The organism is Thalassospira lucentensis, assembly GCF_001613805.1.
Taxonomy (GTDB): domain Bacteria; phylum Pseudomonadota; class Alphaproteobacteria; order Rhodospirillales; family Thalassospiraceae; genus Thalassospira; species Thalassospira lucentensis_A.
This window is the reverse complement of record NZ_LPVY01000008.1, coordinates 1-57,671: the sequence shown is the minus strand read 5'-3', so window position 1 is coordinate 57,671 and position 57,671 is coordinate 1. Positions and strand designations below refer to the sequence as shown.

The window sequence follows — 57,671 nt, the reverse complement described above, 5'->3', positions numbered from 1 at the left end:
ATCACCCAATCAGCATCGGATGCCGCAACATCCGCATCGGCGCGCTTTTTCTCGGTCATGTAATGTTCAAACCGCGGATTGGGGTCTTTGCCGCGTCCGGCTTCGGGGAAAGCGGAAACAAGATAAAGCCGCGAAATGCCTTCCTGCTTCATCGCCGCCAATACATGGCCCGGCCCGTCGCCATCAATTCGCGTGGTCCGGTCAAGGCCGCTGCCCGCCGCCCCGGATGAAAAGATAACAATGTCATGACCCCGGATCAAAGGGGCAAGCGTTTCGGCTGTTAATTCCATCAGGTCACCAGCAACCGGCGTAATCCCTGCATTCCTGAGGTTATCGGCCTGTTCGGTTTTACGATGCAGCCCTGTAACCTGATGCCCGTTCGCCAGTAAAATCGGCGCCAGACGATGACCGATGCCACCCGTGACACCAATGATGAAAACCCGTGCCATATCGTGTCTCCGACTTCTTCATTTCTATGCAAACCTGTCTTCAGAGCTAGTTTGCAACCCTTCGATGTCAACAAGAGCCGCAGTTTCCAGTTGGCTCGGACATCGGCACAAAATTGCCACAGGAAAATTTGGAACGTTTTGAAATCATAGCCGTTGGTGAGGTGTAGCGCTCGACATCAATGAAAGGAGAGACGTTATGCCTGCGATTGATACCGCAAAGATTCTTATTCTCGCGACCGATGGCTATGAACGTTCGGAATTGCGTGTTCCGCGCGACAAACTGTCGACCCACGGGGCTGATGTCAAAATCGCATCCCCCAAATCATCTCCGATCAAAAGCTGGGATAAAAAGGATTGGGGCGACACGGTCGATGTCGATATCGAAGTCAAAGATGTCGATATCAACGATTACGACGCACTGGTTATCCCCGGCGGCCAGATCAATCCCGATCTTCTGCGCAATGACGAGGCATCCGTCAGCCTGGTCCGAGAATTCGTCGCGTCCGGCAAACCGGTTGCAGCGATTTGCCACGGCCCATGGCTTCTGGTCGAAGCTGGTGCCCTGCGCGGGCGCGCCGCAACTTCATACAGTTCGATCAAAACCGACCTGCTGAATGCCGGTGCGGTTTGGCGCGATGAACCCGTGGTCTGCGATCAGGCGATTATCACGTCACGCAATCCTAACGATCTTGATGCCTTTGTTTCCAAGATTGTCGAAGAAGTCAGCGAAGGCAAACATCGTCGCGCTGCATAACCGATCAAGGTCCCCCGCCTGATCAACAAAAACGCCCCGGAAAACCGGGGCGTTTTTTATTCAAAGGCATCAGAAAACCACACCTGGCAACCATTTGGCCAAAGACGGCCATAGCCAGATCACGAAGATGCCAAACACCTGAAGTGCGATAAACGGCACCACACCGGCATAAATCTGTCCGGTGGTAATTTCAGGTGGTGCGGCACTGCGCAGGTAAAACAGCGAGAAGCCGAATGGCGGCGTTAAGAACGACGTCTGCAGATTGATCGCAATCAGGATCGCCAGCCACACCGGATCATGCCCCATCATGATCAGCCCAGGTGCGATCAATGGCAGCAGGATCACCGTGATTTCCACAAAATCAAGGAAGAAGCCCAGAACGAAAATCACCGCCATGCAGAAGAACAACGCCCCCATCGGGCCACCGGGCATGGATTCAAGGATTTCCGCGACATGGTCTTCGCCGCCCAACCCGATAAATACCAACGAAAACATGCTGGCGGTCAGGATGGTGGCAAAGATCATTGCCGTCACCGTCATCGTCGATGTCAGGGCGGATTTCAGAACATCCGCCTTCCATGCCTGCTTCAAGCAGGCGGTAATAGCCGCAACACCGATGATCGCCAGCACGACATAACCCGCACCAAAAACGTAATCCAGCCCGTCCAGATCGTTGCGCTGAAACCGGACCGGTGCAATCCCGGCCATGACAGCAAGGACAAGAAGGGCCGCAGTCCCCGCCAGCACCAGATTGCGACTGGCTCCCTGCCGGATACCCGCCATCAGGATCGCGCCAATCGCGCCGACCGATGCGGCCTCCGTCGGGGTCGCGATTCCACCAAGGATCGCACCAAGAACCGCAATAATCAGCAAAACCGGCGGCAGGATCGCACGTATCACCTCGCCCATATCCGGGCGGCCATCGTCACTTTTGACCGGCGGCATATCATTTGGCCGGAAAAAACCACGCAACAGGATATAGGCAATATAAATCACCACCAGCGTCAGACCAGGGATCAGGGCGCCTGCAAAAATCTGCCCGACCGAAATGGTTTCGATGGTGAACTTACCCTGTTCATACTGCGCCTGCTGATAGGCTGATGACATCACATCCGACAGAATGATCAGAAGCGTCGAGGGCGGAATGATCTGCCCCAAAGTCCCTGCCGTGCATACAAGCCCCGATGCCATTTTCGGGTTATAGCCAGTGCGCAACATGGTCGGCAGCGCGATCATGCCCATGGCAATCACGGTTGCACCAACAATCCCCGTCGATGCCGCCAGCAACGCGCCCACCAGCACGACCGAAATGCCAAGCCCGCCGCGCAACTGGCCAAACAACCGGCCCATGGTATGCAACAGATCTTCGGCGATGCGTGATCGTTCAAGAACCACGCCCATCAGAACGAATAACGGAATGGCAATCAGCACGTCATTGGTCAGAACGCCAAACACCCGCTGACCAAGGGCGCCCATCAACGCAATATTCATCGCGTCCGTCGCCCAGCCGATAAAAGCAAAAATCACCGCCACGCCGGCAATGGAAAACGACACCGGGAAACCCAGCAAAATGCAGCCCATCAGGGCCGCGAACATCAATAGATCAAGATATTCCATCAGGCGGCACGCCCCCGCAGAATGATAATTTGCCGCAGAAGACAGGCAACCGACTGAATAATCAAAAGAATACAAAAGGCTGGAATCAGGGATTTAAGCAACCAGACGGCAGGAATACCCCCTACCGAAATCGCCCCTTCCAGCATCGAAACGGAATTAACCACCGACGGCCATGACCAATACAGCAACGTTGCCATCGACGGGATCGCCAGCACGACATAGCCAAAGGCATCAATCCTGGCCTTGGTCGTTTCATGCGCCGCGGCATAGAAAATATCGACCCGCACATGCCGGTCGACCAGAAGCGTATAACCCGCACCCAGCATGAAAAGCCCGGAATGCAGGTAAAGCACGCTTTCATTTAACGCGATCGAACTGAACCCGAAAACATAGCGCAGCAAAACCACGGCAAACTGCAAAAGAACCATCAGAAGTGCGAACCACCGCACGGTCATTCCGGTCCACTGGTTCACCTGATCCAGTGCATCAGCAAGGCGTTGCATGAAATCCCCCGCGAAACGACAAAACCGGCGCGAGCAAACCCGCGCCGGCCTTCAGTTCTATCAGAAGCCAAGGACCTTGGCGCGCGCATTCATCTGACCATTATCGGCATAGGTCATGTAGCCGCCAATAAGATCACGATAGGCAACAAAACTCTCAGTCGTTTTGCGCGTCAGCGCATCATCGCTTTCGCGAAGCTCGCCAATGACTTCGGCTGCTGCCTTGCCCATTGCTTCGATAACATCATCAGGCAACATGCGCACCTGCACTTCCTGTTCGGCAACAAGCTGTTTCAAGGCCATCGCATGTTTGGTCTCGTACTCGGTCCAGACCTCGTTATAAAGGCTGTCACAGGCAAATTTGACCACGGCCTTAAGATCGTCGGGAAGGTCGGCATATGCCTTGGCATTTACCGCGCATTCCTCGGCCGAGGACGGCTCGCCCACACCGGGCCAATAGTAATTCTTGGCAACCTGATAGAAGCCAAGCGCACTATCGGACCACGGACCGATGAACTCGCCCGCATCAAGCGCACCCGACTGCAACGCCTGGAACATATCACGCCCGCCCATGGCCTGAACCGCCATGCCAAGCTTTGCACACATTTCCGATGCAAGGCCGGTGGTACGGAATTTAAGCCCCTTAAGGTCTTCGGCCGATTTGATTTCATTACGGAACCAGCCAGCCCACTGCGGGCCAGAGTTCCCGCAAAGGAACGGTTTCAGTCCAAACTGGCCATAAATCTCGTCATAAAGTTCCTGACCGCCACCATGGGTCAGCCAGCCAACCTGCTCGTCTGCACGCAGGCCGAACGGCTGCGACCCGAACAGAAGAATGCCCTTGGATTTCGATCCCCAATAAGCAGGAACCGCGTGATAAATGTCCGCAGTCCCTTCGGCAACCGCATCAAACACGCCGTTGCCCGGCACCAGTTCACCGGCGGCATGCAACTTGACCTCAATCCGGCCACCCGAAAGGGTCGTGATGCGATCAGCCAGTTTCTGTGCGGCAACGCCTGGCCCAGGCAGGTTTTTGGGCCATGCGGTCACCATGTTCCACTGTCGCTTGTCCTGTGCAATTGCCGGGGTGGCAAAGGTCGCCGCGACGGCAGCAGCCCCGGCACCGGCAACACCGGCGGTCAGAAATTCACGTCTTTTCATTTTATATAGCCTCCGTGATGAAGAACCCTGATTGGTCGGGGGCATCTGCCCCCCGGCCCGTATTTCGTCAGATTACTTGCCAAGAATCCCGGGAAGATTAAGCCCGTGTTCTCGTGCACAATCCAGTGCGATGTCATATCCCGCATCGGCATGACGCATCACACCGGTTGCCGGATCATTCCAAAGGACACGTTCGACCCTACGTGCGGCATCTTCCGTACCGTCACAACAAATTACCATGCCGGAATGCTGCGAAAAGCCCATTCCGACACCGCCACCATGATGCAGCGAGACCCATGTGGCCCCCGATGCCGTATTCAGCAGCGCATTAAGCAACGGCCAGTCACTGACCGCGTCCGAGCCATCTTTCATGGCCTCGGTTTCGCGGTTCGGACTTGCGACCGAACCGCTGTCCAGATGGTCACGACCGATCACCACCGGGGCTTTCAGTTCACCGTTTTTGACCATCTCGTTAAAGGCAAGCCCCAGACGGTGACGCTGCCCCAGACCGACCCAGCAAATACGCGCGGGCAAACCCTGGAACGAAATGCGTTCGCGCGCCATATCCAGCCATTTATGCAAATGCTTGTCATCCGGAATCAGTTCCTTGACCTTCTGATCGGTCTTGTAGATATCCTCGGGATCGCCCGACAACGCCGCCCAGCGGAACGGTCCGATCCCCTTGCAAAACAGCGGCCGGATATAGGCCGGGACAAATCCCGGAAACGCAAAGGCGTTCTCGAACCCTTCTTCGAGTGCCATCTGACGAATGTTGTTACCGTAATCGACGGTCGGGATACCCGCATCGTGGAAGGCAACCATTGCCTCGACCTGAACGCGCATCGATGCGCGCGCCGCTTTTGCCACGGCTTTCGGATCAGATTCCTGCTTCTCGCGCCATTCCGCCACCGACCAGCCCTGCGGCAGGTAACCATGAACCGGATCATGGGCCGATGTCTGGTCGGTCACGATATCCGGGCGAACGCCACGTTTGACCAGTTCCGGGAACACATCGGCGGCATTGCCGATCAGGGCAACCGATTTTGCCTCGCCCGCCTTGGTCCAGCGACCAATCATCGCCAGTGCTTCGTCCAGCGAATGGGTTTTTTCATCGACATAACGGGTACGAAGGCGGAAATCGGCGCGGGTTTCATCGCATTCCACGGCCAGACAGCATGCACCGGCCATAACGGCGGCCAATGGTTGTGCGCCGCCCATACCGCCAAGACCACCCGTCAGGATCCATTTGCCCGTAAGACTGCCGCCATAATGCTGACGCCCGGCCTCGACAAAGGTTTCATAGGTGCCCTGAACGATGCCTTGTGATCCGATATAAATCCATGAACCCGCCGTCATCTGGCCATACATCGCCAGACCTTTTTTATCGAGTTCGTTGAAATGATCCCAATTGGCCCAATGCGGTACAAGGTTGGAATTGGCAATCAAGACACGCGGTGCATCCTTGTGGGTGCGGAACACGCCCACCGGCTTGCCCGACTGCACTAAAAGAGTCTGGTCATCTTCCAGTTCCTTCAGGCTGGCAACGATCTGGTCGAAATCCTTCCAGGTACGCGCCGCACGGCCAATACCGCCATAAACCACCAATTCATGCGGGTTTTCGGCCACATCGGGATGCAGGTTATTCATCAACATGCGCATCGGTGCTTCTGTCAGCCAGCTTTTCGCTGAGATTTCCGTGCCGGTTGCCGGATAGACGTCGCGCTGGTTATGCTGCGGATTGTTGCTCATGATTTGCCTCTTAACGTCGGGGCCAGTTCGGCCAATTTTTCAAGAATGGAAGTCAGATGCGTGCGCAGTTTTGCGGCACGGCTTTCGTCATAGGCCCAGGGTGCTGCCTCGGCCTGAAGATAGGTTGATTGCGCCAGTTCCATCTGGATGGCGTGCTGATTGATATCGGGGCGACCGTAATGGCGCGTGGTCCAACCGCCTTTGAAACGGCCATTGAGGATGCTGGTGTAATCCTGTGCCGCAGCACAGATATCACGCGTTGCCGCCTCGATCACCGGATCGCAGGTCGTACCCAGATTGGTGCCAATATTGAAATCCGGAAGCTTCCCGTCAAACAGGAACGGGATATGTGACCGGATCGAATGGCAATCATAGAGGATCGCAACCCCGTGCTTTTCACGCACCCGGTCAAGCTCGCCTGCCAATGCCTGATGATAGGCGCTGTGAAAATGATGCGCCCGAAATGCGATATCATCGTCGTCAGGGGCCTGATCCCAGATGTTTTCACCATCAAAATCGGTTAACGGCACCAAGGTCGTGGTGTTCTGGCCGGGATACAGACTGACCCCTGCCGGGTCACGATTGGCATCAATCACGTAACGGTGGAACGTTGCCCGAACCGTCGTGACATTATCCAGAAGCCCGTCATAAAGCGTATGGATATGCCAATCCGTATCGGCAAGTTCGCGCCCGCGATCATTCAGTTTTGCGGCAATGTCGTCTGGAACATAGGTCCCCGTATGGGGTAATCCCAGAACGATGGGGCCATCACCGCGTTGTATTTCCACAGGATTCATATCAACCGATCTCCTGATTGATGAAAGTGGCCTTCATAAAAGTCCGGATGGCGTTGAAATCGTCATGCATCGGGCGATCATCGCGATAGGACGGAACAACCGTACGAATATTGGCGTAAACCTTGCCGGTGCGTTTGGCCGGTGCGACATCTTCTGCCCGAAGGTCATAAGCCTGTGCTGCTGCCAGAAGTTCGATCCCCAGAACCGTTTCCAGATTGTCGAGGATACCCAGCAACTTCCAGGCTGACGGTGTGGCGTGGGTCAGGATATCTTCCTGAAGGGCTGATGTGATCCCGCCGTCCAGGCTTGCCGGGGCGGCAAGGCGACGATTTTCCGCAACCAGTGCCACAGCGGTATATTGCGCAATCATGTAACCGGAACACACACCGCTTTCGGGCACTAGAAAGGCAGGCAAACCGCTTACCATCGGATTGACCAATCGATCGATCCGGCGTTCCGAAATTGCCGCCAGTTCGGCTGCCGCCACCGCAAGCCCATCCAGAACCAACCCCAATGCGGCGCCGACCGCATGGGCTTCGGAATGGACTTCAGGCGAGGTTGCATCACCCGAAACTGCCGGGTTATCGGTCACACTTGCCAGCTCGCGTTCAACCGTTTCGACGGTATTGTCAAACAGGTCTCGTACGGCACCGTGCACATGGGGCACCGCCCGTACACTTAACGGGTCTTGGGTGCGTTTGCCTGCCGATGCCGCCAGCATCGGGCTATCGCCCAGATAATCGCGTAGAATTCTGCCGACTTTCTGCAAACCATCGGACTTCCGCAATCCCAGTGCTTTTTCGGAAAATGCCGTGATCTGACATCCAAGGTTTTCGGCACTGAGTGCCGCCGCCGTATCAGCCCACCCCATTAACAACTGCAAGCGCGAAAGTGCCATACAGGCAAGCCCGGTCGCACAGGGCGTCCCGTTAACCAGACTAAGCCCTTCCTTGGCTTCAAGGCGCAGCGGAGAGATCCCGATCTGCCTACAGGTTTCTGCACCGGTCATTCGCACATCACCCTGCACGGCATGACCATGCCCGATCAGAACCAGTCCGATCGATGCTGCATGGGTCAGATACCCGACAGATCCCCGCGATGGCACCACCGGAATGCAATTGGCATTCAAAAGCGCCAGCAAGGCGTCGACCACCTCGATCCGGACACCGGATGCACCATGGGCAAAATTATTGATCTGGGCGGCCATGACCGCACGGGTTTCAACCTGTCCCAGTGGCTCACCGACCCCGCAGGCATGGCTCATCAGGATATTATGCGACAAAGCCTGCTGACGATCCCGATCAATGATCACGTCACACAGGGCACCAACACCGGTATTGATGCCATATCCCTTGATGCCACGCTCCACCAGCGCATCAACAATTTTCCGTGCTTTTACGATCCGGTCACGTGCTTCCGGGGCCAGTGCAAGGCGCGCACCATTGGCAACGGCGGCAATCTGCTGCCAGCTCAGGGATGACGAAAGCACAACATCCTGTGTCATTGCGCCTCCACTCCGACCTGACGGCGCTGGACGAACCGGGCAACATAGTCGTTTGCAGGATTGTTCAGGATGTCAGCCGGTTTGCCGACCTGCACAAGCTGCCCGTCCTTCAGGATCGCGATTTCCGACCCGATCCGAAGCGCTTCTTCCAGATCGTGGGTGATAAAGACGATGGTTTTGTGCAACTCGGTCTGAAGCTGCAAAAGCTGGTCCTGCATTTCCGCCCGGATCAACGGATCAAGGGCGCTGAATGCCTCGTCCATCAGGATCACGTCGGTATCGGCGGCCAATGCACGGGCCAAACCGACACGCTGGCGCATACCGCCGGACAATTCATGGGGATACTTGTTTTCATATCCCGTCAAATTGACCGCATCGATCCATTTCTGGCCGATTTCACGTGCTTCCTGTTTGGATGTACCCCGCACCTTCTGACCGTAAATCACGTTCTGCATCACGGTTCGGTGCGGCATCAGGGCAAAGCTTTGAAACACCATGCTGACACGATGGGTCCGGAACGAACGCAATGCCTTGGGCGACAGGTTCAGGATGTTTTCACCATCAAACAGAACCTCGCCACTGGTCGGCTCGATCAGCCGGTTCAGGTGCCGGACAAGGGTCGACTTCCCCGAGCCGGACAGGCCCATGATCACAAAAATCTGGCCCGGTTCGATGGTCAGGCTGACATCGTTAAGGCCAACCGAACATCCCGACACATTGAGGATTTCATCCTTGTCCTTGCCTTCACGCGCCATCTGCAACGCGTTCTGTTCCTGATGGCCAAAGATTTTGAAAACGTTGCGGATTTCGATTTTACCCATGGCTCGCGCCTCCCGCCTTCGGCTTGCCAAGGCCCTGTGTAATCCGGTCCAGCAACACGGCAAGAATGACAATCCCGATCCCGGCTTCCAGTCCCTTGCCGACATCAAGTGTCTGAATACCGTTCAAAACCTGTTCACCCAACCCTCGTGCACCAATCATTGATGCGACAACCACCATCGACAGCGCCATCATGATTGTCTGGTTCAGGCCCGCCATGATGGTTGGTGTCGCCAGCGGGAGTTCGACCCCGAACAGGATTTGCCGTGGGCTGCCACCAAACGCGGTTGCGGCTTCAACCACTTCCTTGTCGACCTGGCGAATACCCAGATCGGTCAATCGGATCAGCGGCGGGACGGCATAAATGATGGTGGCAAGAATGGCCGGAACCTTGCCCAAGCCAAACAGCATCAGGGCCGGGATCAGATACACAAAGCTTGGCATTGTCTGCATGATATCAAGGATCGGCAGGATGATGCTGCGCACCAGACTGCTTTTGGCCGCCAGAATGCCAAATGGCACCCCGATCACCACGGAGACGATGGTCGCCATCAGCATCAATGCCAGTGTCTGCATCGTCAGGTCCCATAGACCCAGTATTCCGACCACAAACAGCAAGACGCCAACCGCAACGGTCAGAACCCAGCGCCGCGAGCTGTACCACGCACCCGCCATGAAAAGCACGATAACGACCCACCACGGCAAGCCGCGCAGGACCCATTCGATGAACAGGACGGATTGCAAAAGCGCATGCGAAATCGCCTTGAATATCCAGCCGTAATTGATGACCAGCGTTTCGATGAAATCATTCACCGGGCCGCGAATCGAATAATGAAGGTTCTCGGGAAACATCGAAGATTTTCCTTTATTCTTGCCTGCTTGTCCGGATGCGCCCTAGGGCGCGAAACGGTTCTCCTGCCGACATTCCGGCAGGAGAACGCAGTCCGACAGACTTACTTGAGGCTGTCTTCGATCTTCGCCTTTGCCTCGGGCGAAACCCATTCACCCCAGACATCCGCCTTGGTTTTCAGGAATTCCTTCGCGGCAACATCGGCATCGACTTCGTTGTCAGCCATATAGGCAAGGCTGCCATTGACGTCTTCAAGCGGGAAGGTTGCCTTTTCAAGAATGGCTGCGATTTCCGGTGCCTCTTTGGCAAAGGTACTGTTCACGCCATAGGCAACATCGACACTCGGAAACGCGCATGCTTCCTCGCGCTTGCCATCGGATTTCGAAAGTTCCGCCCAGCACGCATCGCTATAAGCCGGTTCATCAAGCTGGATCAGGTTGAACTTGCCCATCATCGCGGTCGGCGACCAGTAATAGAACAGAAGCGGTTCGCCCTGCAGATATGCCGACTTGATCGCCGCGTCGAGTGCGGTACCCGTGCCCGGGCGGAAGTTCACGTAATGATCGTCAAGCTGATAGGCTTCGAGCTTTGCGGTACTGATCCCCTCGCAGGTCCAGCCGGATGGGCAATTCAGGAAACGGCCCTTGGACGGTTCTTCCGGATCGGTGAACAGTTCGACATATTTCGGATCGGAAAGCTGGCTCACACTTTTAAGGTCAGGTGCCATCGGCTCGATGCCGCGCTTTTCGTCACCCTTGATCACGTAATCAGGTACGAACCAGCCTTCGCTGGCGCCGACAAAGGTTTTGCCAATGGCAACAACCTTGCCCTGATCAACGGCCTTGTTCCAGATGTCGCTGCGGCCAAGCCATTCTTCGGCAAAAATCTGAATGTCGTTATTGGCAACCGCCTGTTCGAGCGTGATCGAATTGCCCGGAATGGAATCCACCTGGCAATCGTAGCCGGTCTCAAGGATGTTCATTATCACTTCGGTAATGAATGCCCCGCTTTCCCAGCTGATACCGGCAAATTTCACGGTATTGCCGTCACTGCAATAGGATGCGCTTGCACCCGTCGTCGAAAGACCAAGTGCAACAATTGCAGCAAGGCCCGTGGTTTTAATGTGTTTCATAGACATGGTAGCCCCTCTGTTCAAAATGCGTTCGGCACTTTTGCTTTTTGGACAGACCCGAAGGTCAGCCGGTTTCTTCCCTTGCGTGGTGATCGTTGCCACCGACCCTTTTTCTTTTTGCCGCCTCGCTTTTGACGATTGCGGGGATTTCCCCGGATCACCGGTTTTTGCACCGGTGATCCGAAAACTTTTGATGTCCTTACGCCTGTCCCCCGACGACAAAACCCGAAAGTTTCGCGGCCGAAACAAGGCTGCCATCGGTTACCAGTTCCGCGGCCTTCGCCAGATCCGGGGCCATGTAGCGGTCCTGTTCGACGCTTGGAATGTCTTTGCGGACCATCGCCAGAACGTCCTGCAAACCGGCACTGGTTTTCAGCGGGCGGCGGAATTCAACGCCCTGTGCCGCACAGATCAGCTCGACCCCCAGAATGTAGGAAAGGTTGGCATTCATCCGTGCCAGCCGGCGTGCGCCGTGGGCGGCCATCGACACATGATCTTCCTGATTAGCACTTGTGGGGGTGCTGTCGGTCGAACACGGATTGGCAAGATGCTTGTTCTCGCTCATAAGCGCTGCCGTTGTGACCTCGGCAATCATCAGACCGGAATTCAAACCCGGATCCGGCGTCAGGAACGGCGGCAGGTCATGTGAAAGTGTCGGATCAACCATCAATGCCACGCGGCGCTGGGCAATCGCCCCGATTTCGGCAACGGCAAGCGCGATCTGATCGGCGGCAAAGGCCACCGGTTCGGCATGGAAATTGCCGCCCGAAACAATCCGGCCATCTTCTTTAAGAACCAGAGGATTATCGGTGACCGCATTGGCCTCGATCTCCAGCGTTTGCCCGGCAAAGCGCAGCAAATCCATGGCCGCCCCGGTCACCTGCGGCTGGCAGCGGATGCAATACGGGTCCTGAACGCGGGTATCGCCTTCGCGATGGCTTTCGCGAATTTCGGATCCGTCCATCAAGGCGCGCATCGACCGCGCGACATTGATCTGCCCCGGATGGCCGCGCAGCGTATGGATTTCATCCACCAGCGGGGCGGTCGATCCCATGATCGCATCGGTCGAAAGCGAGGCGGTCACAATCGAGCTTGCCGCGTTGCGCCAGGCTGAAAACAGGCCGACCAATGCACATGCGGTTGAAAACTGCGTGCCGTTAATCAGGGCAAGGCCTTCTTTCGGGCCAAGAACCACCGGCGTCAGACCAGCCTTTTTCAGGGCATCCGCACCGGCCATGGTTTCGCCGCGATAAACCGCTTCGCCCGCCCCGATCATGACAGCCGTCATGTGGGCAAGTGGTGCCAGATCGCCCGATGCACCGACCGATCCTTGTGACGGGACAACCGGGGTTACGCCATATTCCAGCATCCCCTCGATCAGGTCGATAATGTCCCAGCGCACACCCGATGCACCCCGCCCGAGCGAGAGCAATTTCAACGCCATCATCAGACGCGTGGTCGGAATATCAAGCGCATAACCCACGCCGCAGCAATGGCTGAGGATCAGGTTGCGTTGCAGGGTTTCGGTATCCTTGGTCGCAATCTTGACCGACGCCAGCTTGCCAAAACCGGTATTAACCCCGTAGACCGCATCGCTGCCGTCGGCGGCGGCACGGACCATCGCATGGGCGGCCTCGACCCCGGCCTTGGCCGACAGGTCCAGCTTCACGGCGGCCTGACTGCGCCAGATATGTTCAAGATCGGCCAGTTTCACCGAAGCGGGGATCAGGGTGACGGTCATTTTGCATCCTTGTCGAATACAGGTTTCGGGGCGCGTGGGCAGAGTTTCGATGCGCCTAGCGCGCGACCGGAACCCCACCGAAAATACGTTCAAACAGCGGGTTGAACCCGATGCGGTATGAAAGCTCTGCCGGGTGTGACACATTCCAGATCGCCAGATCGGCACGCATGCCCGACTTAACTTGCCCGGTATCGGACAGTCCCAGTGCACGGGCGGCATGGGCGGTTGCGCCGACCAAGGCTTCTTCGGGGGTCAGGCGGAATAACGTGCAGGACATATTCATCGTCAGCAGGATCGACATCAGTGGCGATGTGCCCGGATTGCAATCGGTTGCAACCGCCATTGGCACGCCATGCTTTCGAAAGGCAGCGACGGGCGGCAAATGTTTTTCATGCAGGGTATAAAACGCGCCGGGCAACAGGACCGCGACCGAGCCGGATTTGGCCATCGCCATCGCGTCTTCTTCGTTGGCATATTCGACATGATCAACCGACAGCGCACCATAATCTGCCGCCAGTTTGGTACCGCCGATATTTGAAAGCTGCTCGGCATGCAGTTTGACCGGGATGCCAAGCGCGCGGGCGACATCAAACACGCGCGCAATCTGTGCGGTATCGAACGCGATGCCTTCGCAGAAACCGTCAACCGCATCGACCAGCCCTTCGGCATGGGCGGCGCGCAAAGTCGGGATGCAGACCTCGTCTATATAACGATCCGGTTCACCCTTGAATTCCGCCGGGGTGGCATGGGCACCAAGGAAGGTGGTTTTGATCCGGACCGAACGATGTTTTTCAATCGCGCGGGCGGCGCGCAGCATGTTCAGTTCCGTCTCGCGGTCCAGACCGTAGCCGGATTTGACCTCGATCACGGCTACACCCTCGGCCAGCAGCGCATCAACCCGCGGCAGGGCACTTGCCAGCAATTCTTCGACACTTGCGGCGCGCGTTGCGCTTACGGTTGAAACGATACCACCGCCTGCACGGGCGATTTCCTCGTAACTTGCGCCTTGCAGGCGCATTTCGAATTCAACGGCACGGTTGCCGCCATGCACGACATGGGTATGACAATCACTCAGGGCCGGTGTGACCAACCGCCCGCCAAGGTCACGATAAGGAAATTTTTTGCTGTCTTTATAGTCTTCGGGGATCGCGTCGGCATCGCCGACCCAGACGATTTTCTCGCCCTCGATCGCGACGGCACCATTATCAATCATGCAATATGACAGTTGATCTTTGCCCGGCGCTTTATCGATCGCGACAATTTTCGCATTTCCCAAAAGCATGTAAAGCTCACCCTTGATAAGTCTGTTATTAAATATAATATGTACGTACATAATATCACTGTCAAGACGGGTATAGGCAATGACGGTTATCTGTGCAAATCAGGCACTTACGACTTCGGGTTGGGAAAACAACGTTCTGATCGAGATCGATGAAAGCGGCAGAATCACTAGGGTTCAGGCCGATTCCCCTGCTGCTGGCAACCGTGTTGGCACGCTTTTGCCCGCGATATCAAACCTGCATAGCCACGCGTTCCAGCGTTCGATGGCAGGACTGACCGAAAGACGTGGCCCCGATCCCCGCGATACCTTCTGGACATGGCGGCAATTGATGTTCCGCTTTCTGGATCAGCTCACCCCGGATCACGTGCAGGACATTGCGGCCTTTGTGCAAATGGAAATGCTCGAAGCCGGTTACGCCAACAATACCGAGTTCCATTACCTGCACCATCAACCGGGCGGCGTTCCCTATGACAATGTCGCCGAGATGGCCGAACGCATTGCTGCCGCAGCAAACATCACCGGTATCGGCCTGACCCTTTTGCCGGTGCATTACCAGTTCGGTGGTTGTGACAAACGCCCGCTTGGCGCGGGACAAATCCGGTTTGGCAATGATCCGGAACGCTTTGCCAAACTGTATGAGGAAAGCGAAAAGGCGTTAAAATCCCTGCCGTCCGACACCCGCATGGGGGTGGCCCCCCATTCGCTGCGTGCCGTTGGGCGGGAGGACCTGATCGCCACCACGCGCCTGTCAAAGGACGGCCCTGTTCACATGCATCTCGCTGAACAGGTCGCCGAGGTTGAGGAGGTCGCGGCATCCTGGGGCAAGCGCCCGGTCGAATGGCTGCTTGAAAATGCCGATGTCGATGAAAACTGGTGCCTGATCCATTGCACGCAGATGCAGGAACACGAGACGCTTGGACTCGCCAACACCGGTGCGGTTGCCGGACTTTGCCCGATCACCGAAAGCAGCCTTGGCGACGGTATTTTTGATGGTGTGCGGTATCTGAATGCGGGCGGTACCATTGGCGTCGGATCGGATTCCAATATCCGTATCTCGCTTTCCGAAGAACTCCGGACACTGGAATACAGCCAGCGTCTTCGCGATAAATCGCGTGCCGCCCTTGCCACCCCGGAAAAATCCACCGCACGCCGGTTGTTTGATGCGGTTGCCAAGGGTGGCGCACAGGCCGCAGGCCGCGATGCCGGCCGGATCGAGGTCGGCGCACTGGCCGATCTGATGGCGCTTGATGGCGCGGCAGTTGACCTTATCGGTCGGACAGGCGATACGATCCTCGATACATATGTCTTTGCCGGAGATGATCGCATGGTGCGTGATGTCTGGTCGGCCGGTCGCCATGTCGTGACCGAGGGCCGCCATATCGCACACGATACGATCACGGGCCGGTATCGCAAGGTGATGGAACAACTCAAGGAAGCGGTGTGAGCACCACCACGGAACTGACAAACTGGCAATCGGTCCATGACGAGGTCCTGCGCCGCATTCACACCCGTGAATGGAAACCCGGCGACCAGATCCCCAAGGAAGTCGAGCTGGCCGAGGAACTGGGCTGTGCGCGTGCGACCGTCAACCGGGCGCTCCGCGAACTTGCCGCCGAGGGCTTCCTTGATCGCCGCCGCAAGGCCGGAACCCGTGTTGCCGCCCACCCGGTGCGACGTGCGCGGCTCGACATCCCGGTCATACGGCTTGAGATCGAGGGCCGCGGCCAGAAATATACCTATGGCCTGCTGTTAAGCGAACGCCGAAGCCCGCCGCCGGAAATCTGCGCCAATCTGGGCGTCACCGCGGATAGCGACATGCTGCATATCACGTCGCTGCATCTGGCCGATGGCAAACCCTACATGTTTGAAGAACGCTGGGTCTCGGTCGCCGCCACCCCGGAAATTGTTGATGCTGATCTGTCAAAGATCAGTGCCAATGAATGGCTGGTGCTCCATGCCCCCTACACCAAGGGCGACATTTCATTTTCCGCCGTGCTAGCATCCGAAAACGAAGCCAAAATCCTGCGCACCCAAAAGAATGAACCGCTGTTCCTGATCGAACGCACGACCTGGGAGGGGGAAAAGGGCATTACCTCCGCCCGGCTGGTGTTTGCGCCGGGATACCGGATGCATACGGCACTTTAGACCTTCCGCAGAGCCTTTGGTTTCTGCGCATATCCGCCCCTTTTTTTCAGATTCCCTAAAAAAGTTCTTGATTTGTTCTTTTAATTGTGTCATAACAGTCAAGTCAACGGGAGAAAAGCGCCCGGACCGAAACCCGCAAAGCCTTACAGGCTCTGCGGGTTTTTGCGTTTGGGGCCGGATCAAAGAGGTGATCAGGATGCAGCGGCAAGGATTGAGGCAGGGCGGCGAGGCAGCCCGCAGGATATGGGGCGGCGGATGGCGGAGCCATTACGGCGGCATTCTGGGCAGGTTCTAACACGCTTCAAAAACGCTTATTTGTCATGATGGGAGAGATGCGTCTTGTCGGGGAAAGGACCCCGAATTTGCCGAAAGAGGCAGCAATGGCAGCAGTGGCGGCATCGGATTGCGGCCCGTCGGTGGTGGACAGGTTGGGGGCAGTACGCCCGAAGACCGTCTGTCGGTAAAAATGGCAGCGGCCCGAGGTGTGTCTGGACGCCGTGGTGGCAGGTTGCCGCCTTGGCCGGAGCGGGCAACGAGCCAGTGGGCGGTCCGTGGGGCGTCAGTTGGCGAGGTTGCTGGAGGCCCGAAGTTTGTCCGGGCTCCGTGGGTCATGCCATTGCCGGAAGTGGCTGTAGCGGGCAGCGAGGTTGTGGGCAGCCATTGGACCGTCTGTCGGCGGGGCTGGTGGGTGCCCGAGGTTTGTCCAGCGTTGCCGAAAGTGCCGTGTCGCCGGAAGTCGCTGTGGAGGATTTGCCGGAAGAGGCAACAGGGTAGCATCGGACCATGCCCCGTCGACGGTGGACAGGTTGGGGGCAGCGCGCCCGAAATCCGTTTGCTGGTGAAGATGGCAGCCGCCCGTGGTGTGTCTGGAGGCCGGGGTGGCAGCTTGTGGCCGTGGCCAGGGCGGGCAACGAGCCGCCGGGCGGTCTGAAGGTGTCTGGTGGTGAGGCTGGCGAAAGGTCGGGATTTGTCCGGCGTTGCCCGAAGTCCTGTCGCTGTGGCGCCGGCCGTGAGCATGATGGTCGTCTGTGGGGCCCCAGATTTGTTCGGGCTTCGTCAGTTGCGGGACGTCCGGTTTGGGGTTGGGTGTCCTGCTGTTGTCGCCATCATGTTGCCGTGGTCATGGGGGGAAAACAGGGCAATGGAAGCATTACCCGTTTGATCCGTCATAGGCCGCGACCACCCGGAATTCGGGACCATCGACGGTTGAGTGGCTTTCGTAGAGGCAGAAGCGGTCGATGGTGAAAGTTCGGGATGTCAGGCCGATATTGTCGGCCACCGCCTGTTCGACAGTCGCACGGGCGGCGTCGCGGTTGCGGCCCAGAGTGATGTGCGGATTGAATTTGCGCATATCCATGTCCGGGCATTCTTCGAGCCGCAGCAATGCCTTTTCCACACGGTTTGCAAGACTGTGCAAGGCGGGTTGATCTGCGACACCGGCCCAGAAAATGCGAAGCTTCCGGGCGGATGCGAAGATGCCAAGGCCCTGCACGCGAAGATCGAAGGGTTCGAACGGGAGTTCGGACAGGGCCGCATCGATTTCACGGGCCAGACCGGGATCGACATTGCCGATGAATTTCAGCGTGATGTGCATGTTTTCCGGGGTCTGGGCATCAAGCCCCCTGATCCCGCGCGCCAACGGGTAAAGATCGTCGGCAATATCAGCCGGGATTTCGACGCCAACAAACAAACGCATATTCGGAACTCACGCACGACAATCTGGCAGATGGGGATTTGATCTTTAAGCGGGCGACCGCCCGATATTTATCCGGTCGAACGGCCCGGAAGCGGGATGATGTCATCCTCGCCCGGGATTTGCGGGAAACGGCCCGCGGCCCAGTCGGCCTTGGCCTTATCAATCCGTTCCTTGGAACTGGAAACGAAGTTCCACCAGATATGGCGATAACCGACCGGCAATCCGCCGAGCAGCATCACGCGACAATCGGATTGGGCGACGATATCGGGAATTTCTTCGGGCGGGACATAAATGAAGTTTTCCGGTTCATACAAATCGCCGTCGATGCGCAGGTTGCCGGAAACGACATAAAGGGCGGCTTCCTGATTTTCACCGGGCAGCAGAAGCTGCGCACCGGCATCCATGTGGACATCAAGGTAAAACAGCTTGGATTTGACCGGAACCGGGGCGGTTTTGCCAAAGGCCTCGCCCGCGATCAGGCGCATATGCAAGCCGGCATCGTCAATGACCGGCAGGTCATCCCTGGCGATATGGAAAAATTCCGGATCGGATTCTTCTTCGTCTTCGGGAAGGGCCGCCCACAATTGCAGGCCATCGAGTTTATGATGGCTGTTGCGCACCGCATCGGTTTCGCGTTCGGAATGGGTGATGCCGCGCCCGGCACTCATCCAGTTCAGATCGCCCGGCTGGATTTCCAGAAGACTGCCAAGGCTGTCATGATGGCGGATCGCACCTTCGAAAAGATAGGTGACGGTGGCAAGGCCGATATGGGGATGCGGGGCAACGTCAACCCCCTGCCCCGGTTCGAACGATGCCGGTCCCATGCGATCAAAAAACACAAACGGACCGACAGACCGGACATCCCGATGTGGCAGGACGCGGCGCACGGACAGGGGACCAAGATTGGCTTCCTTGCCAGAAATCAGTGTGGACATGCGCCGCCTCCTTTTTTAGGTCTGCTTCAGACTAATCTGGTTCGTACCCGCCTTACGGGCAAGGGTTCGGCCAGGTGGTCTGGATTTTCTCGATCTCGGCCAGAACGTCGTCGGACAGTTCGACATAGGCAGAGCCGATATTGGATTTGAGCTGTTCCATGCTGGTCGCGCCGATGATGTTGGCGGTCAGGAACGGGCGGGTATTGACGTAAGCCAGCGCCATCTGCGCGGGATCAAGCCCGTTATCCTTGGCGAGTTTGACATAGGCCATTGTCGCCTTGATGCCATTTTCGGTCAGGTAACGGCCGAAATATTGCGGCCAGATGGTTGTCCGTGCGCCTTCGGGCCGCGCACCGCCGATATATTTGCCCGACAATGCCCCACCGCCCAACGGCGAATACGCCAGAAGACCAGCATCTTCGCGGATCGAGCATTCCGCCAGACCGACTTCATAGGTGCGGTTCAAAAGCCCATAGGGGTTCTGCACCGAAACCACGCGCGGCCAGCCCTTTTTCTCGGCCAGTTCAAGGAACTTCATCAAGCCCCACGGGGTTTCGTTCGACAGCCCGATATGACGGATTTTGCCCGCCTGCACCAGATCATGCAGGGCTTCGAGGGATTCCTCGATCGGGGTGAATTCCTCGTTCGCGTCATGGACGTAACCGAGCTTGCCAAAGAAGTTGGAATTCCGGTCCGGCCAATGGAGCTGATAGATATCGACATAGTCGGTTTTGAGCCGTTTGAGCGAGCCGTCAATCGCCTCGTTGATCTGTGCGCGGGTCAGGCGCGGGCCGCCCCGGACATAGGGAAAACGTTCGGCCGGGCCGACAATCTTGGTGGCGATCACCAAATCATCTCGGCGACCGCGTTTTTCAAGCCAGTTGCCGATGATGGTTTCGGTTTTGGTGAAGGTTTCTTCCATCGCCGGAACCGGATACATTTCGGCGGTATCGATGAAATTGACTTCGTTACTGGTGGCGTAGTCAAGCTGTTCGAAAGCTTCGTCCTGGCTGTTCTGCTGGCCCCAGGTCATGGTGCCCAGACAAATGACACTGACATTGATGTCAGTTCGTCCCAATCGACGATATTCCATAGATCAATCCCCTTTTACGCCCTGATTGGGCGCACTTTATTTTCAATGGTATGAATATATCCCGGTCGCGGAGTGATGAAAGCTTTTAGCGCGAATTTTCTTGCAACATCATGGAATTGCAATGAATTTTCGACGTATTCGACCCTAGATGAACAGGGTCAGAACCCCGGTATAGCTGTAAAAGCGATCATTGCAGACCTCGCCACTGCCGTAAAATCCGGTGAGCGGCAGATCACCGATTTCATCGCGGATGATCATCATTTCGCGGCTTTCGGTGCCAAACAGATGCGGCCCGCGGGCGACACAACTGCAATAAAGCGCGCCACGCGGCTTGCCCGGCAGGCGTTTTTGCAAATCAGCCAGCATGCGGCGCAAATCCTGTTCGGCGGCAACACCGTCACGCCGGACAAAACGGATGGTATCGCCCACCTGCACATCGCCACTGATGGCCATCAGGTTGTTGTGCGGATCGACCCCCATCAGGTTGCGGACAACAAAATCGCCGGTGTCCGACCCCGGCACCATCAGGGCGACGTGATAGCGGCCCGAGGCGATGGAATGTTCGCTGCCGTCGGCTTCCATTTCCGATTTGAAAACGTCGAGTGCCGGACGGTCATCAAGGGTGGCGATAATTCCTTCGCGTCCCTCGGTCACGCGATGCACCGGCCCGACCGGGGTGCAGGCCTGACTGATGCCGACCTGTACCATTGTCTTGCCGGCAAACAGAACACCCGACAGGCCGCCATTAACGACCCTGTCGGCAATTTGCGGGGCACCACGTTCGCCCGATGCAATACCGCCCACCAGATAGGTTGAGCCCATGCGTGCCAGTTCGGACAGTGTTGCGAGACTTTCCGGGGCCGCCGGATCGCCATGGACAAGACCAAAGATCGGTTGCAGGCGATCAATCGCGCGCTGCAATTCCGGCGCATCAAGATCGGCATCGGTTTTAAGCGGTTCGAAAATATGAAAATCGTCCGGGTCGATCTGGGCGACCATGACGGAGGCCGCCGGAACGCCGAAATAGGCGCGGCCTGATCCGCAGACGCCAATGCCGACGGTGCCGACCCAGTGTTCAAGCGACAGGCGGGAGCGCAGGAAAGTCAGGATGCTGCCAAGATCGGCGGCCAGTGCCTCGGACACATATAAAAAAGCCAGTGCCTGTTGCGGCAATGGCTGTGTTTGCAATTGATCGGCCAGTTCGGTGGCGACTGCTGCCCAATTTTCCCCGCTGGCATGTGCCGCATGAAATTCAGCCGTCATGCATTCTCCCGCTTTTTGAAAACCTGCCTGATGATGTGGCGGTCCGTTTTCTTGGTCTTGTGGTTATCCAAGCATTATCCAAGCTCTATCTAAGCATTCGGGTGGGCTATTCACAATGGGCGGACTAAAGATTTCATTCCCGCCACGACAAAGCCTGTAACCCGTCAGGCAATATGCCGGCGCAACAGGTCCATGGCGGCATTAAGCTGCGTCATGCGTTGATGCGATCCATAATTGCTGTCGGGGTGGTGGATGGCGGCCAGAACGCGATATTTGGCGCGGATCGACTTTATGTCGGGCCGGGCATTGGGCGCAAAACCCATGACATGCAGGGCTTCGTTAAAGGTCGTGACCCCGCGATCAAGCGGTTCGAACGCCAGATTATCGACGATGGCGCGCAGACGTTCGAGTTCCTCGCGCGATTGCAGAAGTTCGACCGGTGGCTCGTGCTGCCGCTTTTTCATCGCGTGGGCTTCTTCAAGGGCCTTGCGTTCGGCAGCAAGGATGTCGGCCTTTTCAACGCGCATCTTGACCTCGCCCTTGTCAAAATGAAGCGCCATGTTGAGCGCCTTGCGCACCGCGATGATCGAATGCCCCGGTGGCAAACGCAATTGCAGCCTTGGTTTGCGCCGCCAGGGGCGGCCTTCGGCGGGGCCGGATTTCAGGACGATGGTTTCGCGATCACCGGGGGGCGGATCACCCGGATCCTCGTAATCCTCAATCGCGCCCTGGGGCACAATCAGCATGACGGAACGCGCCAGATCGGCGGCATTCACACCGCGCTTGGTCGCCAGCGCCAGAACGGCATCACGGAAAACCGATGAACATGGAATGGTATAGGATTGTTTGACGGATTGTGTTGCCATCGCCCCTTTATCGCCCCCTGCCCTATTTTCAGCTTTGAAATCAGCCTGTTAGATGACGCTTTCAGATATTGCCGTTCGTGAAACTGCCTGTTGAGGCAAAGTGTAGCGGTCGGGGACTCGGCCTGCAACTGCGTTTGTAGGCAAAATTGAATCGCTTCCGATTCATCCACAGGGAAAATCGGCGGTTTTGGGTTGATATTTTGAGAAGATGACCCAATTTAATACATTGATATTAAATGATATTTTTGGTTTTGGCAGAATTTCGCCTGACGCATCTTTGGTGTTTCATCAGCAAAAATCCGCGACGGCCTTCCGGGCACAAAGGAACGCGGCAATTTTCCGGTAATTCATTGTTATGAAATGATTATTCTGGATTTCCGGAAGTGCATTGCAGTTGGGTGGGCTTCCGGCATTTTCATCCATCCGGTGTGCCGGTCTGCTGCGTCGTGGTCATACCAAAGCGTGTTACCTACAAATGCAGTTGCATGTGGCAATATTCGAAACATAACCGAAAGTAAATGGTGTGTTAATTTCACACCTGATCAGGTGTTTTGAGCGGTTTTTGCCCGTTTTCGGGTCCATTTTGATGATTTTGAACCCTCGCCCGCAATACATTAAACAATTGATTTAATTTGATTTAATTCGAATTTCCAGTTTCCGCCCGATGGATCACGGCTATGGCGACAGTATCGTTTCGGTTTGTTTTCTAATTCTATCTACGAATGTAGTTTTTTGGTTGGATTTCGACGAAATTGCCGTGCCTGCGGGGCGGTTCCACACCCGTCCGGGCGCATTTTGACACCCTTTACCACATTGTTATTGAACGGTTTTTCAGAAATCCGCCCAAAAACGACAAAGGCTGTGACGGGCGTCACAGCCTTTGGATCGTCAGATGATCTGCAAAATCAGGAATCGGCTTCCAGCACGTTAATCACCTGCGGCAGGATGCGTTCAACGATCACCTTGACCCCATCGGCATTGGGATGGATGCCGTCATCCTGATTAAGGCTGGAATCGGCGGCGACCCCATCAAGGAAGAAGGGATAGAAGGCGAGCTGATATTCTGCTGCCAGTTCGGGGTAGATTTCATTGAATTCAGCCCCGTATTCCTTGCCCATATTGGGTGGTGCCATCATTCCGGCCAGCAGAACAGCAACATCGCGATCGCGCAGTTTTCCAATGATGGCATCAAGGTTTTCGCGGGTCTGGGATGGCTCCACCCCGCGCAGCGCGTCATTGGCACCCAGTTCAAGCAACACCACATCGGGATCATCCACCAGCGCCCATTCAAGGCGCGAAAGACCCGCCGCCGTCGTATCGCCAGAAACCGAGCTGTTAACGACCTTGACGTTATGGCCGGCATCGCGAAGGGCAGCTTCAAGCCGTGGGGCAAAGCCATCCTCGTGCGAGAGGCCGTAACCCGCCATCAGGCTGTCACCATAAAGCATCAGGGTTTGCGGGGCATTGCCCGCAGCACTGTTTGCCGCATTGTCAGCCGCCTGGGCATCATGGATGCCAAACAGGCTCATGGCGCCAATCAGAATGCCAAAAGCCATACCGGCACAGCGGAACAACCGGCGGGAAAGCCCGCCCAAAAGTCCGGTTTTTTGTTTGAAAGTGAACTGGTTAACAGCCGGGTCTTGCCCGAACAGCGTATATGCCACAAATCTCACCTTATGTTTTGTCATCCTGCACGGACGGTTACCCGTTGGTTACCTGCTGGTCACTCATTGGTTACCTATTGGCTCCCTTGGTATAAACAAGTTTGAACCGCCGATACTAAATTCCGTACAGTTATTTAACCCGTTTCCTTAACCTTGCAATGCCTTAGCCCGATTGGACCTGTAATGAGTGTTACCGAAACTGCCACTATCGCGGATAAAAACACGGCCACGACCGAGGCCGGGCGTCAGCGTACCGTCGATGTTTCCGGGCTTAAGCTGAGCCTTAAGGGACCGGCGGGGATTGTTGATATCCTCAAAGGGGTCGATATCCAGATTGATGCCGGCGAACGTGTCAGCCTTGTCGGGCCATCGGGATCGGGCAAAACATCGCTTTTGATGGTGATTGCCGGGCTGGAACAGGCGCAGGAAGGCACGATCAATATCTGTGGCGAGGATTTGCGCAAGCTTGATGAAGATGGTCTGGCCCTTTATCGCCGCCATCATGTCGGCATCGTGTTTCAGGACTTCCACCTTGTGCCGACCATGACCGCCCTTGAAAACGTCGCCCTTCCGATGGAATTTGCCGGACGCAAGGATGCGTTTGAACGCGCCGAGGCGGAGCTTAAGGCCGTCGGGCTTGGCCATCGCATCGGGCATTATCCGGGCCAGTTGAGCGGTGGCGAGCAGCAGCGCGTGGCACTGGCACGTGCGCTTGCGACCGATCCGGAACTGCTTCTGGCGGATGAGCCGACCGGCAATCTTGACGGGGCCACGGGTGAAACGATCATCGAATTGCTGTTTGATCTGGCGAAACGCAAGGGTTCGACTTTGCTTTTGATTACGCATGATCCGGGGCTGGCATCGCGGTGCGACCGGTCGATCATGCTGCGCGACGGGGAAATCGTTACGCAACAGGATGCCGACATATGAGCCGTATTTCCCAATCCACCAACGGGGCGGAAAAGCTGTGGTCGATTGCCTGGCGGGTCTGCCGACGGGAATTGCGCGGCGGGTTTTCCGGCTTTCGCATTTTTCTGGCCTGTCTGGCGCTTGGCGTCGGATCAATTGCTGCGGTCGGAAACGTTTCGGAATCCGTTTTAAATGCGCTTGAGCGCGATGGCAGGGCCCTTCTGGGCGGGGATGTCGAGCTTCGCCTTGTGCATATGCCCGCAAGCGAGGAACAGCAAACCTGGCTTTCGGAGAATACCGAACGCATGGGCGAGCTTGCGACCATGCGCGCCACCGCCTATGGCCCGGAGCAGCGCAGACTGGTCGAGCTTAAGGCGGTTGATGATGTCTATCCGCTGTTTGGCGAGATGGAGCTTGCCGACGGTATTGCGTTTGACGGTGCGCTTTCCAAAAAGGACGGTGTCTGGGGCGGTGTCGCCGAGGCCGGGCTTCTGGAACGGCTGAAGATCAATGTCGGTGATACGGTGCGCCTTGGCGATATCAATATCCAGGTGCGTGGCGTGATCGCAACCGAACCCGACAAGGCGGTTGGCTTTTTCAATTTCGGCCCGCGTTTGATGGTGTCGATGGATGCGCTTTCCGATACCGGGCTGGTGCAGCCCGGCAGCCTGATCAATTATTATTACGCTTTGGATCTGAATGATGCGGAAACGCCAAAGGTGTTTCGCGACCGGCTTGACGCGCAGTTCGAGGATGCCGGATGGCGCGTGCGCGATGTGTCGGATGCCAATCCGGGCCTGCGGCGGTTTATTGAACGGCTGACGCTGTTTCTGACGCTGGTGGGGCTTTCGGCCCTGCTGGTCGGCGGGATTGGGGTTGCCAATGCGGTGCGCAGCCATATCGAAAGCAAAACATCCGTTATCGCGACGCTTAAATCCATCGGGGCATCGCATGGTTTGGTGTTGCGGATTTACTTCCTGCAAATCCTGATGCTGTCGCTTGTCGGGATTGGTATCGGGCTTCTGATCGGGGCGGTCACACCGGCGATCATTGCACCGCTTCTGGCCGGGCGTTTGCCGATTGATGTGACATTGGGTCCGGCATTGCCGTCGCTTCTGATTGCAACCGCATTTGGCGTTCTGACCACACTGGTCTTTGCCATGCCGTCGCTTTTGCGTGCACGTGAAATTCCGGCAGCACGGCTTTTCCGGGCCAGTGCGGGATTGATGAATGGCAGTGCGCTTCGCAAACGTGACCTGCCCTATGTTGGTGTGCCGCTTATCCTGTTGCTTCTGCTTACGGTGTTTACGGCGACGGATCGCGAGATCGCGCTTGGCTTTATCGCCGGGTCGCTTCTGGCGATTGCGGTTTTTGCCGCGGCGGGCAAGGCAATTGTATCGCTTTCAAAACGGATGACCGGCGGGCGGAATGCCTTTAGCCGACTGGCGCTGGCGAACCTGCACCGGCCGGGTGCGAGCACGGTGCCGGTTGCGCTGTCGCTTGGGCTTGGTCTGACGCTGCTGGTGACGATTTCGGGGATCGAGGGCAACCTTGATCACGAGATCAACGAGAATTTGCCGGACTCCGCCCCGGCGTTTTTCTTCCTTGATATCCAGCCTGATCAGATGGATCAGTTCAAAACGCAACTTCTTGAAAAAGATAACGTTTCGGATATCGAACAAACACCGATGCTACGCGGGCGCGTGGTTGCGATTGACGGGGTGGATGCCAATGATGTTGGTCCGGGGGATGATCGCTGGTTCCTGCGTGGTGACCGTGGCCTGACCTTTGCGGCAAGCCCGCCGCCGGAAACCCAGATCGTGCGCGGGGAATGGTGGCCAGCCGATTATGACGATGCCGCCAAGCCGCTTGTTTCCATCTCGCGCGATATTGGCGAGGCATTCTCGCTGGAGCCGGGTGATACATTGACCGTCAATGTGCTGGGCCGGGATATCACCGCCGAGATTGCCAACTGGCGTGAAATCGAATGGCAAAGCCTTCGGATGAATTTCGCGATGGTGTTTTCGCCGGGCCTGATCGACAAGGCGCCCTATAGCCTGATTGCAACCGCGCATATGCCGCGCGAAATGGAAGAACCGGTTGATCGCATGATCGGCATTGATTTCCCCAATGTGTCGGCCATCCGCGTGCGCGAGGCGCTTGAAGCCGCCAATGCCATTCTGGCCGGGATCGGAACGGCGCTTAACGCGACCAGTTCAATCGCGATTGTCGCCGGGGTGCTGGTCCTTGCAGGCGCAGTTGCCGCCGGGCGGCGCAAACGGATTTATGATGCGGTTGTTCTCAAGACGCTTGGGGCGACGCGCGGCAATATCCTTTATGCCTATGCGCTGGAATACGGGATTTTGGGGCTTGCGACCGGGGTGATTGCCGCCCTGTTTGGCAGTCTTGCGGCATGGTCGGTTCTGGTGCTGATCATGGAAGCAAGCTGGACGCTTCTGCCGATGACTATCTTTGGCCCGATTGCGATTGGTCTGTTCGCGACCCTGTCGGCGGGCTTTATCGGGACGTGGCAGGCGTTACGCAGCCCTGCGGCACCGCTTTTGCGCAACGAGTAACATCAGCACACAACAACAAAAAGGGCTGGTCCATCACAGACCGGCCCTTTTCATTTTGACCTGGTATCGGCTGGAATTATGCCAGATCGCGAAGGGCACGGCGGACGACCTTGCCGGTTGTCGTCATCGGCAAGTGTTCCATGAAGGCGATTTCACGCGGATATTCGTGGGCGGCCAGACGGGTTTTGACGAAATCACGGATATCGGCTTCAAGCTCCGGACTTTGGGTAAAGCCATCGGCCAGCACGACGAAGGCCTTGACGATCTGGCCGCGCTGTTCGTCGGGTTTGCCGATCACACCGGCCATGCGTACGGCGGGATGGCCGATCAGGCAATCCTCGATCTCGCCCGGGCCGATGCGATAACCCGCGGAACTGATCAGATCATCATCGCGCCCGACAAAACGGATATAGCCATCTTCGTCAAGTTCGCCCATATCGCCGGTCAGAAGCCATTCGCCAATGAATTTATCGCGGGTGGCTTCGGGGTTGCGCCAATATTCCAGAAACATCACCGGATCGGGCGACCGAACCGCAATCCGGCCCATTTCGCCCGCAGGCAGCACATTGCCCGCCATATCGATCACCGCAACATCATGCCCCGGCACGGGGCGGCCCATGACGCCGGGTTTGGGTTCCATGATCGACTGGCAGGAACTGACCACCATGTTGCATTCGGTCTGACCATAAAACTCGTTGATGGTAACGCCAAACACCCGACGCCCCCAATCAAGAAGTTCTGCACCCAATGTTTCGCCACCGCTTGCAATTGATCGGATATTACATTTGAACTTTGCCGCCAGATCATCCCCGGCGGCGCGCATCATCTTGAGCGCGGTTGGCGGCAGGAAGGTATTGCGCACGCCATATTCGGCAATCAGGCCAAAGGCGGCCTCGGCACTGAATTTTTCAAAACGATGGGCCACGACCGGCTTGCCGTGATGCCAGGCCGGCAAAAGCACATCCAGCAACCCGCCGATCCATGCCCAGTCGGCCGGGGTCCACATGACATCGCCGTCCTGCGGAAAGAAATCATGCGACATTTCGACACCGGGCAAATGACCCAGCAGCACGCGATGGGCATGCAATGCGCCTTTTGGCTGGCCGGTGGTGCCGGATGTATAAATGATCAGGGCCGGTTCATCGGCGCGCGTTTTGACCGGTTCGAAATCGTCGCTGGCCTCGGCCGAGAGTGCCTTGAAATCAAAACAGCCTTCAGGCGCACCATCAATGACATAGACATATTCAAGGGCCGGGAGCAGATCGCGGATTTCAGCAATTTTGCGCGCCCCTTCCCGATCGGTCACCAGTGCCTTGGCGGCACAGTTGCCAAGCCGGTATTCAAGGGCCTCGACCCCGAACAGGGTAAAGAGCGGCACGGCAATACCACCCATTTTATAGGTCGCGATATGGGCAACGGCGGTTTCGGGGCTTTGTGGCAACAGAATACCAACCCGATCCCCGCGCCGGATGCCATGGCGGCGCATGACATTGGCAAAGCGGTTCGACAGACGTTTGAGCTGGGCAAAGCTGTAATCGCGGCGTGAACCATCGCGCCTGCGATACATCAGCGCAAGACGATCCGGATCGTCTGCCCACTTGTCGCAAACATCGACACCAATGTTGAAATGGGTGGGTACGTTCCAGACAAAATCCGAACGCACCGACGCGTAATCCGCACGAACCGGCAGCATGTTTCCTCCCTGTATCCGCCACGTCTTTTTGATTTTTTGATTTCACGACGTTTTGGTCGGCGACATGCTAGTCGATGCATCCGCAAATATGAACCATTTTGTCATGCGCCATCAGGCACGGCCCGGTGTCATACCGAACGGTTCAATCTAAATGGAAAGGGCTCTAGCGCGCCGGATCAAGCAGGAAGGTAAAATTGGCCGGTTGGCCGGCATCGGTAAAGGCCGTGGCATGACAGCCAAGGCAGGTGCCATCGGCCTGATGCTGGATAAAGCTTTCGAGTGCGGTATTGGTCAGAAAACGCGGAATTTCCCCGACACCAAACGGGGCCCCACCGCCATTACCAATCCATTGGGTTCCGAGCAGAAAATAGTTCTGCAAGACACTGCCTTCGAGTTTGCGCTGCCAGACAAAATTGGCTTCGGCCGTGCCGGAAAACAGCCGCCAGCATCGGACAATATCGGGGGCAGCAACCCTGTTTCCATCGGGGTCACGGGCATAGGGTGGCTGATCGGCCCAGCGCAGATCGGACCTGATGATCCCGTTTGCTACGCGATCCTTTTTACCTCCCAGTTCACCCCCGCCATAAAAGATGTAATCGCGGTCGGTTTTTTCGGGTGCCAGACAGCCATCGGGGAAAAGGTCGTTTGCGATGATGCTGTTGGGACGTCGGGCATTGTCGGCCAGCGGTGCATTGTCAGCATGTTCGAAGCTTGACCAGATCCAGCGATCACCATTACCGCTTTTGACCCGCTGGACGATATGCAACCCGACCAGTCCGACCGTGACATCAAGGCATTTTGCAACACCGTCAAGCGTATCATCGGCAGCAAGCGCAATCCGGGCCGGGCGGGTATAGTAACGATCCTGATCCGCGGGGCTGGTAATGATCCGCCAGGCGAATTTCGTCAGTTGCGCACCGGGTGTCAGCCAGGTCTTGTCACTGGCGAGCAATTCCGAATTATCGGCGACCTTTCCGCCGGCCGACAGGGTCAGCATCGGGAATTCCACCGACTGGCCGCTTTGGGCAAAGGTCAGACGCCCCTGCGCCGTCCCAAGACCATTCCAGCGGATATAATCAGCCGCAACATCATTGATCCGCGTGTCATACAGGATGAAATTACCCGCCTGATCAATCAGGATATCACCCGATGACTGGATAAATGCCGACAGCAGCAGATGCCCGCCAGGCAACCCGGCGCGGCAAGAGGCATTGGCCTTTGCGACATCACCAAACACATCATTCTTGGTGGCATAACTTTCCCAAAGCCCATGCCCCGCATCGGGTTGGCGATACCCGGTTGCAATCGGCGCACCCGCATCATCATGGGGCCATAGCAGCGAAACAAAGGATTGCCACGAAAAACGGTCAAAAGGACGCTGTGCCTCGTAGGCGACGAAGCGATAGATGAAATTGGCATCGAATTCGGGCACGTCGACGGGCATGGCGGCACAAAGTCCGCCCACGCCGGTTGTCGCGCAAAATTCATCTTCGGGATAAACCGCGTTGAAAACCGGTATCTCGTTGGCCTTTTTCGATGCGACAAAATTTGGATTCTGGGCGGATGCCGCAGACAGGGTGACAAGCAGAACGATGCAGGCAACCAGCAATCCAGCAACAAGCCGCAGCAAAGTCACCGGTAAAGACCGATCCGGGTTTTCTGACATATCATTGATATCGAAAAACTTTTTTCGCATGCCCGATCAATCCGTAATCACAACCGGCAGAAAAGCACGGTTCGTGAAACCTGATACGTGATTATAGGCCGAATTGACCAGAAAGTCGCGAGAGCACATCCCGCGCAGCCAAGTGAACAAGATCACAATATCGTCAGTCCGAAACGAAAGGTCATCGGCCAAACCGTTGCTTTTCACGGAAATCCTGCCATATTTTCAGCATCGCAGAGTTCTATGAACATTCTGCCCGTTATGGATCAAAGAGGGATTTCAATGGCTTTTGAAACGCGTCAACGCGGCTATGACGTCTCGGTTGGCCGGTCGGCGGCCGAGATTGATGAAGGTCTCCGCGCCTATATGCTGCGTGTCTACAACTATATGGCATCCGCACTTGCCCTGACCGGTATCGTCGCGATGGCTGTGTCGACCAGCCCTACCCTGATGCAGGCGATTTTCGGAACCGGCTTGCACTGGATCGTGATGCTGGCCCCGATCGGCCTCGTCCTGTTCCTGAGCTTCCGCATCCACAAGATGAGCTTTGGCGCTGCACAAACCACATTCTGGATTTATGCGGCTCTGATGGGTCTGTCGCTGTCGTCGATCTTCCTCGTTTACACGGGTGAAAGCATCGCACGGACCTTCTTCATCACCGCAGGCACCTTTGCCGCGATGAGCCTTTATGGCTACACGACGAAGAAAGACCTGTCGGGTTGGGGAAGCTTCCTGTTCATGGGCCTGATCGGGATTATCCTGGCCAGTGTCGTGAACATCTTCCTTGGCAGCACGATGCTTCAGTTCGTGATCTCTGGTGCTGGCGTTCTGATCTTTACCGGTCTGACCGCCTATGACACCCAGCGGATCAAGGAAAGCTATCATGCGCACGATGATCAGGCGACCGCAGGCAAAAAAGCCATCTTTGGCGCCCTGCAGCTCTATCTGGACTTCGTGAACCTGTTCGTAATGCTGCTTCAGTTCTTCGGTAATCGCGAATAGAACTGATCCCGGCATTCGCAGTCGGAAAACCCCGCATCCGAAAGGCTGCGGGGTTTTCTTTTGCCTGCTTGAAACGTGACAGGAACCGGATTACGATGCCTTGGCTTCGCTGGTGCCACCGGTTGCATCAATCACCGATTGGCGCTGAGCGAGTTGGTGAAGCATGTTTTCAGCCCGGGTAAAGCTGCCCGAAGCCGCGCGCGCCGCACCGCGTGCAGCCGCCTCGTCAAATGCCTCGTAGGCCTGCGAGAAATTCATCCGTGCCTGGGATATCAGCTTGATATCCTTTTCCGCGGCACCGGTCGAAAACTGGACACTGCCAAGCGCAAACATGGCCCGCCCCCAGAGGTAGGGATGATCCCGTCTGGAGCAAAACTTGAGCGCGGCCTGAAAAACGGGGATCACCTGTTCGGCGGGGACGCCGATGCTGCCGATAGAGGACTGGGCGACAACGGATTCGGCCAGACCATAAGCGATCTGCGCATATAGCACCGTGTGCGCCTTTGCATTCACCAGCCCCAGCGCCCGACGATAATGGCCGCTGGCGGTTTGCGCCATTTCGATATCTTCGGTTTCCTTGGCGTGGATCATCATGGCCTCGCCCAGTTTGCCAATGGCAATTGCGCGGGAAACGGGCGTACCGGCCATCAGTTCAAAGCGACGCTCGAGAAGCTTCCACAGTCCAATCGCCGTCGCACCCGAACGCGCGTTCATGTTGCTGACCATAGACCAGTTCAAAAGCGTGCCATACAGCGCCAGAACTGCTGAACGTTCAGGATTGATCAGGGACAGATCACCGATCCCGCGCAGCATGTCTTCGGTTTTGGCAATGGTTTCGACGGCCTGTTGCTGGGTGACGCGTTCATGCAAAAGACCGGCTGGCTGCTTGGCCTTTTTGACTTCTTTTGGCGGTTCTGCCGCAAAGGTCAGGAATTCACGGACGATTGGTTCGATGGCGCGGATGGCGCTGACGCAATAGCTGCGTTCGCCGGTTTCAGCCAGCATGACGGCACCAAAGGCATAGGCGGCTGCCACCCCCTGCCCGACATCGTCAAAGCTTTCGCCGTTATTGATCCGTTCCTGAAGGTCTGCGAGGTGAGATGTCAGACGTGCCACCTGCAGGGCGCGCTGATCATGGCCACGCGCGCGTGCCAGCAATTCACAGGTCAGCAGGATATGCAGGGCAGCAGCCGTATCCTTGTGCTGCGGCTGACGAAAGGAATGAACAAGCGGCAGCAGCAATTCATAAAGCGGGGAGGCCAGCAAATCGTTGCTGAAATGAACATCAAGCCCGCCGGTATCCGGATTGGTCTGCCCCCAGAATACCGCCGTGGCATCCTGACGCCGGGCCAAGTTTAACACACCGGCATGGGCTTCGCGCACGGCCTGAAAGGCATCCGCAATATCGGTATTGATCGCGACATGCCGACCCAGCATCAATGAAGCGGTATCAGGAATATCGGAAAGGGTTCGTTTCAGCCAGTCACCGGCCTGATCGGGCAAAGGCGTTCCGGATGGATCTTCGGGAACAAAATGGGCAATGGCATACAGGCATGGCTCAACACGGTCCCCCGGCATATCGGCCGGAGCAGAACCGTCTTCAACCATTTCCCCGGTTGTAAAGATGGACTTGAAAACAAGCCCCACCATGGACCAGAAGCCCGCCATTTATCCCCTTCTCAAACGTCCTTCGTCATCCGTGGCCGGAGGTTGACTTAGATGATTGTGATATAATCACTTGTGGCGGCGGCGGCGTCAATAATACGCCGCCCCATTTCACACCATACAGAAGGATAAAGAGACCCGTTACGTATAGGGACAGGTCGGGAAATGCCCCCGGATTTTAGTAACTTAGATTAATTCCAGGGACGACGACGCACCCGGCGTTCCTTTGCCGAGCCGGACCACGGGCCGGATTTTGTCGGCGCTGTCGTTCCCGATTGTGGCGCGCCGGCCATTTCGCGCAATTTGGCGATACGGTTGGACATGCTCGGATGGGTTGAAAACAGGTTGTCCACGCCTTTGCCCGAAAGCGGGTTGGCGATATACATATGCGCGGTCGCAGGATTGCGTTCGGCATCCATATTGGGAATGGTCCGAACACCCTTGTCGAGTTTGTTCAGCGCCGATGCCAGCCACATCGGATGGCGGCAGATTTCCGCCCCGATCTTGTCGGCTTCGTATTCGCGGGTACGCGAGATTGCCATTTGCACCAGCATCGCGCCAAGCGGTGCCAGAATGGCAACAAGGATCATCCCCACCCCGCCCAGCGGATTGTTGTTGTCATTGCGACCACCACCGAACATCCCGGCAAACATGGCAAAGTTCGCCAAGGCGGAAATCGCCCCGGCAATGGTTGCGGTGATGGTCATGGTCAAGGTGTCGCGGTTTTTAATATGGGCCAGTTCATGGGCCATCACACCGGCAATCTCGTTGCGATCAAGCAACTGCATCAGGCCGCTGGTTGCGGCGACGGCTGCATTTTCCGGGTTACGCCCGGTGGCAAAAGCATTGGGCTGGGGATTATCGATCACATAGACCTTGGGCATCGGCAGCCCGGCATTCTGTGCCAGTTCGCGCACCATCGAAACCAGTTCGGGTGCCGTGCGGTCATCCACCTGTTTTGCGCCACGCATGCGCAAAAGCATGGAATCCGCATTCCAGTAGGCAAACACATTCATCGCCGCAGCAAACAGCAATGCGATGATCATGCCCTGCTGTCCACCGATCATCATGCCAACCACACCAAACAGTGCAGTCAAACCGGCCAGCAGCAAACCTGTACGCACATAATTCATGGTCGACACTTCCTTTGACGAATACTTCGGCCAGAAGATAGGGAGAAGTTACGCCAAGGCAAGCATGACCGGAATTTGATGAGATCAACGTCACAGGAAAGAAAAGAAAACAGCCGGACCACGGGGTCGGGGGAACTTTATGGTCCGGCTGTTATGCAACGGTTTTCGTTACTCCGCGGGCTGCTGCGCGTCAGCCCCATCAAGTGAACGAACCTCGTTGCGTCGGCCCATCTTGCGCACCAGCACGTAGAACACCGGTGTCAGGATCAGACCGAAGATGGTCACACCCAGCATCCCCGAGAAGACGGCGATGCCGATGGCCTGGCGCATTTCGGAACCCGCACCGCTTGAAATCACCAGCGGGACAACGCCCATGATGAAAGCAAGCGACGTCATCAGGATCGGCCGCAGGCGCAGGCGACTGGCTTCGATTGCCGCCTGAACGGTTGTCCGGCCCTGATGTTCAAGCTCGCGGGCGAATTCGACAATCAGGATGGCGTTCTTTGATGCCAGTCCGGCCAGAACGAACAGACTGATCTGGGTGAAGATGTTGTTGTCACCCCCAAACAGATAGACACCAAAGGCAGCCGAAAGCGTACTCATCGGGACGATCAGGATGACCGCCAGCGGCAAGGTCAGGCTTTCGTACTGGGCCGCCAGAACAAGGAAGACCAGCAGAATACAAATCGGGAAGATGAAGATTGCCGTGTTACCCGCCAGAATCTGCTGATAGGTCAGGTCCGTCCATTCATAGGACATTCCCGGTGGCAATGTTTCTTCCAGGATTTTTGTAATCGCGGCCTCGGCCTCACCACTGGAATAACCCGGTGCGGCGTTGCCGTTCAGATCAGCCGAACGGAAGGCGTTGTAACGCATCGCGGTATCCGGACCGAATGTTTCGGATACGGAAAGAACACTGCCAAGCGGAACCATATCGCCATCCGCGTTGCGTGTTTGCAGACGCAGGATGTCTTCCGGACTGGACCGATAGGGTTTGTCCGCCTGTGCGATCACCTGATAGGTACGACCGAACTGGTTGAAGTCGTTGACATACATGGAACCCAGATAGATCTGCATGGTCCGGAAGATTTCATCGACCGGAATGCCGAGCTGCTGGACCTTTGTACGGTCAAGATTGGCCTGCAATTGCGGGACGTTGATATTGTAGCTTGAGAACACACCGGTCAGTTCAGGTGCTGCCCATGCCTTGGCCAGTACCTGTTTCATGGCGTCATCAAGCGCACGATATCCCTGGTCGCTGCGATCCTGCACCTGCAGTTTGAAACCGCCCACCGTGCCAAGACCCTGAACCGGGGGTGGCGGGAAGATTGCAACGAAGGCCTCGTCAAGTGCGGCATATTTCTGTTGCAGCTTTCCGGCAATCGCCAGCCCCGACAGATCATCGGATTTGCGTTCGGCAAAGTCGGTCAAGGTCACGAAGACGATGCCGGCACTTGAGCTATTCACAAAGCCGTTGATCGACAGGCCGGGGAAGGACACGGCACTTTCGACACCGGGTTCCGCCAATGCGATTTCAGACATTTCGCGAATGACTTCTTCGGTACGGTCCAGTGTCGCGCCCTGCGGCAATTGTGCAAAGCTGACCAGATATTGTTTGTCCTGCAACGGAATGAAGCCGGATGGCAAAATCTGGAAACCCTGCCAGGTCAGAACCAGCAATCCGGCATAAACCGCCATCATGATGGTTTTCATCCCCAGCAACCGTTTGACACCCCCGCCATACAGTTCCGTACTGCGGTTGAAGAACCGGTTGAACCAGCGGAAGAACCAGCCAAAGACAAAGTCCATGGCGCGGGTCAGCCAGTCTTTCGGTGCGTCATGCCCTTTCAGCAGAAGTGCCGACAGAGCCGGGCTGAGCGTCAGGGAGTTGATGGTTGAAATGATCGTTGCAATGGCAATCGTCAGGGCGAACTGCTGATAGAACTGCCCGGTCAGGCCACTGATGAAGGCAATCGGAACGAAGACGCCGGTGATCACGAGAGAAGTCGCAATGATCGGCCCGGTGACTTCGCGCATCGCAGCCACAGTTGCATCGCGCGGCGAAAGACCACGTTCGATATTACGTTCGACGTTTTCGACCACCACGATGGCATCATCGACCACGATCCCGATTGCCAGAATGAGCCCGAACAACGACAGCACGTTGATCGAGAAGCCCAGCAACAGCATCAGGGCAAATGTCCCGATAATCGACACCGGCACGGCCAGCAGCGGAATGATCGAGGCACGCCATGTCTGCAGGAAGATTGTCACCACCACAACAACAAGGGCGACGGCTTCGAGCAGGGTTTTGATCACCGACTTGATCGAGCTTCGAACAAAGACGGTCGGATCGTAAACGATGCTGTATTCAAGACCTTCGGGGAAGTTTTCCTTAAGCTCCGCCATGGTTGCGCGAACGTTGCTTGAAATTTCAAGCGCGTTGGAACCGGGCGATGCAAAGATCGGAAGGGCAACAGCCGATTTGTTATCAAGCAGGGAACGCAGGGCGTATTGCTGTGCTTCCAGCTCGACCCGGGCGACATCGCCAAGACGGGTTACAGTGCCGTCTTCGTCACGATTGATGATGATTTCGGCAAATTCCTCGGGCGTTTCGAGGCGCCCGTGAACATTGATCGGCAACTGGAACTGCACACCGGTATCATACGGTGCGCCGCCAATCGTACCCGCCGCGACCTGCACGTTCTGGCTTTGAATGGCCGAAACAACATCGCCCGCGGTCAGGCCGCGTTCGGCAACCTTGTCCGGATTAAGCCAGATGCGCATCGCGTAATCACCCGACCCGAACAGACCGACCTGCCCGACGCCCTTGATGCGGGCTAGCTGATCCTTGACATTCAGGGTCGCGTAGTTGCGCAGATAAAGCATGTCATAGCGGTCATTTGGCGACAGCAGATGCACCACCATCGTCAGATCCGGGGACTGCTTTGACACCGTCACGCCAAGCTGACGGACGATATCAGGCAGGCGCGGTTCGGCCTGCGATACCCTGTTCTGGACTTTTTGCTGTGCCAGATCGGGATCGGTCCCGATTTCAAAGGTCACGGTCAGGCTGAGACGGCCATCGGTCGTTGCCAGCGAGTTGACATACAGCATCCCCTCGACCCCGTTGATCTGCTCTTCAAGCGGGGAGGCGACGGTCTGCGCAATTTCGGCCGGGTTTGCACCGGGGAATTGCGCTTCGACCACGACGGTCGGCGGCACGACTTCCGGATATTCGGAAATCGGCAAATTCAGCATGGCAATTAAACCTGATAACAATATCAGGACGGATAGAACGCCAGCGAAAATCGGGCGATCCACAAAGAATCTGGATATATTCTGCATAACGGTCAGCCTAGTCTTTGCGCGCAGTCAAGCATCCGTCAGGATGCCGAGGCCTGCAGAATTTCAGGAGCAACAGGCATACCGGGTCGAACTTTCATGATCCCGTTCACAATCACCATGTCACCGGGTTCAAGCCCGGATGTCACGATGCGGCGCCCGTCAACTTCGGAACCCAACGTCACCTGACGATAGGCAACCGTGTTATCCGACTGGACCACGTAAACGAATTTACGGTCCTGATCGGTGCTGATTGCTTCTGGTGAAATCAGGATGACATCCTTTTGGCCCGGTGTACCAAGCTGCAGGCTGGCGAAGCTTCCGGGCAGCAGGGCGCCGTTGCTGTTTTCAAACAGGGCACGGGTGCGGATGGTACCGGTACGGGTATCAATCCGGTTATCAAAGCTGTGAACGAAGCCGGAAATGGTTTCGCCACCGGCAACAGTCATGCGAACCGGGATTTGCTGTGCTGCACCGCCGACCTTGTTGGCGTCATAGATGCTGGCGAAATAGGTTTGTTCGTCCAGATCGAAATCGGCATAGATTTTACCGGTCGAGACAATCGTGGTCAGAACCGGGGCGTTCGGCCCGGCATTCACCTGATTGCCGACGGTCAGCTCAACCCGGCTAACACGGCCATCAATCGGTGCCTTGACGAAGGCATGATCAAATTCGATTTCGGCAAGTTCGAGCTGCGCCAAGGCGCGATTGACCTGGCTTTGAGCGACCTGATGGGTGTTGACGCGTTCGTCAAAGACACGTTTGGAAACGGTGCCATTGGCCACCAGTTTCTCGGCACGTGCCTTTTCCTTGGCGGCAAGCGACAGGGTCTGGCGGGCGGCAGCCAGTTCGGCCTTGGCTTCGTCAACGGCGGCCTTGTATGTGCGGGGATCGATAACTGCCAGAATATCGCCTTCCTTGACGATCTGGCCATCTTCGAAGCGGATATCGACAATGGCACCACTGACCTGCGGGCGAAGCTGGACTTCCTCAACCGCACTCAGACGGCCGGAGAAATTGTTCCACAGCCTTACGGACTGGCTATGGACGCCTTGGACGGTAACAGGGGTGATTTGCGGTTCGGCCTGTGCGACGGCTTCGTCGGCACCGGCGGAACCAATCATGCTAAGCCCGTAACCACCGGCAGCAATCGCAACGATTGCAGCTGTGGCAGGCAGCAACATTCTCAGTTTGGATCGTGATTGCATCTTTCCATTTCCCAATAGCGTTACCCGCGCATTCGCGGACAGAATAACGGGAAGATGCGTACCGATCGGTTTGTTCGCAAGAGCGAAATGAAAAAAAATTGCAGTCGTTCTAAATTTTACGGATTATTCAGCAGCCGACAATGGGGCCTCTTTGGCCTTCATATCCCTGAATTCACAGCGCAAATCAAGGATTCGGCAGATGCCGACACGCAAATCAGACCGAACAGTATCGGCACAGTTAAAAACCTTGCCATATGTCAGCGTGCCATGCACGAACTGGAAAACAAGACGCGCAAGAGTCGTGACGTCAGCATCGCCCGAAAGCATGCCCTCGCCCTTCAGGCCGCGAATCATCGAGGCAAGATACTTGATCTGTTCCTCGGCCAGTTCGCGCGAACAGTCCTGAATTTCGATATCTTCGGGGCCGACCTGGCCACCGGCGGTAAAGATGGGGCAGACACAGACCTCTGTATCGCCCGGTACGCCCTGCGTTTTCTGCTTGTTCATGACCAGGTCGATATAGCGGTTCAACTGATCAAGCGGGGCGATTTCAGGGGAAAAGATGGATCTGAGTTCATCCTTGCCCTTGTCCCAATGATGACGGGCAGAGGCGGCAAACAGGGCCGCCTTGCTGTCAAAGTGATGATAGAATGCACCCTTGGTGACCCCTGCATGCTTGCAGACATCACTGACACCAATATCGTGATAACTGCTGGTCCACAGCAATTGTATGGCTGTCTCCAGCAGCTTTGTCCGGGTCTCGGCAGCGTTCCTCATTTTCACACCATTTTTTTCGTCTTCTGTATTCAATATACGTACCGGTTGGTATTTTTCAAGGCTTCCACGGCCTTTATTGTATTTTCATCATATAAAAACGGCAGGAGGATGGCAGTAAATTAAATCGATTCAATTACTTCGCGGCCAGCACCCTCTTTAAAAAAGTTGCCAACCAACTGGCATCCGGGTGCTCCTGACATTTCGGGAGATATCCACACCCCGGCGAAGCCAAAAAAAAGAGGGCACCGAAGCGCCCCCTTTTTGCGAAAATCCGTGACGGGCCGATCAGCCGCCGACCATGGCCCTGATCTGACGGTTGGCCACCGTGATCATCGACAGGTCGATCTGCCCTGCGGCACGCAGTTCGTCGATCAATTGGTCACAACGGGCACAGCCGCGCTGATGATCATCAACCCATTTCCGAACCAGATCACCACCCACCGTGCCGTTCTTGCCAGAGGCAAGCACCACACGCGTCAGTTCGCGCTGATGACCAAACAGATCATCAATCGCGGCAGCACGGGCCAGTTTCTGCCAATGGGTTTCGGCTTCGATGGACTCGGCTGCTGCACGCAGCAGGCCAAGCTGGAAGCGTGCGCCGATGGCAAAATAGGTTGCCCCGACATCGATGACATCACGCCCGGTTGCCTCGGCGATGCGGACGATATCGCAAACGGCGACCATCTGCTGCATTGCCGCCACACGGCGGGCCAGATCTTCGGGCACACCCCGATCGATCAGGGATTGCGATTTCTGATCCAGGGTCGTGCGGAAGGCCGCATCGGCAGGAACGATGTCGTCAAATGCCTCGATCACCTTGGCAACCGCCGGACGGAACAGCGCGATCTTTGCCCCGACATTCAATTCCTCGCAATTGCGCAGGAACCACAGGGTCACATCTTCGACCATGCGATTGATGTAGGAGAACATCGCGATCTGAACCTTGGCATCGACCTTGTTATCGAGGGCCTCGATACCCGACCACAGTTTGCGCAGACCAAACACCGCACGGGTAATCAGATAACCGCGCGATACATCCACCGCCGAAAGCCCGGTTGCCTCCATCATGTCATGCACGAAGGTGCCGCCAACGCGGTTGACCAGACTGTTGGTCCCCACGGTTGCGATGATTTCGCGTTTCAGACGATGGTTGGAAATCGCCGCGCTGTATTTTTTACGTACAGCCGTCGGGAAATACCGCACCAGTTCCTCGACAAGGATCGGGTCATCAGGCAGATCGGATTTAAGCACCTCGTCATACAGCCACAGCTTGGCATAAGGCATCAGAACCGAAATTTCCGGACGGGTAAGGCCCTGATGGGCAGCCGTGCGACGTGCCAGTTCCTCGTCATCGGGAAGATATTCGATTTCCCGGTTCAGACGACCTTCGCGTTCGAGCATCCGGATCAGGCGAACCTGCGCATCAAGCGCATCCCCGCCCCCGGCAAAGGCGTTCGAGATCGCCTGGCTTTGCAGATAGTTGTCACGCAGCACCAGATCGCCGACCTCGTCGGTCATCTCGACCAGCAGTTTGTTACGCTGCTTTTCGGTCATGTCGCCGGCGGCCACCACTTCGCCCACAAGGATCTTGATATTGACCTCGTGATCCGAGCAGTTGACACCCGCCGCATTGTCGATGGCGTCCGTATTCAACCGTCCACCAGCATGGGCATACTCGATACGACCGCGCTGTGTGCAACCAAGGTTGGCACCTTCGCCAATGACCTTTGCCCGGATATCCTTGCCATTGATGCGAATGGCATCGTTGGCACGATCCCCGGCATCGGCATTCGATTCCGTCGATGATTTGATATAGGTCCCGATCCCGCCGAACCACAGAAGTTCAACATCGGATTTCAGGATGGCTTTCATCATCTCGGCCGGTGTTACCTTGCCGGTGCCAAGATCAAGCAGCTTGCGGACCTCAGGCGAGGGATCAAGCGTCTTGGCCTTGCGGTCAAAGATTTCGCCGCCCTTTGACAGGACCTTGGTATCGTAATCGGCCCAGCTTGAACGCGGCATATCAAACAGGCGCTGCCGTTCGGCAAAGCTTTTCGCGAGATCCGGGTCGGGATCGACGAAAATATGCATATGGTTGAAGGCGGCAACCAGCTTGATCTGTTCGGACAACAGCATGCCGTTGCCAAACACGTCACCCGACATATCGCCCACACCGGCAACGGTGAAGGGTTCTTTCTGGATGTCCTTGCCGATTTCGCGGAAATGACGTTTGACCGATTCCCACGCACCGCGTGCGGTAATGCCCATTTTCTTGTGGTCGTAGCCCTGCGAGCCACCCGATGCGAAGGCATCGTCCAGCCAGAAGCCATAATCACGGGCCACACCATTGGCGATATCCGAGAAGGTCGCGGTGCCTTTATCCGCCGCCACAACCAGATAGGGATCATCGTCATCAAGACGGCGCACACGCTCCGGCGGGATGATGTCGCCACCGACAATATTGTCAGTGATATCAAGCATCCCCGACATCAGCGTTTTGTAACAGGCAATGCCTTCTTCAAGGAATGCTTCGCGACCGCCATCGACCGGGGGCCGTTTAACGACAAAGCCACCCTTGGAACCGACCGGCACAATGACCGCGTTCTTGACCATCTGGGCCTTTACCAGACCCAGAATTTCAGTGCGGAAATCTTCCTGACGGTCTGACCAGCGGATACCACCACGCGCGACCGGGCCACCACGCAGATGGACGGCCTCGACCCGCGGCGAGTAGACAAATATTTCGCGCCAAGGACGCGGAAGCGGCAGATCTTCGACCATGCCGGAATTGAATTTTACCGACAGATAGGGTTTCGGATTGCCGTCCTTGCCATACTGGAAATAGTTGGTGCGAAGCGTTGATTGAACGAGATTGAGGAACGCACGCAGAATACGGTCCTCGTCCGGGTTCATCACATCTTCAAGACGGGTGATGATATCGCCTTCGATGGCCTCGGCTTCAACGGCCAGCCCCGGATCGCGATCCGGATCAAAGCGCGCAATGAACAGATCAACAATCGTCGCCGCAAGACCCGCATTATTGGCGAGTGTTTTGGCCATGTAATCCTGCGAGAAGGCCGATCCCATCTGGCGCATGTATCGGGCATAGGTCCGCAGGATGACGACTTCGCGCCAATGCAACCCGCCCAGCAGAACAAGACGGTTAAAGGCGTCGTTTTCGACTTCGCCATGCCACATGCGAATGAAAAGTTCCTGGAACTTGTCACGCACATCATGCAGGTGGAATTCGCCGTCCACCAGCACCCCGAAATCGTGAATGCGGACATTCACATCCGTATCGCGCGGTTCAACCTTGAACGGGTTCTCGGTGATGACCTTGAGCCCCATGTTTTCAAGCATCGGCAAAACATCGGAAAGCGGCACCGGTGCACCGGGATTATAAATCTTGAAGCGCAGTTCATTCTCGGCCGCTTCGATCGGGCGATACAGGTTCACCCGCAGGTCCGATGATTTGATCACATCTTCGATACGGTCGATATCAAGAGCGGCGGTATCAACACCAAAACGATCACGATAGTCGCCCGTGAAACTTTCGCCGTAACGACGGTAAAGTGCCAGACCGCGTTCTTCGCCCATTTCACGCACCAGCACCTGACGCAGGGTATCCGCCCAGTCACGTGCGGTTTCAACAAGCTGGCGTTCGATATCGGCAACATTGTATTCCGGCAATTCACCCGGCGTGGTTTTGACCAGAAGGTGCAACCGCGCAAGCGGGCTATCGCCGATCAGGGTGTAATGTGCCGTGACCTTGCCATCAAAGGCGGCTTCGATCACCGACTGGAACTTCATGCGAAGCTTGGTCGAGAACCGATCTCGCGGGCAGAAAACCTGACAGGAAACAAACCGTTCAAAGGCATCACGGCGCACGAACAGCGCAATCCGCTGGCGTTCCTGCAGATGCAGGATGCCCATGCAGATATGATACAGATCGTCGAGTTCGATCTGGAACAGTTCGTCACGCGGGAAGGTTTCAAGGATATTGACCAGCGCCTTGGCATCGTGGCTGGCTGGCGGGAAGCCGGCGCGCTTGATGGTTTCGGCAAGCTTCATGCGCAGAAGCGGGATCAGACGCGGGCTGAGGTTATAGGCGACCGAGGTAAACAGACCGACAAACAGGTGCTGACCGATGACCTTGCCATCGTCATCAAACTGTTTGACCACAATGGTATCAAGATGCACCGGACGGTGGACGGTTGACTGTTTATTGGCCTTGGTCACCATCAGAAGGCTTGGCTGTGCAACGAAGGCCTGCACTTCGGACGACAGATTGCCGATCTGGCGCAGTTCGTCAAAGATGTGGGTGCCTTCGCGGCGCAGAATCCCGAGCTGGCTTTGGGGATTAACGTCCACCTTGGCTTTCTTGCCCGTACCGCTGAATTTATATTCCCGGTAGCCAAGGAAGGTGAAATGGTCGTTGTGAACCCAGCCCAGGAAATCCTGGGCTTCTTTCTGGTCTTCTGCAGAAATACCGGTTGGTGCGGTTCTGATGCCTTCCAGAACTTCGGCGACTTTTGACAGCATTGCCTGCCAGTCCTCGACCGAAAGACTGACATCGGTCAGAACATCTTCCAGACGGTCACGGATTTTCTGCAGAACGGCTTCGTCGGTCTGTTCGTCAATTTCAAGATGCATCACGGATTCACGCGGTGCATCCGAGCTTTCGACAGCTTCGACCGACTGCAATTCACCACGATCATCACGCGCGATACGCATGATCGGGTGGATCACCAGATGAACCGTCAGGTCGAATTCGTGAAGGGCAGATGTCACGGAATCCACCAGGAACGGCATATCGGTGTTGATCATCTCGATCACGGTGTGATCGGATTTCCAGCCATGCTCTTCAAGATCGGGGTTATAGACCCGGATCTTGGCGGCATTGGCCGATGGGCGCTTTTGCGCGAATTTGTATAAAGTCAGTGCCGCGCCATAAAGCGAGTCGACGGATCGACCTGCCATGTCGTCAGGCGGTACATCCTTGTAAAAAAGGCGAACGAATGCTTCTGCATCCTTCGCCATCTTACCGGTCAAGCGTTGCTGGATCTGTTCGACAACCTTGTCGATGACTTCCCGTTTCGGGTCGTCGCTTCGGGCTTTCATGTCCAATTTCCCTTTTTATCGGTTCTGTTTGCCAGAACCGAAGTGCCGACCTTTGCGGGCGGCACTACACACCTCGGATGTCACATGTATTTGGGAAGACAACCTGAAGTTCCCCACACCCGGAAATGACGGAAAACTGCAGCTTCCTTCCAAGGCTACACATAGCGGATCATCTGCCTAAAAACTATGCTTCTGCACAAAAAAAAATCGTTCGCTCAATAGGTTCCGATCGACGGAACCCTGTATTCCAATTGGGGATTGTCACAGAATTTTACACTTTGCTGCGCTGCAAAATCATCTAAGCTTTATCTGGTGCGCGAATCAGAAGTCCGTTTCGCATCCGCAAAACACAATAAAGCAGGAGATGCCCCGTGCTGGCAGGAAAGAAGGGCCTTATCGTCGGAATTGCCAACGACAAATCGATTGCCTATGGCTGTGCCCGAATTTTCAACCGGGAGGGTGCAGAGCTTACGATCACGTACCTTAATGACAAGGCCGAAAAGCATGTCCGACCTTTGGCAGAAGGACTCGGTGCCCCGATCATCACCCCGCTTGACGTTCAGAACGAAGATCAGATGGATCGGCTGTTTGGCAGGATCGCTGATCAATGGGGGAAACTGGATTTTGTCCTGCATTCCATCGCATTTGCCCCCGGCGATGACCTGCATGGGCGGGTGATCGACTGTTCACGCGACGGCTTTCTGACCGCAATGGATATTTCGTGCCATTCGTTTCAGCGACTGGCAAAACGTGCCGAACCATTGATGATTGATGGCGGGGCACTATTGACCGTCACCTATATGGGGTCGGAACGGGTTATTGACCATTATGGGGTCATGGGCCCGGTCAAGGCCGCGCTTGAAAGTGCAACCCGATACATGGCCGCCGAACTTGGCCCGAAAAACATTCAGGTCCATGCGATTTCACCCGGCCCCCTTCTGACACGCGCGGCATCGGGCATTGCCGAGTTTAACACCCTGATGAATACGGCCCAAAGCCGATCACCGGGACGCAGGCTTGTTACCATTGACGAGATTGGGGAACTGGCAGCGTTTCTTGCCAGCGACCGGTCACGCGGGATTACTGGCGACGTAATCCATGTCGATGGTGGCTATAACATCATGGGCTAGGGCCGGAAAACGCCGCTGCTAACCGATGGCACTGTCTTCGAAGACGATATTGCCCTCGGTGAAATCGGCAAGATCGGCATTTTCGATCAGCACGCCATAGTCATAGGGACGGCCATCGCTGAAATCGACATACAATCCGGCGTCTGTTTCTTCGGCGTGGGCGATGAAGTCGGAAAAATCGTGGATGCCGCTTTTTTCCTGAAACTCGCTTCCAAGCTGAAGCCTGTCACCATCGGGGCCGGTTTCAAAATCGGCAATCCGGTCGCGTTCGGCACCGCCTTCGAACACCCGCCACAAAAACGTGTCGGGGCCATCATCCTGCGGATATCTGTCACTATTGCCGCGCAGGAAATCGTTGCCATCGCCACCCTCGATGATGTCGTGACCATTTCCACCGTGCAGCACGTCATGCCCGTCCTCACCACGCAGAACATCATCGCCAAAATGCCCCTGCAGGACATTCCGACCAGCATCGCCGATCAACAGGTCATCATGGATTGTGCCGTAAAGATTTTCGATATCATGGACAACATCGCCTTCGGCTTCGCCGCCCTGAAAAACACCGGTTTCAAGGTTGATCGAAACGCCGCTGTCCCCATTGTAGCGCAGTGTGTCGCTTCCAGCACCGCCGTCGACATAATCAGCATCGGCACCGGGGCTTAGCATATCATCCCCGTCACCCCCCAACAGGGTATCCTCGCCTTCGCGCCCCGTGAGGGTATCATTCCCGCTTCCGCCCAGAAGGGTGTCATTGCCGGGATCATTGCCAAGATAATCACCATACAGGAAATCGTCCCCGTCACCGCCCAGCAGCAAATCGCTGCCGCCACGCCCCCACAGCACATTACTTTCGGCATCGCCAATTAAAGTATCGTCGAACGGACTTCCTTCAACCACTTCGATACCAGCAAGCCGGTCACCTTGTGCCTCGCCGCCATGACCTGTTCCATCCTGAAGATCAACAATGACGCCTTCTGTTGCGGTATCGGTATCGTAGTTGGCGCTATCACGTCCGCCGGGGCCACCGTCAAGCAAATCCGCTCCCGGCCCGCCTGTCAGCTCGTCATCCCTGCCAGCTCCATAAAGCTGATCATCTCCGGCCAAGCCATAAATCGTGTCATTATCACCTGATCCGACAAGGCTATCGTTGCCTTCCGTTCCTGTAACGACCGCCATGGAGTCCTCCTGCAACTGACAACATCAACTGCAGATTTAAATACATATTCCTGCGCGCATCAATATTCGTAAAATAGAATGAAATATAAACTTGAATTATACAAAATGGCCATTTTCAAAAAATGGCCGTAACGCGCTTTAATACATGAAATATTAGAAATTATTTTTCCGTTTTCCGGATTTTATTGCGTCATCTGCAAGCGGAGCCGCTTTTACAATTTGCTTCTGAAATGCCAGAACCAGCTCTGCATCGGGATCCGGTGCGCTGGCAGCAAACAAATCTGCCGTGTCGCCGCTATTGATCGCAATCATGCGCTTTTCAGTTTCGGCCTGGGTCTCAACACGCCCGTCGGAAACCAGATGCCGCAAATCAAACCCGGCACGTTTGAGCGCCGGCGCGATCAGCAATGTGCGATGGCAATCCAGCGGATCCTTTTCCGCGCACATCAGGCAGATGCGGTATTTGCCCGCCCCCGATATCAGACGATCAATCCCGGCTTTGAATTCCGGGCGTGCTGCCATCAGGTCGTAGCTTAGCCGACCATCGGGATACAATGACGGGTCCTGCGGCTTTCCGCCCAGAACATCCCCCATGAAAACGTAGGCAATACCGTTCTCGCGCAGGAACGGGCCAAAGGTATCGGCATCAAACGCCTTCCAGTAATTCGATCCCCTGAAAGTCCGGATATCGGCCACTGCCGTGATACCCTGCCCCTTTAAAAGGGCAAGCAAACTGTCCCGGTCATGCCCGGCATAACCGACGGTCCAGATAATGTTTCCGGTACTGGATGATGAAATGATCTGTCCGTTCATCGGATCAAGACACGGTAAATCTCAGCAGAACTCAAGCCCAAAAACACCCTGCAAACAAAAAGCCATCCCAAAGGATGGCTTTTACCGGAATGCTTCCGAATATCAGATGCGATAACGTTCCGCAGGTTGCCCATTCATGAATTGCGGCCCCATCGCCTGACGGGTGGCTTCAAGATTTTCCCAGACATCCGCCGCAGGCAGAGACGGAATTGTTATCATCTCTTTTCGATCAAAGCCTACCAAAGCGGCATCGACAAGATCAGCAACTTCCATCACACCGGGTACCTCATCGATATTTTTACCGGCATGGTCCCAGATTTCGGTGCGGGTCGCAGAAGGCAACACCGCCTGCACATAGATGCCGGTGCCCGCATACTGGTTTTGCAATCCCTGCGAGAATGACAAGACATAGGACTTTGTCGCACCATAAATCCCAAGACCAAATTCCGGCACAAGCGCCAGGACCGAAGTGATATTCACGATTGATCCCGCGTTCTGGGCAACGAATCGCCGGGCAGCAGCATGCGCAAGCCGGGTCACTGCGGTGACATTCAGGCGGATCAGCCAATCAACCTGATCCACATCCTGTTCCGCAAAGGCACCAGACAGGGTTGATCCAGCGTTATTGATCAAAAGATCTATTGCAGCGTCTTCTTGCAAGCGGTGCTCAACCCGCGCGAGGTCGGCACTGTTGGTCAGATCAGCAACCATCACGTCAACCGACACACCTGTTTCTGCCCGCAGCCGGGCAGCAAGCTGGTCAAGCCGTTCAGCATTACGGGCAACAAGAACAAGATCATGACCGCGTTTTGCAAGACGGTCAGCATAAACAGCGCCAATGCCTGTCGAAGCACCGGTAATCATAGCAGTCGTTACTTTTTGAGCCATAGAAGCCTCCTATCAGGGACTACCGCCCCACACATATCTGATCGTGTAGAAAGGCGTAATCATTATGTTCATCATGAATAATATTTATGATAATGATCATGAATAGGCAAGCATGAAATTTGGGAGACCAAAGTGAAGGTCAGTCGCCAACAAGTCGCAGAAAACCGCAGCCAGATCCTTGATGCTGCTGCACGGATGATTCGGGAAGAAGGGCTGAATGGTATTTCGGTCGCCAAGGTCATGCAGGCCGCAGGCCTGACCCATGGGGGTTTTTATGGCTATTTCGGCTCAAAAGACGACCTTGTCACTGCAACACTGGACCATATCCATGGCGTGAATGGCACCAACAGCAGCGCCGATATTACAAACCTTGCTGATTATGCCACCGAGTACCTGAGCCGCACCCATCGCGACAACCCGGGTCAGGGCTGCGCATTTGCCGCGATTGGATGTGAAGTTGGTCGCAGTTCCGCTGACAGCCGTGCCGTCCTGACCGATGCAACCCGGCGTCAAATTGAAAAGCTGAGCACTGTTAACGATAACAAGACCGCAGAACCTGCGGAACGGCGGCGTGAAGCAATAGGCAACTGGTCGGCGATGGTTGGTGCCGTGATGCTGGCCCGTCTGGTCGATGATACCGAACTGTCAGACGAAATCCTGGACGAAACACTTCATTGGATTACGAGCAAACCGAAATAGGGGATCAACCGGACATCCCAAGCCAAGGTTGCCAAAAGCAAAAGGCCGCCCCGAAGGACGGCCTTTGAACTTTCATCATGGAGCGGGCGAAGAGATTCGAACTCTCGACCCTAACCTTGGCAAGGTTATGCTCTACCCCTGAGCTACGCCCGCATCATCATGAAAGCATGATGAGGAAACCACCTGATGGAGCGGGCGAAGAGATTCGAACTCTCGACCCTAACCTTGGCAAGGTTATGCTCTACCCCTGAGCTACGCCCGCATTCATCAGTATTTCCTGCCCCTGTGGAGCGGCGCGGATAATAGCCCAACAAAACGTGATTGCAACCCTTTTTTCCATCAAATCGCCACCACATCCAAAATGGCGGTTTTCCTTGACTTTTTACCCTTAAAACAGGGAAATCACGCCAACATGCTGCAATTTGCGTCCTAATTGCAATCTGACCATCTTCGCGCGACCCAGCCAGAAGGAAAACAGGATGAGTGATCCATCAACCGCACTTTTCGATTATCTCGAAAATCTTGGGATCGAAACCCGCACGCACGAGCATGTGCCGCTGTTTACGGTCGAGGATTCGCAAAAGCTGCGCGGGGATCTCCCGGGCCTTCATTCCAAGAACCTTTTTGTCAAAGACAAGAAGGATGCCCTGTGGCTTGTCGTGGCAGAGGAAAATACCGAAATCCGGATGAACCACCTGCACAAGACACTGGGTTGCGCGCGGCTTTCGTTTGGCAAACCGGAACTGCTGCTTGAAACGCTTGGCGTCATTCCGGGATCGGTCACACCCTTTGCCCTGATCAACGATCATTCGCGAAAGATCAACTTCGCCCTGGATGCGAAGCTGGCCAACGGAGACATTCTTAACTTCCACCCCTTGCGGAATGACAGAACCACGACAATTCAGTCTGATGACCTGCTTCGATTTGTCACCAGTCTTGGCTACGAAATCAGAATTATCGATTTTGATGAAAAAATAGATTCGTTCTGATTCCGCACAAATGCTCATAAAGCCTTTTACCGCGAAACATTAAACTATAAGATTTTCCTAATGTTATGCAGAAGCCTCTTGTCGAACGGCGGTTGAGGCATCATCTAGAATTCAGAATTAGTGAGAAAACGATAATGTCTATCATTCTTGACGCCACCGCCCCGAATGCCGCCCCCACCGCTGGACAGGACAAAGACCTGATCAAGGACAGCGGCATTGAGACCTTTGTCCAGGACGTCATCGAACCCTCGATGGAAGTCCCTGTTGTCGTCGATTTCTGGGCCCCCTGGTGTGGCCCGTGCAAAAGCCTGACGCCAACCATCGAAAAGGTTACACGCGAGGCTGGCGGGCGCGTAAAGCTGGTCAAGGTCAATATCGATGAAAACCAGGAACTGGCGATGCAATTGCGCATCCAATCGGTTCCGACGGTCTATGCCTTCAAAGGCGGCCGCCCGGTTGACGGTTTTCAGGGCGCGCAGCCAGAAAGCGAAGTCCGTGCCTTTTACGAGCGCCTTGCAGGCGGCCCGATCGAAAGCCCGATTGCTGCAATTCTGGAACAGGCGGCTGCCGCACTTGCGGATGACGACCATGAAACAGCACATGGTCTTTATGTTGGCGTTCTTGAACGTGAACCTCAGAATGAAACAGCGATTGGCGGCATGATCCGCTGCATGGTCGCAATGGGAGAAGTTGAAGAAACCCGCCATTTTGTCGACAACATGGCCGAAGCAGATCGTCTGAAGGCACCGATTGCATCTGCGATCAGCGCGCTTGAACTGGCGGAAACCGGTTACAGCAAGGAAGACCTTGATGTCGCACGCGCAAAAGTCGCCGCCAATCCGGATGACCTGCAGGCACAGTTTGATTTGGGCATGGCCTGCTTTGCCACCAACAAGCGCGAAGAAGCCGTCAACGCCATGATTGCGATCATTCGCAAAGATCGCAGCTGGAACGACGATGCCGGTCGCACCCAACTGATCAAGTTTTTCGAGGCATGGGGCCCAATGGACCCGGCCAGCGTTGCGGGGCGCCGCGCACTCTCGACGGTTTTATTTTCATGAGCATATGCGGTCCTTTCGATCCCAGTTTTTCGGATCTTCCAGATACATTACCGGTCTTTCCGCTAAGTGGCGCGCTTCTGCTGCCGCGTGGCCATCTGCCGCTTAATATCTTTGAGCCGCGTTATCTGAACATGATCACCGATGCCCTGGGGCAGGACCGCATGATCGGCATGGTTCAGCCACGCCCGGACGGGCGCAATACCTATTACATGGACCCGGACAATCCACCGGTCTTCCAGACCGGCTGTGCCGGTCGCATCACGGCATTCAGCGAAACCGATGATGGTCGTTTCCTGATCACCCTGACGGGTGTCTGCCGGTTTAACATCGTCGAAGAACTTCCGATGCAGGGCGGCGGTTATCGCGCTGTTCGCGGTGATTTCACCCCGTGGAAGGATGATTTGCTGTTGCCATCGCCGGATTTGAAACCGATTGATCGTGACCGTCTCCGGCAGGCACTGGAAAGCTATTTCGCCCAGCATTCATTGCGATCCTGCTGGGATACACTTAGCGATACCGACGATGAAATGCTGGTAACGGCCATCGCAATGGGCTGCCGACTGAGCCCGCTTGAAAAACAGGCTTTGCTCGAATGCGCAAGCCTGTATGATCGCGGCGATATGCTGACAACCCTGCTGGAAATGGCAGCCCACCCACGGGCCCCCCAAACCGCCAGCAACTAAACGTAATATGAAGGCCCAGAACAATGACCGCGACTCACAGCCCGGTAGACCCGAAACTGCTTGAAATCCTTGTTTGCCCGGTCACCAAAGAGACACTGGAATATAATCGCGAACAGAACGAGCTGATCAGTGTCAAGGCGGGCCTTGCATACCCCATCCGCGACGGCATTCCGATCATGCTGCCTGATGAAGCCCGCGTCATCGAAGACTGATTGTGACGGTTTTCATGTCGGAAGACAGCTTTACCCCGCGCTTCAGCCCGGTTGAAATCAACTATCTGCGTGACGACCATATTCTGGAAGTCGTCTGGGATGATGGGCTGACATCAAGATTCAGCGCCGAACTGCTGCGGGTCGAAAGCCCGTCTGCCGAGGTTCAGGGGCACCATCCGTCTGAAAAGAAAATCATCCCCGGCCGCCGTCATGTCGGCATCATCGACATCGTTCCGGTCGGGAACTATGCCGTGCGCATCACATTTGATGACCTGCATGATAGCGGCCTTTATAGCTGGCAGTATCTGCGCGACCTTCATGCCAATCAGGATCAGCTCTGGGCCGATTACCTTCGCGCCCTTGAAACACGCGGCCTGTCACGCGATCCCGTGCGCCGTTAAGGCAACAGGCTCCCTCTGATCCGGCCCATAAGCAAAAACGGCCCTGCCATGTGACAGGACCGTTCTTGGGATCAGACAACAAACCGGAAAGTTTGCCGTCGGCAGTGATCAGAAGCGGTAACCGACGCCGATACCGAAGACCCACGGATCAAGATGAGCTTTAGAAGTAGTTGCCCCATCGATCGTAACCTTCGTATCCAAGAAAATTTTCTTCACATCCACGTTCACTGACCAAGGACCGGAAATCGCATAGTCGAAACCAGCCTGGAATGCATAGCCGAATCCATCGTCATATTTGACCGAATTGAACTGCCCTGGCTTAGAGTCATAAAAGAAGGTGTAGTTAATGCCTGCACCAAGATATGGGCTGAATCGCTCATCTGGCAGGAAGTGATACTGCGCAGTCAAAGTCGGCGGCAAGAGCCTAACGCTACCAGCATCAAGCCCAGGATTTTCCCAGTTCAGGTTGTGTTGGGTCGTTGCTGCAATGAGCTCAAGCGCGATGTTGTCGGTGATAAAGTAAGAAAAATCGACCTCAGGAACGACATCATTATCCAGCGTACCATGTCCAGAGCCAACATTGTGGTCATAGGTATCTTCGTCTGGCACCATACCGATAACGCGGCTACGAATGAGAATGTCACCCGCCTGTTTCGTTTTAAACTCTGCTTCCTGCGCCTGTGCGCCGGTTGCCGCAATCATCATCGTGCCGACAACAGCACAGCAGGCCACAGTGGCCATCAATTTCCGGGTAAGTGTCATGTTTATCCCCTGCATTCAAAAATACGTCACGGGGACACTGCGCCTTCGCAAACGCGAAAAGCTTGACTCAAATCAACATAAGCCGATGAAAAGCGACACAATTTTGAATTGTTTTTAACTGCGCACAGATAACCAAACCAAAAGGCGATCTTTAATTCCTAAAGATCGCCTTTTGGCATCGATCACTATCTTGGGTGGGGGAAGATTAAAGCGGCTTGCCCTGCATCAAGCGTGGCAGAGTCCCCGCATACCCCATGGCGTGCGACATGAAGGTTTTCTTGAGCGGCGGGATTTTCTGCACAACGGCAAGTCCGATATCGCGCGCCCAACGCACCGGTGCAACATCATTGGAAAACAGCCGATTGGTCACATCGGTCACCGCCAGCATCACCGTGTTGTCAAACCGGCGCCATTGTTCATATTCAGCCAGAACATCCAAACCACCGATATCACGACCGATACGGCGGGCTTCGACAAGAATTTCGGCAAGCGCGGCAACATCGCGTATGCCCATATTAAGCCCCTGTCCGGCAATCGGGTGCATGCCATGGGCCGCATCCCCGATCAGGGCAATGCGCGGATCGGTGTAGCGATAGGCGTGCTGCAGACCAAGCGGGTAACAGAAACGCGGACCGATGACTTCAAGATCGCCAAGATAACCATCAAACCGTCGATGCAGTTCATCGACAAAGGTTTCCTCGTCCAGATTAACGAGATAATTGGCAAGATCGGTTGTTTCGGTCCAGACGATCGAACAGCGGTCGTCGGTCATCGGCAAGATCGCGAACGGGCCGGCGGGCAGGAAATGTTCCACGGCAAGGCCGTTATGGGGCACCTTGTGCTTCACGGTACAGACCACGGCACTTTGCTTGTAGCTCCATTGGTAGGTCTTGATACCTGCCCATTTGCGCAACATCGAATTGCGCCCTTCGGCCCCGATGGCCAGTGAGCCACGGATAGACCGGCCATCTGCCAGTGTCACCGTCATACCACCCTGATCACGTGCGATGGTTTCAACACGTGCCGGTGCGATCATGTCAACCAGATCGGTTTCGGCAATCGCCCGATAAAGCGCGCCCCGCGTAATCAGGTTTTCAACAATGTAGCCCAGCGGCTGGTTTCCGACATCCTTGTGATCGTAATGAAGGAATAGTGGGCTTGTACCATCGGCAATCCTGATATCAAGGATCGGCTCGGCCTCGTCTGCCATGTATTTCCACGCACCAATGACATCAAGCACCGAGCGGGAAGCCGCAGCAATCGCACAAGTGCGCCCGTCATAATTGGCCGTAAGGATGGTTTTCGGATCAGCATAATCGATCACAACCGAACGCAGGCCGCCATGCGCAAGCGCAAGCCCCATCGCAGCACCATTCAGCCCCCCGCCAAGAATGATGACATCGGTCTGAATCTGTTCCTGCTGAGCAACCATTGTGACACCTTTGCTTTCCAAGCCAGCCGGACAAAGTCACCTGACTTCTGACCGGAGAATCCATTTTCGACAGTTTTTACGCAAATCCGCCATCGAAAGATGTATCTGATTTAACCCCTCGCGATCCCGGCCACAAGCCAGAGCGATAAATTGATGCCGGATATCACAACGTCAAAGCAGATCAGCCGGGAAAAGACCGGGAATCGTATCTGTTGAATGTTCCGAACCATGGCTATAGCGATCCCGGTATTACATCGCCTTGACGTAAAACAAGTTTTTCGGATCGCTATAGTTGATTAAAATTTATGCACAAATTTTAAACAGCGCCAAAATCTATGCACATTTTATATTCTTCGCCCTATTCCATCCTTGGCGAAAAATCACCTCTTAACCATAATTAATCATTTAATTTCAATTTGTTAAAAGATGATTTTTGAATCTGGCACGATTCTTGGTTTGTAGGTTGCGACTGCGAAATCGTGATTACCACGTCGGTACTCAACGGATATGCCGGGAGGTCGCAATATTATGAAACTCGTTACTGCTGTCATTAAGCCGTTCAAGCTCGATGAAGTTCGTGAAGCGCTTAGCGCGCTTGGCGTTCAGGGCCTGACGGTCACTGAAGTCAAAGGTTTTGGCCGCCAGAAAGGCCAGACTGAAATTTATCGTGGCGCTGAATACATGGTCAGCTTCCTGCCGAAAGTGAAGCTGGAAGTCGCGATCACGGATAATCTGGTTGATCAGGTTGTCGAAGCCATCACCAAAACTGCTCAGACCGGGAAAATCGGGGACGGAAAGATTTTCGTTCTTGATGTGAGCCAGGCGGTACGTATCCGCACGGGTGAAACCGGCGACGACGCCCTGTAAGTCCAGAGACAAGGGGAGACATTATGAACATTCCGATGAAGAAAACCGGCTTTGCCGCTCTTGCCGGGGCCGCTGCGCTGGCAATCACATCACCGGCCTTTGCTCAGGACGCGGGCGTTTCGGCCGAGACCCAATACATCCTCAACACCTTCAGCTTCCTGTTTAGCGGTGCGCTGGTGATGTGGATGGCTGCAGGCTTTGCCATGCTGGAATCCGGCCTGGTTCGCACCAAAAACGTATCGACCATTCTTTTCAAGAATATCGGCCTCTTCGCTGTTGCAGGTATCATGTATTACCTGATCGGCTACAACCTTATGTATATGGACGTTTCCGGCTGGATCGGTTCGCTCAGCCTGTGGAGCGCTGATGACGCTGCTGCACTTGGTGGCGATTTCTCCGGCGGGTATTCGGCGACTTCCGACTGGTTCTTCCAGATGGTGTTCGTTGCAACCGCAGCTTCGATCGTTTCCGGTACCGTTGCCGAACGTATCAAACTGTGGCCGTTCATGATCTTCGTCGTTGTCCTGACCGGTGTTCTGTATCCGATTACCGGTGCATGGACATGGGGCGGTGGCTGGCTGTCGGAAATGGGCTTTGCCGATTTCGCGGGCTCGACCATTGTTCACTCGGTTGGCGGCTGGGCTGCCTTGACCGGTGCAATCATCCTTGGTGCACGTAAAGGCAAATACGGCGCGGACGGTTCGGTTCATCCGATGCCCGGTTCGAACCTGCCGCTGGCAACACTTGGTACCTTCGTTCTGTGGCTCGGCTGGTTCGGCTTCAACGGTGGTTCGCAGCTCGCAATGGGTTCTGCTGCTGACGTCATCGCGATTGCCAACATCTATGGCAACACCTCGATGGCTGCTGCCGGTGGTGTTGTTGCCGCAGCAATCCTGACCCAGATCCTTTACAAAAAGGTCGACCTTACCATGGCACTTAACGGTGCACTGGCTGGTCTGGTCTCGATCACTGCCGGTCCGGACACCCCGACCATCGGTTCCGCCATCATCATCGGCGCCATCGGCGGTATTCTGGTTGTTGTTGCAGTTCCGCTGCTCGACAAACTGAAAATCGACGACGTTGTCGGTGCTGTTTCGGTTCACCTTGTTTGCGGTATCTGGGGCACCATGGCGGTTCCGTTCACCAATGACGGTGCATCGTTTGGTGTTCAGCTGACCGGTGTTGTTGCGATGGGTGCCTTCACCATCATCGCATCGGCAATCGTGTGGCTGATCCTGAAATTCACAGTTGGCATTCGCCTTAGCGAAGAAGACGAAGCACTGGGCAGCGATGCTGTCGAGCTTGGCCTCGAAGCCTATCCGGAATTCGGTAAAGGTTCGCAGCGCTTCTAAGCGATCAGATTTCCTGACGGGTGCCATGCCTGCATGGCACCCTGCCTGTCAGACCGACTGACCCGCCTTGGGATATCCCAGTGGCGGGGGGTTT

Annotated in this window: 46 protein-coding genes and 2 tRNA genes (1 of these 48 running past the window's edge); 15 read left to right on the top strand and 33 right to left on the bottom strand. The window is 55.8% G+C overall.

All coding sequences use genetic code 11. The features are described 5' to 3' along the window. Positions 1-449, bottom strand: the 5' portion of a protein-coding gene (locus AUP42_RS08795) for an NAD(P)-dependent oxidoreductase (protein ID WP_062950998.1). Its footprint begins 208 nt before the window's first position; 449 of the gene's 657 nt are visible here — the first part of the coding sequence; its start codon is at positions 447-449; the stop codon falls past the left edge of the window. 196 nt (positions 450-645) lie between these two features. Between AUP42_RS08795 and AUP42_RS08790 the strand changes: the two genes are divergently transcribed. Continuing rightward, complete coding sequence (locus tag AUP42_RS08790; RefSeq protein WP_062950997.1) at positions 646-1,203, top strand: DJ-1/PfpI/YhbO family deglycase/protease; 558 nt, start codon at positions 646-648, stop codon at positions 1,201-1,203. 69 nt (positions 1,204-1,272) lie between these two features. Here the strand turns inward: AUP42_RS08790 and AUP42_RS08785 are convergent, their stop codons facing one another. From AUP42_RS08785 to hutI, 11 genes are all read right to left on the bottom strand, one after another. Next, complete coding sequence (locus AUP42_RS08785; protein ID WP_062950996.1) at positions 1,273-2,820, bottom strand: TRAP transporter large permease; 1,548 nt, start codon at positions 2,818-2,820, stop codon at positions 1,273-1,275. Beyond that, the gene (locus tag AUP42_RS08780; protein ID WP_062950995.1) at positions 2,820-3,323 is read right to left on the bottom strand and encodes a TRAP transporter small permease subunit; all 504 of its coding nucleotides are present in this window, start codon (positions 3,321-3,323) and stop codon (positions 2,820-2,822) included. Before AUP42_RS08780 ends, AUP42_RS08785 begins: the two co-directional genes overlap by 1 nt. 60 nt (positions 3,324-3,383) lie before the next feature. Next, entirely contained in the window at positions 3,384-4,481 is a 1,098-nt protein-coding gene (locus tag AUP42_RS08775; RefSeq protein ID WP_062950993.1) for a TRAP transporter substrate-binding protein, read from the bottom strand. Between the two features lie 72 nt (positions 4,482-4,553). Next, entirely contained in the window at positions 4,554-6,230 is a 1,677-nt protein-coding gene (hutU, locus tag AUP42_RS08770) for a urocanate hydratase (protein WP_062950991.1), read from the bottom strand. Further along, entirely contained in the window at positions 6,227-7,027 is an 801-nt protein-coding gene (hutG, locus tag AUP42_RS08765) for an N-formylglutamate deformylase (RefSeq protein WP_062950989.1), read from the bottom strand. Before hutG ends, hutU begins: the two co-directional genes overlap by 4 nt. 1 nt (position 7,028) lies before the next feature. Beyond that, the gene (locus tag AUP42_RS08760; RefSeq protein ID WP_062950987.1) at positions 7,029-8,531 is read right to left on the bottom strand and encodes an HAL/PAL/TAL family ammonia-lyase; all 1,503 of its coding nucleotides are present in this window, start codon (positions 8,529-8,531) and stop codon (positions 7,029-7,031) included. Continuing rightward, the gene (locus tag AUP42_RS08755) at positions 8,528-9,352 is read right to left on the bottom strand and encodes a quaternary amine ABC transporter ATP-binding protein (RefSeq protein WP_062950985.1); all 825 of its coding nucleotides are present in this window, start codon (positions 9,350-9,352) and stop codon (positions 8,528-8,530) included. The genes AUP42_RS08760 and AUP42_RS08755 overlap by 4 nt, the downstream gene beginning before the upstream one ends. Further along, positions 9,345-10,202, bottom strand: coding sequence for an ABC transporter permease (locus AUP42_RS08750; protein WP_062950983.1), 858 nt, complete (start codon positions 10,200-10,202; stop codon positions 9,345-9,347). The genes AUP42_RS08755 and AUP42_RS08750 overlap by 8 nt, the downstream gene beginning before the upstream one ends. A gap of 101 nt (positions 10,203-10,303) precedes the next feature. Continuing rightward, positions 10,304-11,332 carry an ABC transporter substrate-binding protein gene (locus tag AUP42_RS08745; protein WP_231858206.1) on the bottom strand — a complete coding sequence of 343 codons (1,029 nt, stop codon included), beginning with the start codon at positions 11,330-11,332 and terminating at the stop codon, positions 10,304-10,306. 199 nt (positions 11,333-11,531) lie between these two features. After that, positions 11,532-13,073, bottom strand: a complete 1,542-nt coding sequence (gene hutH / locus AUP42_RS08740; RefSeq protein WP_062950982.1) for a histidine ammonia-lyase — start codon at positions 13,071-13,073, stop codon at positions 11,532-11,534. Between the two features lie 55 nt (positions 13,074-13,128). Beyond that, positions 13,129-14,355, bottom strand: coding sequence for an imidazolonepropionase (gene hutI / locus AUP42_RS08735; protein ID WP_062950981.1), 1,227 nt, complete (start codon positions 14,353-14,355; stop codon positions 13,129-13,131). Between the two features lie 79 nt (positions 14,356-14,434). On the opposite strand from hutI, the gene AUP42_RS08730 reads away from it, so the two are divergent. Both AUP42_RS08730 and AUP42_RS08725 read left to right on the top strand, forming a co-directional pair. Then, positions 14,435-15,799, top strand: a complete 1,365-nt coding sequence (locus tag AUP42_RS08730; RefSeq protein WP_062950980.1) for a formimidoylglutamate deiminase — start codon at positions 14,435-14,437, stop codon at positions 15,797-15,799. Beyond that, positions 15,796-16,500 carry a GntR family transcriptional regulator gene (locus AUP42_RS08725; RefSeq protein WP_062950979.1) on the top strand — a complete coding sequence of 235 codons (705 nt, stop codon included), beginning with the start codon at positions 15,796-15,798 and terminating at the stop codon, positions 16,498-16,500. Before AUP42_RS08730 ends, AUP42_RS08725 begins: the two co-directional genes overlap by 4 nt. A gap of 1,150 nt (positions 16,501-17,650) precedes the next feature. Here AUP42_RS08725 and thpR read toward each other — a convergent pair. From thpR to AUP42_RS08695, 6 genes are all read right to left on the bottom strand, one after another. Next, complete coding sequence (gene thpR / locus AUP42_RS08720) at positions 17,651-18,196, bottom strand: RNA 2',3'-cyclic phosphodiesterase (protein WP_062950978.1); 546 nt, start codon at positions 18,194-18,196, stop codon at positions 17,651-17,653. A gap of 68 nt (positions 18,197-18,264) precedes the next feature. Next, positions 18,265-19,131: a pirin family protein gene (locus AUP42_RS08715; protein WP_062950976.1), complete on the bottom strand. Its 867-nt coding sequence runs from the start codon at positions 19,129-19,131 to the stop codon at positions 18,265-18,267. A gap of 52 nt (positions 19,132-19,183) precedes the next feature. Further along, positions 19,184-20,224: an NADP(H)-dependent aldo-keto reductase gene (locus AUP42_RS08710; RefSeq protein WP_062950974.1), complete on the bottom strand. Its 1,041-nt coding sequence runs from the start codon at positions 20,222-20,224 to the stop codon at positions 19,184-19,186. 144 nt (positions 20,225-20,368) lie between these two features. Then, a complete protein-coding gene (locus AUP42_RS08705; RefSeq protein WP_062950973.1) occupies positions 20,369-21,487 on the bottom strand; it encodes an FIST signal transduction protein in 1,119 nt (372 codons plus the stop codon). 164 nt (positions 21,488-21,651) lie between these two features. Next, the gene (locus AUP42_RS08700) at positions 21,652-22,353 is read right to left on the bottom strand and encodes a J domain-containing protein (RefSeq protein WP_062950972.1); all 702 of its coding nucleotides are present in this window, start codon (positions 22,351-22,353) and stop codon (positions 21,652-21,654) included. A 905-nt stretch (positions 22,354-23,258) separates the two neighbouring features. Beyond that, entirely contained in the window at positions 23,259-24,017 is a 759-nt protein-coding gene (locus tag AUP42_RS08695; RefSeq protein WP_231858205.1) for an arylesterase, read from the bottom strand. Between the two features lie 183 nt (positions 24,018-24,200). On the opposite strand from AUP42_RS08695, the gene AUP42_RS08690 reads away from it, so the two are divergent. Then, on the top strand, positions 24,201-24,947 hold the full coding sequence (locus tag AUP42_RS08690; RefSeq protein ID WP_082824715.1) for an ABC transporter ATP-binding protein: 747 nt from the start codon (positions 24,201-24,203) through the stop codon (positions 24,945-24,947). Further along, positions 24,944-27,502 carry an ABC transporter permease gene (locus AUP42_RS08685; protein ID WP_062950971.1) on the top strand — a complete coding sequence of 853 codons (2,559 nt, stop codon included), beginning with the start codon at positions 24,944-24,946 and terminating at the stop codon, positions 27,500-27,502. The genes AUP42_RS08690 and AUP42_RS08685 overlap by 4 nt, the downstream gene beginning before the upstream one ends. A gap of 76 nt (positions 27,503-27,578) precedes the next feature. Here AUP42_RS08685 and AUP42_RS08680 read toward each other — a convergent pair whose 3' ends face one another. Next, positions 27,579-29,195, bottom strand: coding sequence for an acyl-CoA synthetase (locus tag AUP42_RS08680; protein WP_062950965.1), 1,617 nt, complete (start codon positions 29,193-29,195; stop codon positions 27,579-27,581). 163 nt (positions 29,196-29,358) lie between these two features. After that, positions 29,359-30,891, bottom strand: coding sequence for a hypothetical protein (locus AUP42_RS08675; RefSeq protein WP_062950963.1), 1,533 nt, complete (start codon positions 30,889-30,891; stop codon positions 29,359-29,361). Positions 30,892-31,143: 252 nt separating this feature from the next. On the opposite strand from AUP42_RS08675, the gene AUP42_RS08670 reads away from it, so the two are divergent. Then, positions 31,144-31,863, top strand: a complete 720-nt coding sequence (locus tag AUP42_RS08670) for a Bax inhibitor-1/YccA family protein (protein WP_062950961.1) — start codon at positions 31,144-31,146, stop codon at positions 31,861-31,863. A gap of 90 nt (positions 31,864-31,953) precedes the next feature. Here AUP42_RS08670 and AUP42_RS08665 read toward each other — a convergent pair whose 3' ends face one another. The 6 genes from AUP42_RS08665 to AUP42_RS08640 form a co-directional block, all read right to left on the bottom strand. Further along, complete coding sequence (locus AUP42_RS08665) at positions 31,954-33,531, bottom strand: hypothetical protein (protein ID WP_062950960.1); 1,578 nt, start codon at positions 33,529-33,531, stop codon at positions 31,954-31,956. Between the two features lie 188 nt (positions 33,532-33,719). After that, positions 33,720-34,661, bottom strand: coding sequence for a zinc metalloprotease HtpX (htpX, locus tag AUP42_RS08660; RefSeq protein WP_062950958.1), 942 nt, complete (start codon positions 34,659-34,661; stop codon positions 33,720-33,722). Positions 34,662-34,829: 168 nt separating this feature from the next. Next, positions 34,830-38,009: an efflux RND transporter permease subunit gene (locus AUP42_RS08655; protein WP_062950956.1), complete on the bottom strand. Its 3,180-nt coding sequence runs from the start codon at positions 38,007-38,009 to the stop codon at positions 34,830-34,832. Between the two features lie 38 nt (positions 38,010-38,047). Continuing rightward, positions 38,048-39,214 (bottom strand): efflux RND transporter periplasmic adaptor subunit, encoded by a 1,167-nt coding sequence (locus AUP42_RS08650; RefSeq protein ID WP_062950953.1) that lies wholly within the window; start codon positions 39,212-39,214, stop codon positions 38,048-38,050. Positions 39,215-39,337: 123 nt separating this feature from the next. Then, complete coding sequence (locus tag AUP42_RS08645) at positions 39,338-39,991, bottom strand: TetR/AcrR family transcriptional regulator (protein WP_062951351.1); 654 nt, start codon at positions 39,989-39,991, stop codon at positions 39,338-39,340. A gap of 285 nt (positions 39,992-40,276) precedes the next feature. Beyond that, complete coding sequence (locus AUP42_RS08640) at positions 40,277-45,112, bottom strand: NAD-glutamate dehydrogenase (protein WP_062950951.1); 4,836 nt, start codon at positions 45,110-45,112, stop codon at positions 40,277-40,279. A gap of 371 nt (positions 45,113-45,483) precedes the next feature. On the opposite strand from AUP42_RS08640, the gene fabI reads away from it, so the two are divergent. Then, positions 45,484-46,242 carry an enoyl-ACP reductase FabI gene (gene fabI / locus AUP42_RS08635; protein WP_062950949.1) on the top strand — a complete coding sequence of 253 codons (759 nt, stop codon included), beginning with the start codon at positions 45,484-45,486 and terminating at the stop codon, positions 46,240-46,242. 18 nt (positions 46,243-46,260) lie between these two features. Here fabI and AUP42_RS08630 read toward each other — a convergent pair whose 3' ends face one another. The 3 genes from AUP42_RS08630 to AUP42_RS08620 all read right to left on the bottom strand — a co-directional run bounded on the left by AUP42_RS08630 (position 46,261) and on the right by AUP42_RS08620 (position 49,119). Beyond that, positions 46,261-47,418 carry a calcium-binding protein gene (locus AUP42_RS08630; protein WP_062950947.1) on the bottom strand — a complete coding sequence of 386 codons (1,158 nt, stop codon included), beginning with the start codon at positions 47,416-47,418 and terminating at the stop codon, positions 46,261-46,263. A 153-nt stretch (positions 47,419-47,571) separates the two neighbouring features. Continuing rightward, positions 47,572-48,231, bottom strand: a complete 660-nt coding sequence (locus tag AUP42_RS08625) for a DUF488 family protein (RefSeq protein WP_062950945.1) — start codon at positions 48,229-48,231, stop codon at positions 47,572-47,574. Between the two features lie 102 nt (positions 48,232-48,333). Then, positions 48,334-49,119 (bottom strand): SDR family NAD(P)-dependent oxidoreductase, encoded by a 786-nt coding sequence (locus AUP42_RS08620; RefSeq protein ID WP_062950943.1) that lies wholly within the window; start codon positions 49,117-49,119, stop codon positions 48,334-48,336. Positions 49,120-49,251: 132 nt separating this feature from the next. Here AUP42_RS08620 and AUP42_RS08615 point away from each other — a divergent pair, with 132 nt between their 5' ends. Beyond that, positions 49,252-49,818, top strand: a complete 567-nt coding sequence (locus AUP42_RS08615) for a TetR/AcrR family transcriptional regulator (RefSeq protein ID WP_062950941.1) — start codon at positions 49,252-49,254, stop codon at positions 49,816-49,818. 78 nt (positions 49,819-49,896) lie between these two features. On the opposite strand, the gene AUP42_RS08610 is transcribed toward AUP42_RS08615, so the two are convergent. Together AUP42_RS08610 and AUP42_RS08605 are read right to left on the bottom strand one after the other, a co-directional pair. Continuing rightward, positions 49,897-49,971: transfer RNA gene (locus AUP42_RS08610), tRNA-Gly, on the bottom strand. Positions 49,972-50,005: 34 nt separating this feature from the next. After that, positions 50,006-50,080 (bottom strand) — tRNA-Gly (locus tag AUP42_RS08605). Between the two features lie 217 nt (positions 50,081-50,297). On the opposite strand from AUP42_RS08605, the gene AUP42_RS08600 reads away from it, so the two are divergent. The 5 genes from AUP42_RS08600 to AUP42_RS08580 all read left to right on the top strand — a co-directional run bounded on the left by AUP42_RS08600 (position 50,298) and on the right by AUP42_RS08580 (position 53,164). Then, positions 50,298-50,807 carry a prolyl-tRNA synthetase associated domain-containing protein gene (locus tag AUP42_RS08600; RefSeq protein ID WP_062950940.1) on the top strand — a complete coding sequence of 170 codons (510 nt, stop codon included), beginning with the start codon at positions 50,298-50,300 and terminating at the stop codon, positions 50,805-50,807. Between the two features lie 134 nt (positions 50,808-50,941). Beyond that, positions 50,942-51,868 carry a thioredoxin gene (gene trxA, locus AUP42_RS08595; protein WP_082824714.1) on the top strand — a complete coding sequence of 309 codons (927 nt, stop codon included), beginning with the start codon at positions 50,942-50,944 and terminating at the stop codon, positions 51,866-51,868. Continuing rightward, positions 51,865-52,551 carry an LON peptidase substrate-binding domain-containing protein gene (locus AUP42_RS08590; protein WP_062950939.1) on the top strand — a complete coding sequence of 229 codons (687 nt, stop codon included), beginning with the start codon at positions 51,865-51,867 and terminating at the stop codon, positions 52,549-52,551. The genes trxA and AUP42_RS08590 overlap by 4 nt, the downstream gene beginning before the upstream one ends. Positions 52,552-52,574: 23 nt before the next feature. Further along, positions 52,575-52,763, top strand: coding sequence for a Trm112 family protein (locus AUP42_RS08585; protein WP_062950936.1), 189 nt, complete (start codon positions 52,575-52,577; stop codon positions 52,761-52,763). A 14-nt stretch (positions 52,764-52,777) separates the two neighbouring features. Continuing rightward, positions 52,778-53,164 carry a gamma-butyrobetaine hydroxylase-like domain-containing protein gene (locus AUP42_RS08580; protein WP_062950933.1) on the top strand — a complete coding sequence of 129 codons (387 nt, stop codon included), beginning with the start codon at positions 52,778-52,780 and terminating at the stop codon, positions 53,162-53,164. 108 nt (positions 53,165-53,272) lie between these two features. Here AUP42_RS08580 and AUP42_RS08575 read toward each other — a convergent pair whose 3' ends face one another. Next, on the bottom strand, positions 53,273-53,926 hold the full coding sequence (locus AUP42_RS08575) for an OmpW/AlkL family protein (RefSeq protein ID WP_062950930.1): 654 nt from the start codon (positions 53,924-53,926) through the stop codon (positions 53,273-53,275). Between the two features lie 205 nt (positions 53,927-54,131). Then, the gene (locus AUP42_RS08570; RefSeq protein WP_062950928.1) at positions 54,132-55,358 is read right to left on the bottom strand and encodes a UbiH/UbiF/VisC/COQ6 family ubiquinone biosynthesis hydroxylase; all 1,227 of its coding nucleotides are present in this window, start codon (positions 55,356-55,358) and stop codon (positions 54,132-54,134) included. Between the two features lie 528 nt (positions 55,359-55,886). Between AUP42_RS08570 and AUP42_RS08565 the strand changes: the two genes are divergently transcribed. Both AUP42_RS08565 and AUP42_RS08560 read left to right on the top strand, forming a co-directional pair. Continuing rightward, the gene (locus AUP42_RS08565) at positions 55,887-56,225 is read left to right on the top strand and encodes a P-II family nitrogen regulator (protein ID WP_007088725.1); all 339 of its coding nucleotides are present in this window, start codon (positions 55,887-55,889) and stop codon (positions 56,223-56,225) included. A gap of 23 nt (positions 56,226-56,248) precedes the next feature. After that, a complete protein-coding gene (locus AUP42_RS08560; protein WP_062950926.1) occupies positions 56,249-57,577 on the top strand; it encodes an ammonium transporter in 1,329 nt (442 codons plus the stop codon). Positions 57,578-57,671: the final 94 nt, after the last annotated feature.

Bases quoted from the DNA above. Each gene is read 5' to 3' on its own strand.
- AUP42_RS08790 (WP_062950997.1), top strand. From the start codon at position 646: ATGCCTGCGATTGATACCGCAAAGATTCTTATTCTCGCGACCGATGGC.
- AUP42_RS08785 (WP_062950996.1), bottom strand. From the start codon at position 2,820: ATGGAATATCTTGATCTATTGATGTTCGCGGCCCTGATGGGCTGCATT.
- AUP42_RS08780 (WP_062950995.1), bottom strand. From the start codon at position 3,323: ATGCAACGCCTTGCTGATGCACTGGATCAGGTGAACCAGTGGACCGGA.
- AUP42_RS08775 (WP_062950993.1), bottom strand. From the start codon at position 4,481: ATGAAAAGACGTGAATTTCTGACCGCCGGTGTTGCCGGTGCCGGGGCT.
- hutU (WP_062950991.1), bottom strand. From the start codon at position 6,230: ATGAGCAACAATCCGCAGCATAACCAGCGCGACGTCTATCCGGCAACC.
- hutG (WP_062950989.1), bottom strand. From the start codon at position 7,027: ATGAATCCTGTGGAAATACAACGCGGTGATGGCCCCATCGTTCTGGGA.
- AUP42_RS08760 (WP_062950987.1), bottom strand. From the start codon at position 8,531: ATGACACAGGATGTTGTGCTTTCGTCATCCCTGAGCTGGCAGCAGATT.
- AUP42_RS08755 (WP_062950985.1), bottom strand. From the start codon at position 9,352: ATGGGTAAAATCGAAATCCGCAACGTTTTCAAAATCTTTGGCCATCAG.
- AUP42_RS08750 (WP_062950983.1), bottom strand. From the start codon at position 10,202: ATGTTTCCCGAGAACCTTCATTATTCGATTCGCGGCCCGGTGAATGAT.
- AUP42_RS08745 (WP_231858206.1), bottom strand. From the start codon at position 11,332: ATGAAACACATTAAAACCACGGGCCTTGCTGCAATTGTTGCACTTGGT.
- hutH (WP_062950982.1), bottom strand. From the start codon at position 13,073: ATGACCGTCACCCTGATCCCCGCTTCGGTGAAACTGGCCGATCTTGAA.
- hutI (WP_062950981.1), bottom strand. From the start codon at position 14,355: ATGCTTTTGGGAAATGCGAAAATTGTCGCGATCGATAAAGCGCCGGGC.
- AUP42_RS08730 (WP_062950980.1), top strand. From the start codon at position 14,435: ATGACGGTTATCTGTGCAAATCAGGCACTTACGACTTCGGGTTGGGAA.
- thpR (WP_062950978.1), bottom strand. From the start codon at position 18,196: ATGCGTTTGTTTGTTGGCGTCGAAATCCCGGCTGATATTGCCGACGAT.
- AUP42_RS08715 (WP_062950976.1), bottom strand. From the start codon at position 19,131: ATGTCCACACTGATTTCTGGCAAGGAAGCCAATCTTGGTCCCCTGTCC.
- AUP42_RS08710 (WP_062950974.1), bottom strand. From the start codon at position 20,224: ATGGAATATCGTCGATTGGGACGAACTGACATCAATGTCAGTGTCATT.
- AUP42_RS08705 (WP_062950973.1), bottom strand. From the start codon at position 21,487: ATGACGGCTGAATTTCATGCGGCACATGCCAGCGGGGAAAATTGGGCA.
- AUP42_RS08700 (WP_062950972.1), bottom strand. From the start codon at position 22,353: ATGGCAACACAATCCGTCAAACAATCCTATACCATTCCATGTTCATCG.
- AUP42_RS08690 (WP_082824715.1), top strand. From the start codon at position 24,201: ATGAGTGTTACCGAAACTGCCACTATCGCGGATAAAAACACGGCCACG.
- AUP42_RS08685 (WP_062950971.1), top strand. From the start codon at position 24,944: ATGAGCCGTATTTCCCAATCCACCAACGGGGCGGAAAAGCTGTGGTCG.
- AUP42_RS08680 (WP_062950965.1), bottom strand. From the start codon at position 29,195: ATGCTGCCGGTTCGTGCGGATTACGCGTCGGTGCGTTCGGATTTTGTC.
- AUP42_RS08675 (WP_062950963.1), bottom strand. From the start codon at position 30,891: ATGCGAAAAAAGTTTTTCGATATCAATGATATGTCAGAAAACCCGGAT.
- AUP42_RS08670 (WP_062950961.1), top strand. From the start codon at position 31,144: ATGGCTTTTGAAACGCGTCAACGCGGCTATGACGTCTCGGTTGGCCGG.
- AUP42_RS08665 (WP_062950960.1), bottom strand. From the start codon at position 33,531: ATGGCGGGCTTCTGGTCCATGGTGGGGCTTGTTTTCAAGTCCATCTTT.
- htpX (WP_062950958.1), bottom strand. From the start codon at position 34,661: ATGAATTATGTGCGTACAGGTTTGCTGCTGGCCGGTTTGACTGCACTG.
- AUP42_RS08655 (WP_062950956.1), bottom strand. From the start codon at position 38,009: ATGCAGAATATATCCAGATTCTTTGTGGATCGCCCGATTTTCGCTGGC.
- AUP42_RS08650 (WP_062950953.1), bottom strand. From the start codon at position 39,214: ATGCAATCACGATCCAAACTGAGAATGTTGCTGCCTGCCACAGCTGCA.
- AUP42_RS08645 (WP_062951351.1), bottom strand. From the start codon at position 39,991: ATGAGGAACGCTGCCGAGACCCGGACAAAGCTGCTGGAGACAGCCATA.
- AUP42_RS08640 (WP_062950951.1), bottom strand. From the start codon at position 45,112: ATGAAAGCCCGAAGCGACGACCCGAAACGGGAAGTCATCGACAAGGTT.
- AUP42_RS08630 (WP_062950947.1), bottom strand. From the start codon at position 47,418: ATGGCGGTCGTTACAGGAACGGAAGGCAACGATAGCCTTGTCGGATCA.
- AUP42_RS08625 (WP_062950945.1), bottom strand. From the start codon at position 48,231: ATGAACGGACAGATCATTTCATCATCCAGTACCGGAAACATTATCTGG.
- AUP42_RS08620 (WP_062950943.1), bottom strand. From the start codon at position 49,119: ATGGCTCAAAAAGTAACGACTGCTATGATTACCGGTGCTTCGACAGGC.
- AUP42_RS08600 (WP_062950940.1), top strand. From the start codon at position 50,298: ATGAGTGATCCATCAACCGCACTTTTCGATTATCTCGAAAATCTTGGG.
- trxA (WP_082824714.1), top strand. From the start codon at position 50,942: ATGTCTATCATTCTTGACGCCACCGCCCCGAATGCCGCCCCCACCGCT.
- AUP42_RS08590 (WP_062950939.1), top strand. From the start codon at position 51,865: ATGAGCATATGCGGTCCTTTCGATCCCAGTTTTTCGGATCTTCCAGAT.
- AUP42_RS08585 (WP_062950936.1), top strand. From the start codon at position 52,575: ATGACCGCGACTCACAGCCCGGTAGACCCGAAACTGCTTGAAATCCTT.
- AUP42_RS08580 (WP_062950933.1), top strand. From the start codon at position 52,778: ATGTCGGAAGACAGCTTTACCCCGCGCTTCAGCCCGGTTGAAATCAAC.
- AUP42_RS08575 (WP_062950930.1), bottom strand. From the start codon at position 53,926: ATGACACTTACCCGGAAATTGATGGCCACTGTGGCCTGCTGTGCTGTT.
- AUP42_RS08570 (WP_062950928.1), bottom strand. From the start codon at position 55,358: ATGGTTGCTCAGCAGGAACAGATTCAGACCGATGTCATCATTCTTGGC.
- AUP42_RS08565 (WP_007088725.1), top strand. From the start codon at position 55,887: ATGAAACTCGTTACTGCTGTCATTAAGCCGTTCAAGCTCGATGAAGTT.
- AUP42_RS08560 (WP_062950926.1), top strand. From the start codon at position 56,249: ATGAACATTCCGATGAAGAAAACCGGCTTTGCCGCTCTTGCCGGGGCC.